56 protein-coding genes (2 of these 56 cut by a window edge) are annotated in these 57,671 nt (G+C 37.1%); 32 read left to right on the top strand and 24 right to left on the bottom strand.

The window, feature by feature from the left end; all coding sequences use genetic code 11:
* On the top strand, nt 1-240 hold the final stretch of the coding sequence (locus ACPDG9_RS00570) for an RtcB family protein (RefSeq protein WP_430525920.1). Its footprint begins 1,191 nt before the window's first position; 240 of the gene's 1,431 nt are visible here — the last part of the coding sequence; its start codon lies off the left edge, out of view; the stop codon is at nt 238-240.
* Between the two features lie 263 nt (nt 241-503).
* Here the strand turns inward: ACPDG9_RS00570 and ACPDG9_RS00565 are convergent, their stop codons facing one another.
* Both ACPDG9_RS00565 and ACPDG9_RS00560 read right to left on the bottom strand, forming a co-directional pair.
* Nucleotides 504-1,436 carry a M48 family metallopeptidase gene (locus ACPDG9_RS00565; protein ID WP_430525919.1) on the bottom strand — a complete coding sequence of 311 codons (933 nt, stop codon included), beginning with the start codon at nt 1,434-1,436 and terminating at the stop codon, nt 504-506.
* On the bottom strand, nt 1,436-1,996 hold the full coding sequence (locus tag ACPDG9_RS00560) for a LemA family protein (RefSeq protein ID WP_430525918.1): 561 nt from the start codon (nt 1,994-1,996) through the stop codon (nt 1,436-1,438). Before ACPDG9_RS00560 ends, ACPDG9_RS00565 begins: the two co-directional genes overlap by 1 nt.
* 120 nt (nt 1,997-2,116) lie before the next feature.
* On the opposite strand from ACPDG9_RS00560, the gene ACPDG9_RS00555 reads away from it, so the two are divergent.
* Nucleotides 2,117-2,281: a hypothetical protein gene (locus tag ACPDG9_RS00555; RefSeq protein WP_430525917.1), complete on the top strand. Its 165-nt coding sequence runs from the start codon at nt 2,117-2,119 to the stop codon at nt 2,279-2,281.
* Between the two features lie 80 nt (nt 2,282-2,361).
* Entirely contained in the window at nt 2,362-2,901 is a 540-nt protein-coding gene (locus ACPDG9_RS00550) for a hypothetical protein (protein ID WP_430525916.1), read from the top strand.
* Between the two features lie 101 nt (nt 2,902-3,002).
* Here the strand turns inward: ACPDG9_RS00550 and ACPDG9_RS00545 are convergent, their stop codons facing one another.
* The 4 genes from ACPDG9_RS00545 to ACPDG9_RS00530 form a co-directional block, all read right to left on the bottom strand.
* A complete protein-coding gene (locus ACPDG9_RS00545; RefSeq protein ID WP_430525915.1) occupies nt 3,003-4,373 on the bottom strand; it encodes a RagB/SusD family nutrient uptake outer membrane protein in 1,371 nt (456 codons plus the stop codon).
* Between the two features lie 11 nt (nt 4,374-4,384).
* A complete protein-coding gene (locus ACPDG9_RS00540) occupies nt 4,385-7,429 on the bottom strand; it encodes a SusC/RagA family TonB-linked outer membrane protein (RefSeq protein WP_430525914.1) in 3,045 nt (1,014 codons plus the stop codon).
* Nucleotides 7,430-7,526: 97 nt separating this feature from the next.
* Nucleotides 7,527-8,897, bottom strand: a complete 1,371-nt coding sequence (locus tag ACPDG9_RS00535) for a sensor histidine kinase (protein WP_430525913.1) — start codon at nt 8,895-8,897, stop codon at nt 7,527-7,529.
* Complete coding sequence (locus ACPDG9_RS00530; protein ID WP_430525912.1) at nt 8,897-9,571, bottom strand: response regulator transcription factor; 675 nt, start codon at nt 9,569-9,571, stop codon at nt 8,897-8,899. Before ACPDG9_RS00530 ends, ACPDG9_RS00535 begins: the two co-directional genes overlap by 1 nt.
* A gap of 154 nt (nt 9,572-9,725) precedes the next feature.
* On the opposite strand from ACPDG9_RS00530, the gene ACPDG9_RS00525 reads away from it, so the two are divergent.
* Entirely contained in the window at nt 9,726-10,115 is a 390-nt protein-coding gene (locus ACPDG9_RS00525; RefSeq protein WP_430525911.1) for a VOC family protein, read from the top strand.
* A gap of 102 nt (nt 10,116-10,217) precedes the next feature.
* Here ACPDG9_RS00525 and ACPDG9_RS00520 read toward each other — a convergent pair whose 3' ends face one another.
* The 4 genes from ACPDG9_RS00520 to ACPDG9_RS00505 all read right to left on the bottom strand — a co-directional run bounded on the left by ACPDG9_RS00520 (nt 10,218) and on the right by ACPDG9_RS00505 (nt 12,404).
* Nucleotides 10,218-10,376 (bottom strand): hypothetical protein, encoded by a 159-nt coding sequence (locus ACPDG9_RS00520; RefSeq protein ID WP_430525910.1) that lies wholly within the window; start codon nt 10,374-10,376, stop codon nt 10,218-10,220.
* Nucleotides 10,377-10,501: 125 nt separating this feature from the next.
* On the bottom strand, nt 10,502-11,026 hold the full coding sequence (locus tag ACPDG9_RS00515; protein WP_430525909.1) for a DUF4252 domain-containing protein: 525 nt from the start codon (nt 11,024-11,026) through the stop codon (nt 10,502-10,504).
* A gap of 6 nt (nt 11,027-11,032) precedes the next feature.
* Nucleotides 11,033-11,248, bottom strand: coding sequence for a hypothetical protein (locus ACPDG9_RS00510; protein WP_430525908.1), 216 nt, complete (start codon nt 11,246-11,248; stop codon nt 11,033-11,035).
* 124 nt (nt 11,249-11,372) lie between these two features.
* On the bottom strand, nt 11,373-12,404 hold the full coding sequence (locus tag ACPDG9_RS00505) for a YncE family protein (RefSeq protein ID WP_430525907.1): 1,032 nt from the start codon (nt 12,402-12,404) through the stop codon (nt 11,373-11,375).
* A 797-nt stretch (nt 12,405-13,201) separates the two neighbouring features.
* On the opposite strand from ACPDG9_RS00505, the gene ACPDG9_RS00500 reads away from it, so the two are divergent.
* The 8 genes from ACPDG9_RS00500 (at nt 13,202) to dnaB (ending at nt 22,306) form a co-directional block, all read left to right on the top strand.
* Complete coding sequence (locus ACPDG9_RS00500) at nt 13,202-13,972, top strand: lipopolysaccharide kinase InaA family protein (RefSeq protein WP_430525906.1); 771 nt, start codon at nt 13,202-13,204, stop codon at nt 13,970-13,972.
* Nucleotides 13,973-14,263: 291 nt separating this feature from the next.
* The gene (locus ACPDG9_RS00495) at nt 14,264-15,403 is read left to right on the top strand and encodes an ABC transporter substrate-binding protein (protein WP_430525905.1); all 1,140 of its coding nucleotides are present in this window, start codon (nt 14,264-14,266) and stop codon (nt 15,401-15,403) included.
* Nucleotides 15,404-16,417, top strand: a complete 1,014-nt coding sequence (locus tag ACPDG9_RS00490; protein ID WP_430525904.1) for a FecCD family ABC transporter permease — start codon at nt 15,404-15,406, stop codon at nt 16,415-16,417.
* A gap of 74 nt (nt 16,418-16,491) precedes the next feature.
* A complete protein-coding gene (gene tgt / locus ACPDG9_RS00485) occupies nt 16,492-17,622 on the top strand; it encodes a tRNA guanosine(34) transglycosylase Tgt (RefSeq protein ID WP_430525903.1) in 1,131 nt (376 codons plus the stop codon).
* A 37-nt stretch (nt 17,623-17,659) separates the two neighbouring features.
* Nucleotides 17,660-18,733: an LptF/LptG family permease gene (locus ACPDG9_RS00480; RefSeq protein WP_430525902.1), complete on the top strand. Its 1,074-nt coding sequence runs from the start codon at nt 17,660-17,662 to the stop codon at nt 18,731-18,733.
* On the top strand, nt 18,720-19,613 hold the full coding sequence (locus tag ACPDG9_RS00475; RefSeq protein ID WP_430525901.1) for a DMT family transporter: 894 nt from the start codon (nt 18,720-18,722) through the stop codon (nt 19,611-19,613). The genes ACPDG9_RS00480 and ACPDG9_RS00475 overlap by 14 nt, the downstream gene beginning before the upstream one ends.
* Before the next feature lie 63 nt (nt 19,614-19,676).
* Complete coding sequence (locus ACPDG9_RS00470) at nt 19,677-20,630, top strand: acetyl-CoA carboxylase carboxyltransferase subunit alpha (RefSeq protein WP_430525900.1); 954 nt, start codon at nt 19,677-19,679, stop codon at nt 20,628-20,630.
* A gap of 137 nt (nt 20,631-20,767) precedes the next feature.
* Nucleotides 20,768-22,306: a replicative DNA helicase gene (gene dnaB / locus ACPDG9_RS00465; RefSeq protein WP_430525899.1), complete on the top strand. Its 1,539-nt coding sequence runs from the start codon at nt 20,768-20,770 to the stop codon at nt 22,304-22,306.
* Nucleotides 22,307-22,431: 125 nt separating this feature from the next.
* On the opposite strand, the gene ACPDG9_RS00460 is transcribed toward dnaB, so the two are convergent.
* From ACPDG9_RS00460 to rsfS, 7 genes are all read right to left on the bottom strand, one after another.
* Entirely contained in the window at nt 22,432-23,190 is a 759-nt protein-coding gene (locus tag ACPDG9_RS00460) for a superoxide dismutase (protein ID WP_430525898.1), read from the bottom strand.
* Nucleotides 23,187-23,456 carry an acyl-CoA-binding protein gene (locus tag ACPDG9_RS00455; RefSeq protein WP_430525897.1) on the bottom strand — a complete coding sequence of 90 codons (270 nt, stop codon included), beginning with the start codon at nt 23,454-23,456 and terminating at the stop codon, nt 23,187-23,189. The genes ACPDG9_RS00460 and ACPDG9_RS00455 overlap by 4 nt, the downstream gene beginning before the upstream one ends.
* A gap of 2 nt (nt 23,457-23,458) precedes the next feature.
* Nucleotides 23,459-24,109 (bottom strand): phosphatidylserine decarboxylase family protein, encoded by a 651-nt coding sequence (locus ACPDG9_RS00450; protein WP_430525896.1) that lies wholly within the window; start codon nt 24,107-24,109, stop codon nt 23,459-23,461.
* Nucleotides 24,110-24,112: 3 nt separating this feature from the next.
* On the bottom strand, nt 24,113-24,901 hold the full coding sequence (locus tag ACPDG9_RS00445) for a phosphatidate cytidylyltransferase (protein WP_430525895.1): 789 nt from the start codon (nt 24,899-24,901) through the stop codon (nt 24,113-24,115).
* Between the two features lie 3 nt (nt 24,902-24,904).
* Nucleotides 24,905-25,477 carry an LUD domain-containing protein gene (locus ACPDG9_RS00440; RefSeq protein WP_430525894.1) on the bottom strand — a complete coding sequence of 191 codons (573 nt, stop codon included), beginning with the start codon at nt 25,475-25,477 and terminating at the stop codon, nt 24,905-24,907.
* Between the two features lie 144 nt (nt 25,478-25,621).
* Nucleotides 25,622-27,586 (bottom strand): ATP-dependent zinc metalloprotease FtsH, encoded by a 1,965-nt coding sequence (gene ftsH / locus ACPDG9_RS00435; RefSeq protein WP_430525893.1) that lies wholly within the window; start codon nt 27,584-27,586, stop codon nt 25,622-25,624.
* A 19-nt stretch (nt 27,587-27,605) separates the two neighbouring features.
* Nucleotides 27,606-27,977, bottom strand: a complete 372-nt coding sequence (gene rsfS, locus ACPDG9_RS00430; RefSeq protein WP_158961357.1) for a ribosome silencing factor — start codon at nt 27,975-27,977, stop codon at nt 27,606-27,608.
* A gap of 102 nt (nt 27,978-28,079) precedes the next feature.
* Between rsfS and ACPDG9_RS00425 the strand changes: the two genes are divergently transcribed.
* The gene (locus tag ACPDG9_RS00425; protein WP_430525892.1) at nt 28,080-28,811 is read left to right on the top strand and encodes a biotin--[acetyl-CoA-carboxylase] ligase; all 732 of its coding nucleotides are present in this window, start codon (nt 28,080-28,082) and stop codon (nt 28,809-28,811) included.
* A gap of 39 nt (nt 28,812-28,850) precedes the next feature.
* Here the strand turns inward: ACPDG9_RS00425 and msrB are convergent, their stop codons facing one another.
* Entirely contained in the window at nt 28,851-29,243 is a 393-nt protein-coding gene (msrB, locus tag ACPDG9_RS00420; protein WP_430525891.1) for a peptide-methionine (R)-S-oxide reductase MsrB, read from the bottom strand.
* A gap of 10 nt (nt 29,244-29,253) precedes the next feature.
* Complete coding sequence (locus ACPDG9_RS00415; RefSeq protein ID WP_430525890.1) at nt 29,254-30,132, bottom strand: alpha/beta hydrolase; 879 nt, start codon at nt 30,130-30,132, stop codon at nt 29,254-29,256.
* 160 nt (nt 30,133-30,292) lie between these two features.
* On the opposite strand from ACPDG9_RS00415, the gene ACPDG9_RS00410 reads away from it, so the two are divergent.
* From ACPDG9_RS00410 to ACPDG9_RS00380, 7 genes are all read left to right on the top strand, one after another.
* Nucleotides 30,293-31,105, top strand: coding sequence for a M48 family metalloprotease (locus tag ACPDG9_RS00410; protein WP_430525889.1), 813 nt, complete (start codon nt 30,293-30,295; stop codon nt 31,103-31,105).
* 70 nt (nt 31,106-31,175) lie between these two features.
* Nucleotides 31,176-32,477, top strand: a complete 1,302-nt coding sequence (locus ACPDG9_RS00405; protein WP_430525888.1) for an MFS transporter — start codon at nt 31,176-31,178, stop codon at nt 32,475-32,477.
* Nucleotides 32,478-32,570: 93 nt separating this feature from the next.
* Nucleotides 32,571-33,578, top strand: a complete 1,008-nt coding sequence (locus ACPDG9_RS00400; RefSeq protein WP_430525887.1) for a hypothetical protein — start codon at nt 32,571-32,573, stop codon at nt 33,576-33,578.
* A 189-nt stretch (nt 33,579-33,767) separates the two neighbouring features.
* On the top strand, nt 33,768-36,236 hold the full coding sequence (gene lon, locus ACPDG9_RS00395) for an endopeptidase La (protein WP_430525886.1): 2,469 nt from the start codon (nt 33,768-33,770) through the stop codon (nt 36,234-36,236).
* Nucleotides 36,237-36,593: 357 nt separating this feature from the next.
* On the top strand, nt 36,594-37,616 hold the full coding sequence (gene porQ, locus ACPDG9_RS00390) for a type IX secretion system protein PorQ (RefSeq protein ID WP_430525885.1): 1,023 nt from the start codon (nt 36,594-36,596) through the stop codon (nt 37,614-37,616).
* 17 nt (nt 37,617-37,633) lie between these two features.
* Nucleotides 37,634-38,317: a (d)CMP kinase gene (gene cmk, locus ACPDG9_RS00385; RefSeq protein WP_430525884.1), complete on the top strand. Its 684-nt coding sequence runs from the start codon at nt 37,634-37,636 to the stop codon at nt 38,315-38,317.
* A gap of 73 nt (nt 38,318-38,390) precedes the next feature.
* On the top strand, nt 38,391-39,725 hold the full coding sequence (locus ACPDG9_RS00380) for an MFS transporter (RefSeq protein WP_430525883.1): 1,335 nt from the start codon (nt 38,391-38,393) through the stop codon (nt 39,723-39,725).
* A gap of 85 nt (nt 39,726-39,810) precedes the next feature.
* Here ACPDG9_RS00380 and fumC read toward each other — a convergent pair whose 3' ends face one another.
* Nucleotides 39,811-41,202: a class II fumarate hydratase gene (gene fumC / locus ACPDG9_RS00375; RefSeq protein WP_430525882.1), complete on the bottom strand. Its 1,392-nt coding sequence runs from the start codon at nt 41,200-41,202 to the stop codon at nt 39,811-39,813.
* Nucleotides 41,203-41,348: 146 nt separating this feature from the next.
* On the opposite strand from fumC, the gene ACPDG9_RS00370 reads away from it, so the two are divergent.
* The 11 genes from ACPDG9_RS00370 (at nt 41,349) to ACPDG9_RS00320 (ending at nt 53,566) form a co-directional block, all read left to right on the top strand.
* Nucleotides 41,349-41,525, top strand: a complete 177-nt coding sequence (locus tag ACPDG9_RS00370; protein WP_182625717.1) for a hypothetical protein — start codon at nt 41,349-41,351, stop codon at nt 41,523-41,525.
* A gap of 610 nt (nt 41,526-42,135) precedes the next feature.
* Entirely contained in the window at nt 42,136-44,973 is a 2,838-nt protein-coding gene (locus tag ACPDG9_RS00365; RefSeq protein WP_430525998.1) for a TonB-dependent receptor, read from the top strand.
* A 69-nt stretch (nt 44,974-45,042) separates the two neighbouring features.
* Complete coding sequence (locus ACPDG9_RS00360; protein WP_430525881.1) at nt 45,043-46,041, top strand: metallophosphoesterase; 999 nt, start codon at nt 45,043-45,045, stop codon at nt 46,039-46,041.
* Nucleotides 46,041-47,108, top strand: coding sequence for a phytase (locus tag ACPDG9_RS00355; RefSeq protein WP_430525880.1), 1,068 nt, complete (start codon nt 46,041-46,043; stop codon nt 47,106-47,108). Before ACPDG9_RS00360 ends, ACPDG9_RS00355 begins: the two co-directional genes overlap by 1 nt.
* A 180-nt stretch (nt 47,109-47,288) precedes the next feature.
* A complete protein-coding gene (locus ACPDG9_RS00350) occupies nt 47,289-48,161 on the top strand; it encodes an SDR family oxidoreductase (protein ID WP_430525879.1) in 873 nt (290 codons plus the stop codon).
* A gap of 150 nt (nt 48,162-48,311) precedes the next feature.
* Complete coding sequence (locus ACPDG9_RS00345) at nt 48,312-49,076, top strand: ParA family protein (RefSeq protein ID WP_430525878.1); 765 nt, start codon at nt 48,312-48,314, stop codon at nt 49,074-49,076.
* Between the two features lie 23 nt (nt 49,077-49,099).
* Nucleotides 49,100-50,002, top strand: coding sequence for a ParB/RepB/Spo0J family partition protein (locus tag ACPDG9_RS00340; protein ID WP_430525877.1), 903 nt, complete (start codon nt 49,100-49,102; stop codon nt 50,000-50,002).
* A 23-nt stretch (nt 50,003-50,025) separates the two neighbouring features.
* On the top strand, nt 50,026-50,598 hold the full coding sequence (locus ACPDG9_RS00335; RefSeq protein WP_430525876.1) for a DUF5683 domain-containing protein: 573 nt from the start codon (nt 50,026-50,028) through the stop codon (nt 50,596-50,598).
* Between the two features lie 14 nt (nt 50,599-50,612).
* A complete protein-coding gene (gene dapB / locus ACPDG9_RS00330; RefSeq protein ID WP_430525875.1) occupies nt 50,613-51,320 on the top strand; it encodes a 4-hydroxy-tetrahydrodipicolinate reductase in 708 nt (235 codons plus the stop codon).
* A 30-nt stretch (nt 51,321-51,350) separates the two neighbouring features.
* Nucleotides 51,351-52,937 (top strand): signal peptidase I, encoded by a 1,587-nt coding sequence (gene lepB / locus ACPDG9_RS00325; RefSeq protein WP_430525874.1) that lies wholly within the window; start codon nt 51,351-51,353, stop codon nt 52,935-52,937.
* Nucleotides 52,938-52,939: 2 nt separating this feature from the next.
* On the top strand, nt 52,940-53,566 hold the full coding sequence (locus ACPDG9_RS00320) for a WbqC family protein (protein ID WP_430525873.1): 627 nt from the start codon (nt 52,940-52,942) through the stop codon (nt 53,564-53,566).
* An 88-nt stretch (nt 53,567-53,654) separates the two neighbouring features.
* Here ACPDG9_RS00320 and ACPDG9_RS00315 read toward each other — a convergent pair whose 3' ends face one another.
* The 4 genes from ACPDG9_RS00315 to ACPDG9_RS00300 form a co-directional block, all read right to left on the bottom strand.
* Entirely contained in the window at nt 53,655-54,743 is a 1,089-nt protein-coding gene (locus ACPDG9_RS00315; protein WP_430525872.1) for a peptidylprolyl isomerase, read from the bottom strand.
* Nucleotides 54,744-54,748: 5 nt separating this feature from the next.
* Nucleotides 54,749-55,300 carry a gliding motility-associated peptidyl-prolyl isomerase GldI gene (gldI, locus tag ACPDG9_RS00310; RefSeq protein WP_430525871.1) on the bottom strand — a complete coding sequence of 184 codons (552 nt, stop codon included), beginning with the start codon at nt 55,298-55,300 and terminating at the stop codon, nt 54,749-54,751.
* Entirely contained in the window at nt 55,293-56,315 is a 1,023-nt protein-coding gene (locus ACPDG9_RS00305) for a DHH family phosphoesterase (RefSeq protein WP_430525870.1), read from the bottom strand. The genes gldI and ACPDG9_RS00305 overlap by 8 nt, the downstream gene beginning before the upstream one ends.
* Before the next feature lie 78 nt (nt 56,316-56,393).
* Entirely contained in the window at nt 56,394-57,077 is a 684-nt protein-coding gene (locus tag ACPDG9_RS00300) for a Crp/Fnr family transcriptional regulator (protein ID WP_430525869.1), read from the bottom strand.
* A 128-nt stretch (nt 57,078-57,205) separates the two neighbouring features.
* Between ACPDG9_RS00300 and ACPDG9_RS00295 the strand changes: the two genes are divergently transcribed.
* On the top strand, nt 57,206-57,671 hold the beginning of the coding sequence (locus ACPDG9_RS00295; protein WP_430525868.1) for a heavy metal translocating P-type ATPase. It continues 1,916 nt past the right edge of the window; the window shows 466 of its 2,382 coding nt (coding positions 1-466); the start codon lies at nt 57,206-57,208; the stop codon falls past the right edge of the window.

Below are 57,671 nucleotides of genomic sequence, written 5' to 3'. Positions count from 1 at the left end.
CATGGTGCAGGAAGACAGATGAGTCGAACACAAGCCATCAAAACGCTAAAAGCAAGCGATATAAAGGCTGTTCTACAAGATCACGGTGTGGAACTCATCGGAGCAGGTAAAGATGAAGCACCGATGGCGTATAAAGATATTCACCAAGTGATGGCCGCACAAGGGGATTTAGTGGACGTGGTTGCCAAATTTATACCTAAAATTGTCCGTATGGCTGCTGATGGTAGTAGAGAGGATTGAGTTGGGGAACGGTTGACAGTTTACGGTTGACAGTTTGTAGGACACTGTTCACCATTATAGCAGTAATTCTTCTTTGTAATACGCGAAATATTCGCTTATTTAACAGCAATTCTTTGTTATTCAGTAAGATGCATAATAGTTGTTTTAGTAGTGATAAAGATAAAACAAAAAACACCTTCATCCCTTTTTATGGTTGAAGGTGTTTGTATGTTGTATTGATACGAGTTCATTTTAAAATTTAAATCGGATAAAAATGCGTTAGATTACATCTTTTCCAGAAAATCAATGCGTTTTTCGATTGGAGGATGGGTACTAAAAATAGAACTGATATCCCCCAAGAATCCCTTGCTTTTTGACTCATCGCTGTTGTCAATAAAGAGTTCTTTTACTTCGTTATTGGTCGTTTCTAATTTGGAGTTTCCACTGATTTTACGCAATGCACTAGCTAGAGCATGGGCATCTTTGGTCATGCTAACTGCACCCGCATCAGCCATATATTCTCGGCTTCTCGATAGGGCGAATTTAAAGACCATAGAGAAAAAATAGATCACTAGCGTGACTACCAAAATAAGGATAATGATAGCGCCTCCATTGCCTTTTCCTCCGCGTCTTCGTCCCAAACCATTGAATAATCCGCGCAATAATAAATTGAGAATAACACCCAAAATTCCTACAAATACGATAGTGACGATGAGTAATCGCACATCGTTGTTGCGAATGTGCATGAGTTCATGCGCAATAACCCCTTCCAATTCTTTATCGTCTAACTTCTCTATGATTCCCCGGGTTAAGGTAACTGAATGTGATTTCTGATTGATCCCCGAAGCAAAGGCATTTAAAGCCTCCGTTTCAATAATGAAAAGCTTAGGCATCGGCATCCCAACTGACATACACAAGTTCTCAGTTAGATTATACACCCGTATGTTGTCTTTTCGCTCTAGTGGTTTTGCATGTGTGGCTCGTTGAATCATTTGGTTGTGAAAAAAGTAAGAAATAACAAACCAAATCCCAACGACTGCAAAAACAATAGGAGTAACTTGTAAGATCGGATCATAAGCTGATGCCCAATTCCAACTTGATAAGTATCCGATAATAAAAATGATTCCCAATAAAATTAATAAAGGGAAAGAAAATAAAAGGAGAACCGATTTGGTGTTGTTTCTTCTAATTTGCGTATGTAAACCAACGTATGCCATTAAAACTTAATCTCAGGTGCAACATCAAGTTGAGTGCGCTGTTCAGCAGCTAGCTCAAAGAAAGGTTGTCTGCTCATGTTTTTCATCCCTGCAACAAGGTTTGAAGGAATCGATTCGATCGCAGTGTTTAATTCTTTTGTAGCTGAATTGAAGTAGCGACGTACAGCAGCTAATTTATTTTCAATATCTGAGACTTCGTTTTGCAATTGTAAGAAGTTCGTATTCGCTTTTAGATCAGGATAAGCTTCAACTGCAACACGCAATCCCGCTAAGGCGGAAGAAAGTTGTTGTTCAGCCTGAATTTTAGTATTGATATCTCCCGCTTGCATCGCAGCTGTACGGGCTTGCGTCAGTTTTTCTAAAGTTTTTGCTTCGTGTTCCATATATCCTTTTACAGAAGAAACCAGCTGAGGAATTAAATCATGACGTTGCTTGAGCTGTACATCAATGTCAGCAAATGCATTTTCTCTGTTGTTTTTTAATGCTACTAATCTATTGTTCGTAGCGATGTACCACAGAACAAGTAGAACAAGAATACCGATTCCAATAAAAATTGCCATAGTCTATAATTTTTTATCTAAGATAAGACTTTTAGATTTTTAGCGCTCTAAAAACACATGAGAAAGCGCATGAGCATACTTTTTATAGTATAGTGCTAGAGAAATAAATCAAAGAGTCCCATGCGTATAGGATCTACCAAACGAAGTGTTCTGTGGTATGAACTGTTGTTTGTAGCTTTGACTTTTATACAAGCAGCTATGGCAATGCGTATGCCATGTTTAATTAGAGTTGTTGGGGTATTCTTGCTAGATGTGGTTTATTTTTGTTTGGCAGTCGATGGATAACAAAAGAGAACCAATCAAAAGGACAACAACCTATTTAAATTTTCTAGTAGAAATATTACCTTTGTTTTAAACTGACTTACATGAAAAAACTATTGACACTCACAATTGTATGTTTGTTCACGCTAGCGTGTAAACAAAGTACACAACAAGACACCACAACAAAAGAAGGGACTACAATTGAACATTCCGCAAAAGCGTTTGAAAAAACAGAAACGCTAAAAAAAATTAGCAGTGAGTTGCTTGTTCCGATGGAAATTGTCGACCCTACTTCTACTGTAGTAACGACGAAATATGGATTGGAATTCGGTGGTAACTGCGATGCGTGTGATGTAGTCAATATCTTGATTGACGGAGAAATGATTACCGTAATGAATGCTTGTGACCTCAGTAGTCAGTTGTCTTATACAATCAAATCCGTGGAAGAAGACGGTGCGCAAATTAGTATTCACACGCAATCTCATACGTTTGTATTTGAACAAGTGGAAGACTATCCAGTTTACAGTTTAAAAGTAATCGGTGAGGAAATAGATGAATCGCTATTTAGAGAAGCTTCTTTTTATACCTTACGCAGCTTGTTGGAAACTTTTGAAGTACACGATTGTGGAGATTTTGAAGGATAGATTCTTTTTGTGAAATCGTGAGGTTTGCGCTTTGTGAGGTTGTGAAATTTTCTACAAAAAACAATTCTCACCAAGCATAAACCTCACAAACCTCATAAACCTCACAAATTCGGATTGCTCTGTATTTCTTTCAACGGAATTGGCAATTGATATAGCGGACTGTCAAACAGAAGTAATGAATGGTCCGAAGCAGTGGCTAAATCCTCCGAATTGCGTTCTAGTGTTCGACCCAAACGCTTTAAGTCGAAGTAACGATGTCCTTCAAAAGCCAATTCCTTAAAGCGCTCAATTAAAATTCGTTCTTCTTTGAGTAGGGTCGTGGTGACAATTCCTGTTCTCACTTCTTCTAATGCCTGAATATCTGCCAAAGCTTGCTCTTGTGCACCCAAATTGAAAAGAGCCTCTGCGCGAATAAGGTATAATTCTGCCGTTCGAAATACAGGTAAGTCACTAATTCTATTTTCATTGTACTCTCCGGAGTATTTGGCAATTTGATGGGGTTGTTCCGCTCCAAAAAACAGCATCGATCGAATATCGCTTCCCGTATAGGATTGAATTAATTTAGAAGAAGCATAAAATAAGCTTTTTCCCGTATTGAAGTTGTACCATAAAGTAGTTGGACGAAGATCATCACTGTTATTTCGAGCGAGTTTAAAGATAACTTCTGTTGCTTGGTTTTGTTGCCATAAAGCAGTGTATTGTTCTTTCGTTGCCAAAGGGAACTGATCAATTCCTTTACTTGCATAGTTAATTGCTCGGTTGTAATCTTTTTGATATAAAGCCACACGAGCAGCAAGTGCCTGTGTTGCAGCAAGTGAAAATCGCGTTGGAACATTCGTATCGGTCAATTGTTTTTCCGCTGCTTGGATATCGTCCCATAATACATGGTAGTAATTCTCTTTGAGGGTCTTTCCTGGTTTTTTGTACAAGTCTGTATCAACAACGTAAGGAACCGTTGATGCTTGTCCGGTTTTTGCATCAGAATCTCCAAAGATGCGGTGCAATTCGAAGTGGACCATAGCGCGTAAACCTTTTAATTCACCCTCTAAAGCAACCATCTTTTCCTTGTCAATCGCCGTTTCTTGAGGAACGCGATGTTGGTTCTCCAGTAAGTTATTGATTTTGTATATAGTGTGATAATAATCTTTCCACGCTTCGTGCAGCAATTCGTCATCTGAACTATAGATCCAGCGATTCAGCTGAACCGCATAACCGTTTACTCCTGTATTTTCGCTGCTCAACTGACAATCATCCGCCATAATGGAACCCAATAACGTGGAGTACTCCAAATGCAAATTGTTGTAAACGCCTATTACGCCAAGTTCAAAATAACGAACGGATTGGTACATTTGATCCGAATCGACATTTTCTTTGGGATCAATAGCAAGCAAATGGTCACAACTCGTCAAGCAAAATAAAGACAAGAGAAGCAGTGCAAACTTTTTTAGGGTATAGGTTGTTGTATGTATCATGTGTTGTGTTTTTAGAAAATTACTTTTACACCCGCTGTGATGGTGCGAGGTAGTGGATATTCGTATTGGTACCAGTTGTTGTCGTCTTCAGGATCTTGTCCTTTCCATTTGGTCCAAGTAATCAAATTTGACCCTTGCGCAAATACATTGACTTCTTTGACGAATTTACTGGCTCTCCTGAATTGAGTCATCTTATAGTTGATGGTTACATTTCTCAATTTTAAATAATCTGCCTTTTGCAATTCGCGATCTGTTAAGTATCTCGTATAACTTGGATGAGGATTACTACTTTCATCTCCGGGTTGTTGCCACATCTCGAGCATACTCGTTGATTGGTTGTAAATGCGGTAATTCGGATCTGCGGCAGTGCGATAAAATTCACCCGTATTGAGGCGATACATTCCTTTAATAAAAGAAAATAACGCACTTACTTCTAAGTTTTTGTAGCGAAAGTTTGTCGTGATTCCCCCTTTCCAAGAAGGATCAAAGCTACCTTTAACAAGTACGGCATCTTCTGGATCGTAAACATCAGTAATATGGCCTTCCTTATCAAAGTATTGTGGAGCTCCTGTTTGTGTATTTACACCCGCCCAACGTACCATATAAAAGTGTCCAAGCGATTTTCCTACTTGGTGAATGGAGTAATCTTCTGTTACTATTTCGTCTTCTTCTCCTAAACTCAGAATCTTGTTTTTGTTGAAAGCGAGATTTAATCCCATATTCCACGTAAAATCTCCCTGTCGAATCAGATCCCCTCCAATTCTAAATTCAATGCCTCGGTTGCGTATTTTACCCAAGTTAGAAGGCAGGGATTCAAAGCCAGACGTCATGGATAACGTGCGATCCAAGAAGAGATCACTCGTTATACGGTTGTAGAAATCAATTTCGGTAACGAGGCGATTTTGAAAAAATCCCATCTCAATTCCCACATCAAAGATGCGATTCATTTCCCAATTGTAATCGGCATTTCCTGGCGTGGTAGGTACTAATCCTGCTTGACCGTTATATGGACCAGGACCATACAAACGACGATAGCCGAAATCACTGGCAAATCCATTTGCATTGCCTGTTAATCCATAGCTTATACGCAATCTTGCAGTAGAGATAACCTCTACATCTTGTAGAAAGTCCTCGTATTTTGCATTCCAATTACCGCCAAGTGCATAGAAGTATTTGTATCGGTTGGCTGAAGGTACACGAGAAGATCCATCTCTTCTCAAACTACCCGTTAAGGTGTACTTATTTTCAAAAGAATAACGCAGTAAAGCTAGTTGAGAAAGCAATACATTTTCTGAAGCTCCTCCTTCGATTTTTGGGATAAAGTCATTTTCAGGTGAGCCTGGTGTAATACCGCCAGGTGTTTGATCCAAACCAGAAACCAATCCAAATCCTGTAAATCCATGATAATCCTGTTTGTATCGGTTGATTTCAACTAGTCCAATAGCCTCAAGTTCGTGTCGATCCCATTGAGTTCTGTAGTTAAACCCTACGTTACTCATGGTGCTGATCTTATTTTGATCTCCTTGGCTGTACATTCCTTTTCCTCCTTCTTCAACTAAGGATCCAAAGTAGGAATCGGGTTTAATACTATGGGTATTGGAATACTTGCTGTAATCTACCCCTAAGGTTGAGGTTAGTTTTAATTCATCCGTAATAGCATAGGAAAAATTGCTGGATAATACGCCTTTTAGACTTGTAGCTTTTCGGTTTACCTCTTGATACATGGCTAATGCATTTGTACCGAATCGATTCACCCCTGGTTGTAGTTTCCCTTGTTCATCATAAGGGTTTTCATAAGGCAAAGCAAAGTAAAGAGAAGCGACTGGGTTGGTTTCGCTGACGTCAAAATCCGATTCGGACTCTTTACTGTTGCTATGTGCCAAGTTAATGAAAAAATCAGCCTTAAAGCGTTTGCTTTGATGGTTAATAGTTGAATTAATCGTAAATCGTTCTAAACCTGAATTATATAATACCCCCTCTTGATTGGCATAAGTAAAAGAGGTGTAGTGTTGTGTTTTTTCGGAACCACTTGTTAGACTTAACGCATGGGACTGTAGCATTCCTTTGCGCAGTAATTTCTTGCGCCAATCGATATTTGTCTGTCTCAACTGTTCAAGTTGTTGAGCATCTCGAATATAATCTTCATCCGTTTTGGCTACTATACTGCCTTGAACTATTTTATAAGGGTTCTGCGCAGAATAAGCCCAACCTGGTAAATTAGGGTCTTGTAAGAGTTCCTCAAATTGCAAACGTTGATTGGTGTTCATCATATCCCATTTGCTGTTGTTCGCTTGAGCAAAACCCAATTGCGTTTGGTAGGCAACACGCAAAGGAGATTGAGGTATTCCTTTTTTGGTGGTTACAACAATAACCCCATTCGCTCCTCTTGACCCATATTGAGCGGTAGCAGCTGCATCTTTTAAAACGGTGATATCCTCAAAGTCTTCTGCAGGTAGAGCGGTAAATGTTTCGGGTGAAATGGGCATTCCATTTAAAATATACAAGGGGTTGGTGTTTTCATCCTGTAAAGATCCAATACCGCGAATCGTAACACGCCCCGGTGTTCCAGGTTGACCTGAGGGGGAGGCTACATACAAACCCGGTACTTGCCCTTGTAAGGCTTGATCCATCGAACTTACTTGTAATTGGTTTAATGCTTTAGCCTCAATTTTTCCAATAGCACCTGTGGTTCTTGATTTGGATTGTTTCGTGTAACCCGTGATTATAATCCCATCTAATACGTTCTCCTCGATGAGTAAGTCAATCGTATCGGGAATAGCATCGGCAGTAAAAGATAGTACTTGATCTTGATATCCCAAATACGATAACCGCAATTGGATGGTTTCTTCTTCTTGTTCAGTCGTCAAATCGAAAGAACCATCCTCTAAGGTAAAACTATATTCATTTTTGCTGATATTCTCTATCGTTACTCCGGGTAAGGGGAGTAAGGTTTCAGCATCTCTGACCAAAATGGGAGTTTTTTTATCATGAGCTTGGGCACTTATTAAAGCAAAATAGCATACTAAAGTAACCAAAAGTCTTTTCGTTTTGCGCATATCAGTTTGTATTTATTGAGGATACAAACCTAGTAGCAACAGATTAGAGGCGCTTTAAATTGAGATAAAGAAGGAATTAAAAAGAGATTAAAGAAAATTAATGTGTCTTTTTAAGGTGTTTGGGCAGGCGGATTGTTACCGTTGTTCCTTGTTGTAGAATCGAAGTTACGGTTAATGTACCTTGATGTAACTCTACAATTTTGTAGGCCAACGACAAACCTAATCCTGTACCTTTAATTCCCAATGCATTAGGCGATCGGAAGAAAGGGAGAAAAAGCTTGTCCAAATCTTCTTGCTGTATACCTATGCCTTGATCAGCAATAGCTATTATTATAGCAGAATTGTCTGTTGTTAAAGTGAGTTGAATCGGTGCGTGATTGGAAAATTTATGCGCGTTGAGAATGATGTTCGAAAGGGCTATTTCCATTAAATGTGAATTCCCAATAAAGTAGAGCGCATACAATTCTTCCTGTGTTTCTAAGGTTAGGTTGAGGTTTAAATCTTTTTGTTTCGCAAGTAAGTGATCAATAACAGTCCACCAAAAAGTTTCAAAAGACGTGTCAATCAACGAATAGCAAGCATTATTTAATTGAGATAAGGTGAGTAGGTTACTGATGATTCGATCAATGTGACTAGCATCTCTGACAATGCCCTCCAAGACTTCTTGATATTCAGCAGTAGAACGCGAACTGCGCAAAGTAATTTCTGCGTTCCCCATCATGGAAGCAATTGGCGTTTTTAATTCGTGTGATGCATGTGAAACAAAAGACTGTTGATTGTCAAAGGATAAATGAAGACGCAAAAATAACATATTAATTGTGTTGCTTAGTATTTTGATCTCATCATTTGACATATGTTCCACTGGAATCGGTTGGATCAGTGTTTCAACATCTTTGTCTTGGATGTGCTTGATCATGCTTTTGATTGGATTCAACAGCGAATTTGAAAAAATGCGAGAGAGAACAAAAGTAATAAGCAGCGCAATAAATAAACTAAAAAGCATGATGTTGCGCAATTGTTGTAAATCTTTTTCTCCATTTTCGTTGGTTGCTTTAGCTACGATGATGTAATCACCAGAATTGTCTTCGTAAAAAACACCAACGATATAGTCCCCATCTTGCTTAAATTGTACTTTTTTTTGAATATAGATTTGACTTAATAACTGTTTATCCCATTTTAATTCTCGTTCTGCTATATAAGTCGGCTCAAAAGAAGAGGTATAGATGCGTATTTGTTCTTTGGGAAGTGTTCTCGGAAATTTGCGGAGCACTTCTTCATATTCGGCTGGGGTGAAGTTGTCTTCCGCTAAGTAGTTATGACCAACCGTTATGGCGCGATCCTCCAATTGGCGAAAGAAATTCTTTTTCCATTGGGTTGCGACTACAAAGTAGATGGAGGTTAATACACTCAAAAGCAAAATGGCAAATAAGCCAATAAACTGTAGGGAAAGTCGGGTTCTTATTTTCATTACTCGTCTTTTAAGATATACCCCATGCCAATTACTGTTTGTATTAAAGGGGTTGTTTGATTTTTATTGATCTTTCTTCTCAAATAGTTAATGTAGACATCGATGAGGTTTGTCCCTCGATCAAAGTTGATCCCCCAAACTGCTTCTGCAATTTGAGCACGACTGAGTACGCGATTTTTATTGAGTAAAAAATATTCAAGCAAATGATATTCTTTTTGGGTGAGATTGATTTCTTCTGAATCGCGATAAACTTTCTTTTTGTAACAATTCATTACTAAATTATCTGCGGTGTATTCAAGGCTAGGTAAGGTCATTTTATTGCGACGCGTTAAGGCATTAATACGCAATAAAAGCTCTTCATAATGAAAAGGCTTGGTTAAATAATCATCTGCCCCCATATGAAAGCCTTTGATTTTATCGTGTAAGGTAGACAAGGCGGTGAGCATTAAAACAGGAATATCCGATTTGTACTTCTTAACCTCTTGACAAATATCAAAACCATTCATATTTGGAAGGATTACATCTAGTATGATGAGATCAAACTCTTGCTCCATGGCGAGTTTTAACCCCATAAAACCTTCATAAGCTAACGTTACATGATGTTGACTTTCTTCTAATCCTTTGCGAATAAAATTCGATACCGTCGTTTCATCTTCAACAAGTAAAATATTCATAAGCTAAATTTTTAAACAAAAATAAAACTTATAAGTACTTGAAAATTAACATTAAAGAAATTTAATGGTAGATTAGAAAACGATAAGAGTGATGAGAAAAGAAGATTGAGTATGTTTTTTTACTAAAATCAAATTGTATATTCGGACAAAAAATATGATTCGATATTCTTATACTATTTTGTATGTAAAACAGGTAGAAACTACCGTTGAATTTTACGAAAAGGCGTTTGGATTTGAACGCAAGTTCTGCACTCCAGAAGGCGATTATGCAGAGTTAATTTCTGGTGAAACAACGATCGCGTTTGCATCAGAAGCACTCGCTACATCCAATTTGTCAAAAGGTTTTATTTCAGCTAGCAAGGAGAGCGTTTTTGGTATAGAACTTGGCTTTGTTGTGGCAAACGTTGAAGAAGCTGTTGCTCAAGTAGTAGCAGTAGGAGGGGCGCTGTATGAAGAGAGTCAGGTGAAACCTTGGGGACAAACCGTTGCTTACGTCACCGATTACAACGGATTCTTGATCGAATTGTGCACAGCAATGGCGTAAAATTAGGGCATAAAATTTCATGCCCAATGTTGAGCAATTAGAAAAAAATGTGATGAATAACCATCACAATTTTTTTCTTGTAAATGCTATATCGTCTTGATCTTAGTCTAGTTTGTTTTCTTCATCATCATCTTCCTTTTTTGGGCTTCCTCCCATAAACATGAAGATTGCTACGACAAGTCCCACACATACTAACCCAAAGATAATGATCATAAATGTGCCATTAGCAAAATTGTACAGAGGTAAATTCATTAAGTTCATAATACGTGTTTATTTATGTTATTCTGTACTAATTTATGAAAAATAATATTAATATAGTCTGATAAATGTCAGTTGATTATTGTAAATAATAAAAAAAGCCCCTTTAAAAAAGGGGCTTTGATGTTTTATAGCTTGTCTAGGGTATTCCCTAAAGGAAGATTCATTTTTTTAGTTAGAGAGGAAAGCTCCTTTAAGCTGAAGTTTCCGGTGATGAGAACTAAAATAGTTTCTTTTGAAGAATCTACACTGTCATTAAGCATTACTAACTCAGAAATATTTTGATTTGTTCCTGTTTGGTCAATGTAAATGACAATTTTTGCGTCATTGTCTTTTTTGTTGATTAACTCTTTTAAGTTTTTTGTTTTGACGTAGTCTTGAACAGTTGCATTCATTTCGTTTTTTACTTCGGCTGTTTTTGAATTGAAAACGCGTAGACTATTCAATTTTTTGATGAGGTCAAAGTAAAGCTGTTCTTCGGTATTCGTCGCTTCGACTTTAACATTAGCCATCATTTCAAACATCTTTTTGTTTACAATAACATTATTGATGTTTTTGTTTTTTTCAAACTTCGAAAAAGTATCCTGACCCAAAGCTTGATTTGCTGAGCAAAGGGCAAAGCAAAAAAGTAAATATGGTATAATTCGTTTCATGCTATTTTAATTTGTCGTATCGCCCGTATTTAATGCTTTAGAAACCTCAGTTAATATAGATTTACACTCTTGGTAAGCTATTTCTGGATTTGTAAAAGTTCCCAGATTGGCTTCTGAGGTTGTACGTGTTGTCTTGATGTATTGCGTTTGTACAATCAACACAAGTAAACTAATGGCCAATATACCAACAATGAAGTAGGTGAATTTTTTTTTGTTCTTCATTATTCTTGCGAACTAAATTAATATCTAAAGTAAAAATAGGAAATATAATGGAACTATTGTCACTTTTTTAAAAGATAGTGTGAATAAGAGACAAATAAAAAAGAGTCCATTTGGACTCTTTTGTTTATTTTTTGAAGTTAGCGTAAAAATTATTTGTTAGAATTCCCGCTTTAAAGCTGTTTACTTTTTTTCCTTTTTGATAGACATCAACCGTACTTTCTTCATTCATGTCTCCTGCATCTCCAATGTAAATCGTAGCATTGATTACATTAAATCCGTAGAAAGAAGAAGCGTCATTGAACTTTTCTTCTGGGATGCTTACTACAGGGGTAACTTGTACATTAGTGTCACTTGTTCTCCAGTTATAGACGTGATTTGCACTAGTATAGTATAAGTCATTGTTGTCTAAACGAAGATTCTTCGCATTTGAATTTCTCGTTGAGAAGAATTCTGTTACTTTAGAATCCGTATGCGCATCTATTTTATAGAAATATGATTTGTCAGTTGTCGATGAAATCGCATAAACGAAATCGCCAAGAACCGCTATTCCCTTTAACTCACTTTCAATAGCTATTTTTTTAGTTACAACGAAATTGGAACTAAGAACTGCAATTTCACTTTTCGTTTCAGAAATATTTTTCTGAACATATAGTTTAGTATTCCAAGCGATGATTTGACCAACCGCCTCTCCCATGTCAACTTCTTGTATAAGCTTGTTGTTTGAATCATAGATCGAAATAGTATGGGTCTCTGCGTTTGTTACGTACATTAAATTATTTGCGAACGCGATATAAAGCGGTTGATTTAATCCTTCTTGGATTGATCCTTCGTGCTTAAATGTATAACGATCAAAAATCTCAATCGAATTTGAACCTTTCATCACAACATATGCTTTGTTGTCTTTAAATGCAATACTATGTGCTACATCTCCCAGTGTTTTTTCTGGTGTAATAGCAATATTTTCGTGGTATTTATCAAAAGCAAAACTCGCAAATCCTATGGAAGCATCATTCAATTGAAAACCTCCTTCATTTAATATAATCAAACCATTATCAAGATTTGGTGCTATTGGTTTTTCTACAAATGGGTCATCTGATGTACTACAAGATGTTGAAAGGATTGATAATGATAGTGCTAGAAATAAAAGTTTTTTCATATTTAGTTGCATAGTATTAGTATTACACGAAAGTGAAAGTTTAATAAAATGTTAATTTTTATCTTTCTCAAAATTAGTTTTTATTCTGAAATAAACAAGAACTAAACGATAAAAATTATATGAGATACAAGTAATTATCTTATAAGCATCTACTTATAACCTACTATACGCGTTCAAATACCTATAATGTTAGACGGTGTACTAGCGGAAACAGAGGCATATTACTTGGTTATTCCTTGTTTTTAAAACGAATAAAGGGAGGTTTTCGTATAGGGTGTCGGCGCTAATTAAGGAAGAAAAGAATCAAAAAAAGAGTTGTTTAACAAATATTAACAAAAGAGCTCTGTAATCCTTTAAGTACTCAAATAAAAATAAAATTGTTTGTTTTTTCTTTTTTAGTTCGGAATGTTTTGAACTAAAAAGGTATAAAATGAATAAAAAGAACTGTTTCAGTTTTAAAAAGACTTGGAAATACGCGAATTATATAGAAATTCGTAAAAATCAAATAAACGCGTATCAGACCCTATAGGTTGAGAAATTATTTTTGATTTAGTGTTAAATAACGTAAGTAGGTAGTTTTTAACTAAGATAAAGCTATGTTAGGGAACGTAATATGACTTTTACTCTTAATTTAATGAAGGTATTTAAAAGGTTGTTTTTGTGCTTTCTATATTTTTAATGTATTGTAATGTGTTGTAAGTGAGTGCTTTGTGTTTGTTTGGTGTCAAGGGGAGTTTCCTAAAAAGGCAGTAACTTGCAGGTTAACAAAAAGTATTTTATATGTGACTCAACTAAGGGTGAAAACACTAGTACATCCCTTATATCAAAACCAACAAGAAGAATTAACTAATTTAATTAAAAACTATGACGAATTAACTACCTATCTTTTTAAAGGAACTAGAAACTCAATCAAAATCGCCACCTTATCAACCGGACAACGAGTTGCTATTAAATCCTTTAAAATACCCAATGTTCTTAATCAATATGTGTACAAGTTTTTTAGAAAACCGAAAGGATTGAGGTCCTTTGAACACGCTGAAAAATTAAAGAAACTAGGAGTAGCTAATCCACAAGCTGTTGCGTACTTTGAGTATAGCACCCCCTCAAGAATTAGAAATACCTATTATATTTCTGAATTGGTGGAGGCTGAACTAACGTATCGCGACTTAATTACCCAAAAGGATTATCCCAATAGGGAGGTGATCCTGGAGGAATTTGTTCGATTTTCTTACGGTTTACATGAGAAAGGGATTAATTTTCTTGATCATTCGCCAGGGAATACATTGATTAAACACCAAAAAGACGGGACCTATGAATTTTATTTGGTCGATTTGAATCGAATGAAATTTAATCAAGAAATGTCATTTACGCATCGCATGAAAAACTTAGCGCATCTAACAACTAATATTCATGATATTGAAAAGATGGCTGAACACTATGCTCGATTAATTGGTAAAAACTCTAAAGAGGTTTTTATCCGTTTGTGGCTAGAGACTATTAAATTTCAATTTAGGTTTTACAAAAAGAAAGATTTAAAGTTTAAAATTAAACGATTTTATTTTAGTTAGGAATGAGGAGATTGGAGAGGTGTATGCACTGAATATAGCTCTCCAATTCTATATTTATTCTAGTGTTCGATAAATATATCTCACCTAGTTTATATTTTATTTTGGAGTTCGATGAATATATCTCACCTAGTTAATATTGGTTTTGGTGTTCGATGAATCTACGCTTCGCTACGATTTTCGCTTCGCTCCGATTTGCACTGCGTTGCGATTTTCGCTTCGTCTCTTCTTTCTTCCTTCTTCTCACCCAATAAAAGAAATAAGCTTATTTTTGCAAGGTAAAGACTTGAGTACATGAAAAAAATAGCTTTTTATCTTCTAGGATGCCTGGGCTTACTTTTGTTTAGTAGCTGTAAGGATAAAACAACAGCAGTAACAGAACAAGTGACACAACAATCGCTGATTACTTATGCAAAGGGGTTTACTCTTGTTGCCCAAGAAGACTTCTACGTTGTTCAAATTACGCAACCTTGGGTGGGGGCACAAGAACAGTTTACTTATGTATTAAGGAAAGCACAAGCACAAGTTCCGGATTCTTTGCTTGACTATACTCAAATTCCAATTCCAATTCAGACCATTGCTTGTACATCAACAACGCATATTCCCGCTTTAGAGGTGCTCGATGAAATTCCTTCTCTCCTTGGATTTGCAGGACTAGATTATGTCTCTACGACGTCTGCTCGCCATCGAATTGAGCAAGGATATGTACATGAGCTTGGTCAAAATGATGCTCTAAATGTAGAAACACTGATTGATGTACAACCGGATGTCTTAATGACGTTTGCAATGGACCATTCCAATAAAGCATTGCAAACAATCGAACAAGCTGGTATTCCCGTTTTATACAATGGAGATTGGACCGAACAGAATCCCCTGGGAAAGGCAGAGTGGATTAAGCTATTTGGCGTTTTATTTGCTAAAGAAAAAGAGGCAAATCGATTTTTTGATCAATTGGTTAAGGACTATACTTCGACTTTACAAGTCGTGGAAAAAGTGGTGAATCAACCTACTGTACTCAGTGGAGTGATGTATGGAGATGTATGGTATTTACCAGAGGGAAACAGTTGGGCGGGCATCTACTTTCAGGATGCACGAGCGAGTTACCTTTGGAAAGAAACGCAAGGGACTGGAAGTTTGTCTCTTTCTTTTGAACAAGTTTTGGAGCAAGCACAACAGGCTGAATACTGGATTAATCCAGGACATTATGAGTCTTTAGCCGATTTAGCTGCGGCCAATCCACATTACAAAGAGTTTGAAGCATTTAAAAATAAAAGAGTTTATTCGTTTGCGCCTACAAAAGGAGCCACAGGAGGCGCTCTTTTTTATGAACTCGGTGCACTGCGACCAGATCTAGTTTTGAAAGATTTAATTCACATACTACATCCAACGGTATTACCCACGTATCAACCGTATTTTTATCGACAATTGAAATAAATGAGGGCAACAAAACTAAATGGGCTGTTGGGTATTGTCCTACTTTTGGTCCTATTTGTAAGTAATATTTCTTGGGGAAGTGTGCATATTCCTTTTGTTTCAGTTTGGAATATTCTGACCGGACAAGAAGGAGAAAAATCTTCTTGGGAGTATATCATCTTGCACTATCGTTTGCCAAAAGCTATTACAGCTATACTGGTTGGTATTGCCCTGTCGGTCAGTGGCGCATTGATGCAAACGCTTTTTCGAAATCCCATGGCTGAATCTTATGTTTTAGGAATCAGTGCGGGAGCGGGACTAGGGGTTGCACTCGTTCTGTTGGGAGGTACCGCCGTTCCTGCGGTATTAACCTCTTATGTAACGTCAAATTACACCTTACTTCTAGTAGCTATACTCGGTAGTTTTATTCTGCTATTGCTTATTTTAGCAGTGTCTAATCGAGTTCGAAATTCTATTACCGTACTTTTGGTGGGGTTGATGTTTGGCAGCTTTGCCAATGCCATAATAGCGCTATTAACTTATTTTAGCCAAGTAGATCAACTGAAAAAATACGTAGTCTGGATGGCAGGTAGTTTGGGTAATCTCTCTCAGGAGATGCTCGTGCTTTTCGGACTGGTTGTGGGTATAGGTGTACTTATGGCTTTGCTATTGATTCGAAGACTAGATGCTTTGTTATTGGGCGATGCGTACGCCGCCTCGTTGGGGATAAACGTCAAACAAACCCGAAATTGGTTGATTATTACTGCAAGTTTATTAGCGGGTGGGGCAACAGCTTTTGTTGGACCTATTGCGTTTATAGGCTTAGCCGTTCCTCATATCACCCGAATGGTATGGAAAAAAAATACCCATCGAACCTTGCTTTTAGGTAGTATGTTTCTAGGGAGTATATTGATGCTGCTCTGTGATATGCTAACGCAAATTAGCAATAATACGGTATTGCCTATCAATGCAATTACAGCGTTATTCGGGGCACCAATCGTTGTGGTTCTTCTCTTTAAATACCGCATTTTGTAGAAAGTAGAAAAATAGATAAAAACTAGGGCGAATGACTACTTTTAAATTATCTTTGCAAGTTGTAAATAGATAATATGAAGTTCGAATTATTACATACTGATGTTCAGTCACGTGCACGTGCTGGAAAAATTACTACGGATCACGGTGTAATTGAAACACCTATCTTTATGCCTGTTGGAACAGTGGCAACAGTAAAAGGAGTACATCAAAGAGAATTGAAGGAAGAAATTAATCCCGATATTATTTTGGGTAATACCTATCACTTGTACTTACGTCCAAAAGTAGAAATTTTAAAACAAGCAGGTGGTTTGCATAAATTCATGAATTGGGACCGCAATATCTTAACGGATAGTGGGGGATTCCAAGTGTATTCTCTCTCTGCAAATAGAAAAATTAAGGAAGAAGGAGTAAAGTTTAAATCGCATATTGACGGTTCATACCACTTTTTCTCTCCTGAAAATGTAATGGAAATTCAACGCGCAATCGGGGCGGATATTATCATGGCTTTTGATGAGTGTACGCCTTATCCTTGTGATTATCGCTATGCAAAACGCTCCATGCACATGACGCACCGTTGGTTAGATCGTTGTGTGACACATTTTAATAAAACACCAGAACTATATGGGTATTCCCAAGCGCTATTTCCAATTGTGCAAGGAAGTACGTATAAAGACTTGCGTCAACAATCAGCAGAGTATATCGCAAATGTTGGAGCAGAAGGAAATGCTATTGGAGGTTTATCAGTTGGAGAGCCTGCAGAAGAAATGTATGCGATGACAGATGTGGTAACTTCTATTCTGCCTGTAGACAAACCTCGTTACTTAATGGGGGTAGGGACACCTATTAATATATTAGAAAATATAGCCCTTGGCGTGGATATGTTTGATTGTGTAATGCCAACGCGTAACGCAAGAAACGGGATGTTATTTACAGCCAATGGTATTATTAATATCAAAAATAAAAAATGGGAGGAAGATTTCTCTCCAATTGACGAAATGGGACATACATGGGTAGATACAGCATACTCAAAAGCCTATTTGCGACACTTATTTGCTGCTAATGAATCACTAGGTAAGCAAATTGCTTCTATTCATAACTTAGGTTTCTATATGTGGTTGGTGCGAGAAGCTCGTCAACAGATCCTAGCAGGAACATTCACTACCTGGAAAAATAAAATGGTAAAGCAGTTAGGTGTAAGATTGTAAAAAGAAACGAAGGTCAAATAGCAAAAGTAGTTTACAGATGAAAATTATAGATTGGTATATTTTAAAGCGATATTTAGCCACTTTTTTTGTGATGCTCTTGTTGTTTGTACCTATTGGTATTGTTATTGACGTCTCGGAAAAAATAAATAAAATCCTAGAAAATAAAGTTCCTGTACAGGCAACAGTGATGTACTACTTGGATTTTACGGTCTATTTTGCCAATATGTTATTTCCTATATTTCTGTTTATCTCCATCATTTGGTTTACCTCCAAATTGGCAAATAACACAGAAATCGTTGCAATTTTGAGCTCGGGTATTTCTTTTACTCGATTTTTACGCCCTTACTTAATAGGAGCAACGATGATTTCCTTATTAGCCCTTGCCATGTCGATGTATATCGTACCTAGAGCTAGTGCTGGTTATAATGATTTTCGATACAAGTATCTCAAAAGAGATGAGGTTCGGGAAAGTCAAAATGTATTCAAACAAATTAATGCCAATGAGTTTATTTTCGTTAGTAATTTTAACTACGGAAATAATACAGGATATAATTTTACGCTAGAAGAATTTGATGGGAATACCCTAGTTTCAAAGATTGAGGCAAAGCGCATCGAATGGAATGCGGAAACAAAATTGTACACTTTGTACGATTATTTCAAACGATCAGTTGGCGAAGGGGGAGATAAGCTAGAATTTGCAGATGCAAAGGAGTTGCAATTGGAATTTGATATCGATGATCTAAGTCCCGTTGTCTATGCCGCAGAGACCATGACACTGGGGCAGCTGAAGCGTTTTATTGAAAAAGAACGCATGCGTGGTTCATCCAATATCAATGTCCATTTGGTCGTGTTGTACAAAAAATACAGCGTGCCTGTATCTGCTTTTATTTTGACCATTATCGCCGTATCTGTATCTTCAATGAAGCGAAGAGGAGGAATGGGAATTAACTTAGCTATTGGTATTGCCTTGGCCTTTATCTATGTTTTCTTTGACAAAATATTTAGTGTGTTAGCGGAAGCTTCGAGTATGTCGCCTTTGGTGGCTGTATGGATTCCCAATGTTACATTTTCAATTTTAGCTATATTTTTATTACGAAATGCTCGCAGATAACGTTAAGAGTCATTTGCTGTTACACCTCATTGTTTTTGTATGGGGATTTACAGCTATTTTAGGTAATCTAATTACCTTAGAAGCGTTGCCCTTGGTTTGGTATCGCATTGTGATAGCCGTGATTACTTTACTTATTCTATTTGCCTTTAAACGACAAACACTGAAAGAAAGCAAAGGGAATATGATAAAGTTTTTAGCTGCAGGTGTGGTTATTGCACTGCATTGGCTAACTTTTTTCTGGGCGATTAAAATATCGAATGTGTCTGTTACGCTGGCTTGTCTGTCGACGGGTGCATTTTTTACTTCTATTTTGGAACCTATTTTCTATAGAAGAAAAGTCATTGCTTATGAAGTTCTTTTCGGGTTTATGGTGGTATGTGCACTAGCGCTTATTTTTAGTGTGAGCATGGAATATATTCAAGGAATTATCTTAGCTTTAATCTCAGCGTGTTTATCCGCTATGTTTTCGATTATTAACGGCAAATTTGCTAAGCAAGCATCGGCCTCTATTATTACCTTTTATGAAATGGTTGGGGGTGTGTTGATCTTGTCTTTATACTTGTTGTTTAGTGGTGGATTTACAGCTGAATTTTTTACCGTAACAACTTCAGATTGGCTGTGGTTGTTAGTTTTAGGTACTTTTTGCACCGCTTTTGCTTTTATCGGTTCAGTCTACGTAATGAAATATATTACTCCGTTTACTGTAATGCTTACTGTTAATCTTGAGCCTGTTTACGGAATCTTGTTGGCAATCCTTATTTTTAAAGACAGTGAAAAAATGAGCACCGAATTTTACATCGGAGCGCTATTAATATTGAGTACAGTAGTACTAAATGCTATTGTTAAAAACAGGAAAAAGATAAAAGTTAGCGAAATATAGAGGTCTATATAGAGGAAAATTTTATCTTTGTGATTAGTAATTGAAACTAAAAATTATTCATAAATGGAATATTTAGATTTTGAGCTTCCTATTAAAGAACTTGAGGAGCAGTTAAAAAAATGTACGTTAATCGGGGAGGAATCTGATGTAGATGTATCGACAACTTGCTCACAGATCGAGAAAAAATTAGAAGAGACAAAGAAAGACATATATAAAAATTTGAGTCCTTGGCAACGTGTACAATTGTCGCGCCACCCAAATAGACCTTATACTGTTGATTATATTAAAGCACTTTGCGGAGATACGTTTTTAGAACTATTTGGAGATAGAAATGTAAAAGACGATAAAGCGATGATCGGTGGTTTAGGTAAAATCGGAGATCAAAGTTTTATGTTTGTGGGTCAACAAAAGGGATTCAATACAAAGACAAGACAGTATAGAAACTTCGGAATGGCTAATCCAGAGGGATATAGAAAAGCTTTGCGTTTAATGCAAATGGCAGAGAAATTTAATATTCCAATCGTAACTTTAATCGATACGCCAGGTGCTTATCCGGGACTAGAAGCTGAAGAAAGAGGTCAAGGGGAAGCAATTGCTCGTAATATCTATGAAATGTTCCGAATTAAAGTGCCAATCATCTGTATTATTATTGGTGAAGGTGCCTCAGGCGGTGCATTGGGTATTGGTGTAGGTGACCGTGTAACAATGTTGGAAAATACGTGGTATTCGGTAATTTCACCTGAATCGTGTTCTTCTATTTTATGGAGAAGTTGGGAGTACAAAGAACAAGCAGCTGAAGCTTTGAAATTGACTTCGTACGATATGAAAAAGAATAAATTAGTTGACGATATTATTGCTGAACCATTAGGAGGAGCGCATTCGGATCGAGAGGCTACTTTCGAATCAGTGCGTAATTATATCGTAAAAACACACAAAGAATTAGCTAAAACACCAGTAGATAAATTACTAGACCAACGCATGGAAAAGTACTTCGAAATGGGGGAATACAAAAGTTAAATAGAAAAATTTACAATAAAAAAATCCGAGCATCGCTCGGATTTTTTGTGCTTTATTATTCCGCTAATCACATTTAAAAAGGTTATTTTTATTAAATGTAAAGGAGATACAAGTAAAAAAAGAGTTATTTTCGCACTATGGAAAAAGCAAAAGATATACGTACCTATTCCAGTTCTTTTACTAAAGATGTTATTGCTTTAGAAAAAGGAAAGTTACCACCTCAAGTTACTGATTTTGAGGAGGCGGTTTTAGGTGCAATGATGATTGATAAGAAGGGGATCGATGAAGTAATTGACATTCTTCAACCAGATGCCTTTTACAAAGAAGGACACAAGTATATTTTTGAGGCAATCGATCAATTATTCGTGGGAAATCAACCCATCGATTTGCTGACGGTTTCAGCTCAGCTTCGCAAAAATGCCAAATTGGATGCGGCAGGTGGGGATGCTTATTTGGTTAGCTTGACGCAAAAGATCAGTTCTTCTGCTCATATTGAATTTCACTCTCGTGTGATTCTTCAGAAATTTATTCAACGCAGTCTGATTCGTATTTCGAATGAAATTATTGAAGATGCTTATGATGAAACGACGGATGTATTTGATTTATTGGATAAAGCCGAAGCTAAACTGTATGAGGTTACACAAGGAAATATTAAGAAAAGTTCTGAAACAGCACAAAGCTTAGTAGCTCAAGCGAAAAAGCGAATTGAAGAAATCAGTACGAAAGAAGGATTGAGTGGACTGCCAACTGGTTTTCACAAGTTAGATGAATTAACCTCCGGATGGCAACCCAGTGACTTAATCATTATTGCAGCACGTCCCGGAATGGGAAAAACGGCTTTTGTATTGTCAATGGCGCGTAATATCTCTATTGAGGCTGGGGCAGGAGTAGCTTTCTTCTCTCTAGAGATGTCATCGGTTCAGTTGATCACGCGTTTGATCTCTTCTGAAACAGGTTTGTCCTCGGAGAAACTTCGTACAGGTAAATTAGAAAAACACGAATGGGAACAATTGAACGTTAAGGTAAAAGATTTGGAACGAGCTCCTTTGTTTATCGATGATACACCTTCTCTTTCTATTTTTGATTTACGTGCAAAAGCAAGGCGTTTGGCCTCTCAATATGGTATTAAACTGATTGTTATTGACTATTTACAGCTGATGACAGCTGGTGGAAGTCAGAAAGGTGGCGGAAACCGTGAGCAAGAAATTTCAACCATTTCTCGAAACTTGAAAGCCTTAGCTAAAGAGTTAGATATTCCTGTAATTGCCTTATCTCAGTTATCACGTGCAGTGGAAACTCGTGGGACTTCAAAGCGTCCTTTATTATCGGATTTAAGGGAGTCTGGAGCTATTGAGCAAGATGCGGATATCGTATCGTTTATCTATCGACCAGAGTACTATAAAATTGAAGAATGGGATGATGAGTTCCGTTCACCTACCGCTGGACAAGCTGAATTTATCGTTGCAAAACACAGAAACGGGGGGTTGGATAATATCCGCCTGAAATTCTTAGGAATGTACGGTAAGTTTGATAACCTAGATGAAGACGCAAGATTAGAAGGTTTCCCAGGAGGTGATGGAGTTTATTCCTCAGCAATTAATGAAGGAGGAGCCAATATGACGCAACACTTGCCTCCCGCAAGAGATGTGTTTAATGACGATGATGTACCTTTTTAGTTGACGCTTTACAGTTTTTAGATTTGCTAAATAACAAATAATAAACAAACAACGAACACAACGAACAGTAAACAATAAAAAAGGCGAAAGATAACTCTTTCGTCTTTTTTATTGTTTACTCATCACTACTCGCTCAATCTTCGATTGGCAAATTCCCAATTTAAATGAGGTAGAAGTGCCTTAATGTATTTTTCTTTATCGTTTTTATAGGAAGCTAAATAAGTGTGTTCCCATAAATCAATAACTAATAGGGGTTTACCCATTCGCAATGTAATTGGGTTTGTATTGTTTTCTGTGGTTAGTAAAGTGAGGTTATTGCGGTGATCCGCAAGAAGCCACAACCAACCCGAACCTTCAAATTCAACACCTATTCTTGTAATTTCAGCTTTTAAATTATTGTAAGAACCAAAACTAGAAGTAATCATGGCCGACAAGGTTGTGTTTGGACTTGTTGTCGTTGTTTTACTTATGGATTGCCAAAAGAAATTATGGTTGTAATAAGCACTTGCTAGATGGTTTATTTCTACTTGTGTAGACGTTACTTTGCTTAAGATACCCACAAGGCTATCAGTTACAAAAGGAGTGTTGTGAATAGCTGTATTTAAGCGATTCGCATAGTTTAAATGTATTTCTCCATAGTGCAACGCTAAATCTTCAGGTGTAAACAAATCACTTAGCTCTTCATATTGAAAGGCAAGCGGATTCATGTCAAAAGGACCTTGTTTGGTTTTAACCTTTTCTTGACCTAAGACTGATTTTTTTTCAACAATAAACGTTTCCCTTTTGGGAATTTCGACTTCAATGAGGTCATTTTTTTTGCCACAAGATGCCGCTAATAACACCAGGAAGTAAAAAGCTAGGTTTAACGACTTGATTTTTTTCATTTTTTGGTCAAAATTGTTTGGGCAATTCTAATATATTCTGCTTTAGCTTCTTCAGTGGATAAGTGACTAACTTGTGTCCATGCGTTGAACTTAAAGGCCTTTTTCAAATCGTGAGACATATGTTCAAAGTCTTGGTGACTTAAACCATTAGTCGCTTGTTTGTAATAGGCGTAAATCCGCAGCATAACATCGGGAGCTAAATTTCTAGCTTCTTTTGAAATTCGCTCATAAGCTTCTAAGAAGTCTCTATCTAGTTGCTCGTTCATTCCTATTTTTTTGCAATTACCGTTTTGTTACCGATCGCTTTTTGGTTGAGTACTACATCTACTTTTGTTCCAATAGGTAAATATAGATCTACTCTAGATCCGAATTTAATAAATCCAGCATCTGTTCCCTGAATGGCTTGCATACCAGGTTGTGCGTAGTTAACAATTCGTTTCGCCAATGCACCAGCAATTTGACGGTACATCACCTCTCCATAAACAGGGTTGTCAATAACTACGGTTGTTCTTTCGTTTTCCTCACTTGCTTTTGGATGCCAAGCTACTAAGTATTTTCCTGCGTGGTATTTGCTGTATTTAATTAACCCGCTTAATCCATAACGCGTAACGTGTACGTTGATGGGCGACATAAAAATAGAAACCATTAAACGGTTATCTTTAAAGTACTCAGGCTCATAAACTTCTTCTATCACAACAACTTTTCCATCCACAGGTGCTACAATTACTTGGTCATTGGGTGTAATTGATCTGTTTGGATTTCTAAAGAATTGCAATACTAAGATTAGCAGTGCTAGAATAATAGATGACAAAGTCATTCTTAACCAATCAATCGTTATAAAATAATCAAAAACTACAATAATGATTACAGCGACTACTAACGAGAAAAAAATAATTTTAGTTCCTTCTTTATGAAACATGACTTATAAAATTTGAAAAATTATATATAAAAAGGGTGAGATAAACAAGATACTGTCTAAACGATCTAGTATACCTCCGTGGCCAGGCATGATAGCACCACTATCTTTTACACCTGCTTCTCTTTTGAAATGGGATTCAACCAAGTCGCCTAGCGTTCCAAATAGTCCTACAAAAATAGCACTTGCAATCCAAATATACACATTTAATGAGGTAAAAAACTGATTTAATACGAGTGAAGCAATAATTGCGAAGACAATCCCGCCTAGTAAACCCTCAATAGTTTTCTTGGGTGATATACGCTCAAACAACTTGTGTTTACCGAATTTTTTACCAACGATATAAGCAAATGTATCATTGGTCCATACTAAAATAAGGATACCAATAACGATTTGAGGTTGATAACCTTCTGCGGTATAAGGAAGGTGTAAAAAGGCTAAGAATGTTCCAATGATGTATCCTAAGAAAAGAACAATCTTGATTGGAAGACTGCGGTTAGGTTTTCTTGTGGTAAATAGTTCAGCTGTAATCGCTAGGAGTATTAAAAAAGTAACAATGACTAAGGCGTTAATAGGTAAAGCTACCACCGATTGAAATAGGGCTAATACGGCTAATAAGCTAACCCCTACACAAAAGTACTTGGATAGTTGTAGTAAGCGTGCGAATTCATAAGCTGCTACAACCATAAAAAAACTAAAAAGTATTTTGAAGGTTAGCGCATCGTATAAAGTTGCACTTAGTAGGAGAACAATATACACAATTCCAGATATTGCTCTTTTAACGGTTTCAGACATAATTTAGAGATCTTCTAATAAAAGTAAATATAAGTTTTTAGGAGATCTGCCATAACTTAAGAAATCTTGATTGGCAGACGGTTTAAAACAATTAATGGCCGTAATATTAGTGGGCAAAGAACTGCTGTACTTTCTTTTTATCTCGCGTAAACCATCACTCTTTGTTCGAGTAATTTGACTGGTTGCGGCGATAATAATTATGTTGTCTGGGATTTCGTGCGGTTTGTAATCTCTCAGTTGCTTTTCGCAAAATAAAATTGCTCCGTCATCTGCAATTAGACTTTCACAGGAGGAAACAAAAAAAAGCGGTTGCTTTGAGTTGATATATTTAATATTATTATCCCTTAAAAGTGAATGAAATTGATTTTCATGTGTTAGGGCTTCTTTTTCAAACCAATCATTTTCCACTAATACATTGACAAAGGTTTCGTGTAATTCTGTTTGTGTATCACAATACAAGAACTTACCACCGTTATTCTTAAAATTAACAGTGAATAAGTCATCAACAGGCATAACAGTCTCTGGAAGATATTGGCTTTTTTGATCACCGTTTTCTTCATTGTTTTGTTTTGACATAAATCCGCTAATTAACTTCTTTAGAAAGCTCATAGGTTAAGTGTCGAAATAGATGGTTTGTATTATCTTCAAAGATAAAAAAAATCTTAACTTAAAAGAGTCTTTAAGTTAAGATTTTTATATGGTTTGTCATATTATGCTTACCTAAGCAATTGTTTCTTCGCTATTCGATTGAGGTTGAATTGTGTTTTCTACTGTTTCAACTGGATCGAAAGGTCTTTTGCCAAAGATATTTTCTAAATCTTGTTGGAAAATAACCTCTTTTTCACAAAGTAAATCGGCTAATTGAATTAATTTATCCTTGTGTTCCGTTAAAATGGTTTGAGCACGCTCGTATTGGCCTTCAATCAATTTTGAGATTTCTTCGTCAATTACTTTAGCAGTATCTTCTGAATAAGGTTTGCTAAAGTTGTATTCGTTTTGACCTGATGAATCGTAATACGTAATATTTCCAAGTCTATCGTTTAATCCATAAACGGTAACCATAGCTCTAGCTTGTTTAGCTACTTTTTCAAGATCGCTTAAGGCGCCAGTAGAAATTTTGTCAAAGACAATTTTTTCAGCTGCACGACCTCCCATAGTAGCACACATTTCATCTAGCATTTGTTCTGTGCGGACAATTTGTCTTTCTGCGGGTAAATACCATGCAGCTCCTAGGCTTTGTCCACGCGGTACAATAGTCACTTTTACTAGTGGTGCTGCGTGTTCACACATCCAACTTACCGTAGCATGACCTGCTTCGTGTATAGCAATCGCATATTTCTCTTCTGGTGTAATGATTTTGTTTTTCTTTTCTAATCCACCAATAATACGGTCTACAGCATCCAAGAAGTCTTGCATATCTACTTCTTTCTTGTCTTTACGAGCCGCGGTTAAAGCCGCTTCGTTACAAACATTAGCAATATCAGCACCAGAGAATCCAGGTGTTTGTTTCGCTAAAAAGTCGATATCTAAGTTGTCTACTCTTTTAATATTGCGCAAGTGAACGTTGAAAATAGCTTCTCTTTCTTTAACATCTGGAAGATCAACGTAAATCTGTCTGTCAAAACGACCCGCACGTAAAAGTGCTTTATCTAAGATTTCAGCGCGGTTAGTTGCGGCCAATACAATTACGTTTGTATGTGAGCCGAAACCGTCCATTTCTGTCAGCAATTGGTTTAGCGTATTTTCTCTTTCGTCATTTGAACCAGAGAAATTGCTTTTTCCACGTGCTCTACCTACAGCGTCAATCTCGTCAATAAAGATAATAGCTGGTGATTTTTCTTTCGCTTGTTTGAATAGATCGCGTACACGTGATGCACCAACTCCAACAAACATTTCTACGAAATCAGAACCAGATAACGAGAAGAAAGGTACTTTTGCCTCACCAGCAACTGCTTTAGCTAATAGTGTTTTACCTGTTCCTGGAGGTCCTACCAAAAGAGCTCCTTTTGGAATTTTTCCACCAATTGAGGTGTATTTTTCTGGGTTCTTTAAGAACTCTACAATTTCTACAATTTCTTCTTTTGCTCCCTCTAGTCCTGCAACATCACTAAAAGTAACTTTAATGTCGTTCTTTTCGTCAAAGAGTTTTGCTTTCGACTTTCCAATAGAGAAAATCTGTCCGCCGCCACCAGCGCCGCCGCCGCCAGTCATTCTTTTCATCATGAATAGCCAAAAACCAATGATAATGATGATAGGCAAGAAGCTTATGAAGTAATCACCCCAATTGCTTTCAGCTTCTGATTTGTATTCGACTAGTTTGCCCTCACCAGCAGCCTCATCCAATTTCTTTTGGAAAATTTCTGAGTTGCCAATTTCTGTTACAAACTGAGGGCCTGTATTCTCTTTACCTAAGATTGATTTTCTTTGTAATTCTTCAAAGTCTTTGCTCTGCAAAGCGTCTTTGGTCAAATATATTTTAGCAACAGAACGATTGAATTCTACCTTTTCAACTTTCCCCTCTTTAAGGTAATCGAAGAATTTAGACAAACTCAGTTGTTTGGAATCTCCAACACCGCTTCCGTTTGATAAAAAGTTTATAACCAATACAATAACCACAATACTCGCGTACAATATCCACGGACTAAATTTGGGTTTGTTTTGGTTTGGTTTTATGTTTCCCGCCATGAAGAATAAATTTTAAGGTTTAATATTGGCTGTTGATATTTGTAATCTTTGCGTCTCCCCACAAGCTCTCTAGGTTGTAAAATTCACGAATCGATTTTTGGAATACGTGTACCACAACATTAACGTAGTCCATTAAAATCCATTCCGCATTTATTTCCCCTTCAACATGCCAAGGTTTGTCGTGTAATTCTTTTGATACAATTTTTTGAACTGAACCCGCGATCGCATTGACCTGCGTATTCGAATTTCCATCACATATAATGAAGTAATCACAAGGTGTGTTATCTATTTCTCTTAAATCTAAAATTGTTGTGTTTTCCCCTTTTACAGCTTCAATTCCTTTGATAATATTAGCAATCAATTCGTCGTTGTTGATAGTTTTGTTTGTCATTTATTGATTTTATCTAAATTTCTTCAAGTTAACAAAAATATGTTTCCTAATTTTGGGTTCAAATATAGTGAATCGCTTCTGATTAGACTACAATAATTTTATATGAATATTATCAAACTCGATGCCACGGCGTCTACAAACACCTATTTAAGGGAGATGTTAACAACTTGTGATTTAGAAAATTTCACCGTTGTTGTGGCGGAAAATCAATTTGCAGGTAAGGGACAACGCGGCTCTAGTTGGATGTCTGAAGCGGGTAGTAACCTGACGTTTAGTGTGTTGTTGAAAAATAAACCTACGTCGATTCAACGTGTTTTTGACTTAAATGTTATGGTTGCCTTGGCCGTTGTTCGCACCTTAAAAAAAATGTATGACCTGCCATTTTTTATCAAATGGCCAAATGACATTTTGTCTTGTACGAAGAAAATCTGTGGCATACTCATTGAGAATATTATCAAACACAAGGGGGAAGTATTCTCAATTGTGGGAATTGGGATCAACGTTAATCAAAAGAACTTTACCGCTATGAGCAAAGCAAGCTCACTCTCGGTCCTGCTTGCAAGACAGCTGAATAAAGAAGAACTCTTTCACGCGTTGTTGCAGGAGTTAGCTTTGGGATATCAGCAGTTGAGTGAGGAAAATAGTGTACCTATGTGGCAAGCGTATAAAACTCATCTATATCGAAAAGACAGAGTGTCTGCTTTTGAATTACCTCAAGGTGATCGCTTTAATGGAATAATAAGAGATGTAACGTCTTATGGGAAGTTAGTGATTGAGATGGAGGACACTACGAAAAGAGAATTTGATTTGAAAGAAGTAAAACTCTTGTATTAGTTCAAACAAGAAAATCCTTAGCTAGAACTAATACGTTGCCTACTTTTGATGCTTGATCGAAATTGAGTTTATGCAATAACGATGTCCTGTCGTTTCTTGTGGTCCATCAGGAAATACATGACCTAAATGGCCTTGACAATTGGAACAAACGACTTCCACACGAACCATTCCATGTGATAAATCTTTAATATAAGTTACACTTCCTTCTATGGCTTGGTCAAATGAAGGCCATCCACAATGTGAGTTGAACTTGGTGCTGGAGTCGAACAAAACTTGACTACAGCCTGAGCAAGCGTACTGTCCTTCTTCATAAAAGTCATTGTATTCTCCTGTAAAAGGTCGTTCTGTCCCTTTTTCTCTCAATACATAAAATTGTGCTGGTGTTAGTATTTCCTGCCATTCTTGCTCTGTTGTGTGTTTGTCTTTTTTCATGTTGTTGTACTTAGTTGTTTTCTTGTGTAAAGTCGCGAATGCGTTCGATTACCTTTTTGTCTCCTAATATCTTGCGGTGACCTAAACCTGTCGTTACCATCAACTGACTTGTCGGTGCGTGCTTTTTAATCTGATACGCCGCTTTAATGGGTACATCAATATCATCCTCATCATGCACGATTAACAAGGGAATGGTTAAGTGCTCTGCAGCCTTATGTACGCAGTAACTATCCATTGTGCGGTTGAATTGTTTTTCAAAACGCACTTTGATTATCTGTGCAATTGCAGGTTTGAGTTGAATTTGTTTCACAAAGTCTTCAATGACGTCTTGTACAACGTCTCCACTGCCAATGATAATTGCTTTCTTTGCCTGTAAACCATCGCGTAAAGCATTGATGGTTGTCATGCCTCCCAACGAGTGCCCAACCACAAGGTCAAAAGGACCAAATTGTTTTTCTATTTCAAAAGCAGAGGCGATAAATTCAGTCAAATTGGTTTTGGTTTTCGGTGAAAAACCATGACCAGGAGCGTCAAAACTCACAATGTCATAACCTTGTCTGATCAATATATGAGCAATAGTGACAAGCTGAGTGCCTCTGCCATTCCAACCGTGAATGAGCAACGCTTTTTTTGTTGCTTTTTTGTTGATTCCATATTCGTATACAACAATGTCTTTTTTGATGGTATTGACGTATAACTTCGTTCGTTTGCTTTTGGATAGCATTTCTTTTTCTCTTTTAGGCGTTTTGAATTTAATCGGTGTTATAAAGAGATTCTGTGCGAATTTTGCAGCGAGTGAAAGGGAGAAAAATTGTAAAAACTTCCCTGTCCAAATGATCGATTTAGGTACTTCTAGTGAGTGTTTTACCTTTTTTGTATTGTCTTGCATTATTTACCAACATTTCAAACAAAAGTACAAAATATATTGGGAGACTTTTTGAAGGATGCTTTTTTGTTTTTTTATGATGGGATCTAAATAGATAAAAACAAAAAGTCGATTTCATTTGTTAAACATAACAGAATAGTTTTAATTTTGATAAAAAAAAGGAATGAGAAAACTAGCTTTAACTTTAGGGGTTCTTCTATTGCTAAGTGGTTGTAAGACCAATCCGTTTAGTGGGAAGAGTACAATGGCATTTGTATCGGATGCTTCTTTATTTCCATCGTCTTTCCAGCAGTATGGAGCGTTCTTAAAAGAAAATAAAGTCGTTAAAGGAACGAAAGATGCAAAGCGAATTGAAGATATTGGAAACAAGATCCGCATAGCTGCCGAGAAGTGGTTGACGGCAAATGGTTATCCAAAGTACTTGGACGACTATCGTTGGGAGTATAATTTAGTCGATGACAAAGAGGTAAATGCCTGGTGTATGCCAGGGGGAAAGATTGTATTCTTTACTGGTATTTTACCAATTTGTCAAACGGATGCTGGAATTGCAACGGTTATGGGACATGAAGTTTCACATGCTTTGGCCAATCACGGTCAGCAGCGTATGAGTGCGGCAATGTTACAGCAGGCAGCAGCAGTTGGACTAGATGCAGCGACAGCAAATAGCAAAGGATCAACGAAGGAAGCCCTGGCTATGGCTTTTGGATTGGGAAGTCAATATGGAGTGATGTTGCCGTTTAGCCGTAGTAACGAAAGTGAAGCAGATAAAATCGGTTTAACTTTGATGGCTATTGCTGGGTATAATCCGGATGAAGCGGTAAACTTTTGGAGCCGAATGGCTGCAAATAGCGGCGATGGAGGAGGAGGAGCATCTTTTTTAAGTACGCACCCTTCCAATCAACAACGCATTGAAGATTTAAAGAAATTAATTCCTGCTGCCAAGGCAGAAGCTGCTAAATTTGGCGTGAACTTTTAAAATATACAGAAAAAAGCTACCCATAGAGGTAGCTTTTTTTTACTTTAGTAGCCCATTTAGAACCTGTAGAATGAAAAATTTTGAAAAGGGGAATGCCAAACTTTTAAATGCTTGGGCATTTTACGATTGGGCGAATTCAGTTTATCCGCTAGTGATATCATCTTCTATTTTCCCACTTTACTATGGAATGTTATTCAGAGCCAAAAAAATAGATCAGTATACTTTCTTCGGTGTTTCTATGAATAGCGAAAGTATTATTAGCTATATCACCGCTTTGGGGTTTTTAATCATTGCTTTTATTTCTCCACTATTATCGGGAATCGCAGATTATTTGGGTACTAAAAAGTTCTTCATGAAGCTCTTTTGTGGTATTGGCTCAGTTTCTTGTATGTTGTTGTATTTTTTTAGCCTAGACTATTTTGGATTGAGCTTGTTTATTTATATGATGGGATTAATTGGTTTTTGGGGAAGTTTAGTCTTCTATAATTCCTATTTACCTGACATTGCCTATGAAGAGCAACAAGATCGCATCAGCGCTAAAGGATACGCCTTGGGGTACGTGGGAAGTGTGGTCTTGTTAATTCTCAACTTAGCGTTGGTCATGAACGCCGAAAAATTAGGTTTTGACAACGGACAACAAGCTATGCGAATGTCTTTCATTTTAGTAGGAGTTTGGTGGATTGCGTTCAGCCAAATCACCTTTCGAAGATTACCTGATTTTAAAAATGACAAGAAACTGTCTAAGGGAATCGTATTTAAAGGATTTACAGAATTAAAGAAAGTCATGGTGCTCTTACAAGAACAACGCATACTAAAACGCTATTTAGTTGCGTTCTTTGTCTATAGCATGGCTGTGCAAACCGTGATGATTATTGCTGCTTTCTTTGGTGAAAAGGAAATTGCCTGGCAAGATGAACGACAGCGAAGCATGGGGCTTATCGTCAGTATTATGCTGATTCAACTCATTGCTATTGTCGGTGCATTTGCAACCTCTAGTTTGTCTAAGCGCATTGGTAACATTTATACACTTTGTGTTTTGAATGTTTTGTGGGTCTTTATTTGTATCTATGCGTATACCATTATTTCTCCAAATGAGTTTTACGTTGCGGCAGCTTTTGTTGGATTAGTGATGGGAGGAATTCAGTCCCTTTCTCGTTCTACGTACGCGAAGTTGTTGCCTGAAACTACAGATACCACTTCCTTTTTTAGTTTTTACGATGTAACAGAAAAAATAGGTATTGTCGTAGGAATGTCTATCTATGGACTAATTAGTGACTTAACAGGTAAAATGCAGAATGCGATTTTATTTCTTATTCTCTTTTTTATCGTTGGTTTTTTCTTATTATTGCGTGTAAACGAGAAGAAGAAATAAAATAGAGTATTTTTTGTTAAATATTTTTTGTTAAAAAAGTTTTAAAATCTATTAAAATATATATATTTGAATTTGTAATTAGAATATGAAATTATGAAGAGAATTTATTCGATATTGATGGGTATAAGCATCTTGACTGTTGGAGGTGGATTAGTGGCATCTTGTAGTAGTTCCGATAATAGTGACTTTTCAAGTGATCCAAATTATAAGGGACCAACATTTGTTTCTCTTACTTTGCCTGATACAACACGTATTGAAAAAGAAAATTTCATTGCCAAACTAGACGTCAATGGTGAATTTACTTTATTGTTGGATTGGATAGATGAGGGGAATGAAAAGTTTGAATTCAAAGTGTTGCGATTCCAAGAAGGTAATTTTCCAACGAATCTAAATCCGATGACTTATCTATTGAAAACAGGAGAAGGTTCTTATGATGCATTTAGTTCTTTGGATATGTTGGATCCAAAGAAAAACAATGGAATGATTAAAATTACAAAGATTGATAAAGAAGCAATGCTCGTAAGTGGTTCGTACAATAGTTTGGTAAATCCTTATCCTACAAATACAGCTTTATTGAGATCTTTTAATATATCAGGTGAATTCAAGAATATCCCATACAAAAGAGTAGGAGTACAAAGCGAATTCGGATTTGTATACGCTACGTTAGACAATAGAGAAATGAAAGACCTTTTGGTGGTGTCAAATCCACAAGGTGATATTCAAAATGGAAAAGTTGTGCTTAAAGCAGAAAGTTCATCTTTGCGCAAGAGAATTATTGAAATTAGCTTTCCAAAAGAAGCAGTTGTAGGCGCTTACGGTTACGATGATGTAGACGTAGTGTATACTTCAGAAAATGGAGTGAAGTACTACGCTGATGCAGAGGCTAAAGATTTAGGCGGAAGCTCATTTAAAATTGAAACTATCGAATCAAGTGGAATACAGGAAAGAACAATTTTTACAGGTAAGTTTTTGTTTAAATTAAAATCGAAAGATGGAAATGTTATTACGTTAGAATTTGGTGATTTTAGTGCAAACCTAAGGATGAAAGAATCGATAGTAACACCTGGTCCTGGAGATGGTAATGGTCCTATTGAATTATAATAGTGGACGACATAAAAAAACTGACATAAGACCTTGCTTTATGCAAGGTTTTTTTATGGCATAAAGATTGAACTACTACAGTAGTATGAAACTAGTTTGTAGCTATTTTTGTTGATTATTAATGACTTAGGGTTTTTGATGATGATTTTAGAATGAAGGCTACTGACAAAATGACGTGATATTTATAATATGGCAAACCAAAAAATAATAACATTAGATAATTTGATGCTTGATGATTTCTTAGATGGAGATTCTGAATTCATTCCTTTGTTAAGTCAAGAGGATGAAGAAGAAATGAACAATGAAGAGCTTCCTGTAGAATTGCCCATCTTGCCTTTACGCAATATGGTGCTATTTCCAGGTGTGGTTATTCCAATAACCGCAGGAAGAGATAAATCCATTAAGTTAATTGAAGCAGCAAATAAGAAAGGCAAAAGCATTGGAGTTGTAGCACAGATCAATGAAGATACAGAGGATCCTGGTATGAATGATATTCACCACCACGGAACAGTCGCGCGTATTATCAAAGTTCTCAAGTTGCCTGATGGTAATATAACGGTAATTTTACAAGGTAAAAAGCGATTTGAAATTGTGGAGATGATTGCTGAAAAACCGTATTTAACAGCTACTGTAAAAGAATGTGAGGAAATACGTCCAGAAGCGGATGATCCTGAGTTTTTAGCTGTTGTAGATTCAATCAAAGAACTCGCGGTTGAAATTATTAAAGAAAATCCCAATATTCCTACAGAAGCTTCTTTTGCAGTAAAGAATATTGAAAGTAATTCTTTCTTAATTAACTTTGTTTCATCTAATCTCAATCTAACGGTAGAAGATAAACAAAAACTGTTGCACATCAATAATCTAAACGAACGCGCGTATGAAACGTTGCGTCTAATGAATGTTGAATTGCAAAAATTACAACTGAAAAATACAATTCAGTCCAAAGTGCGTATTGATCTCGATCAGCAACAAAAAGAGTACTTCCTTCACCAGCAAATGAAAACGATTCAAGAAGAATTGGGTGGTTTTTCAAATGAGGAGGAATTCGAAGACATGCGCAAAAAAGCCAAAGATAAAAAGTGGAGCAAAGAGGTTCGAGAGCGTTTCGACAAAGAATTGATGAAATGGCAACGCATGAATCCCCAAGTAGCTGAGTTTGGTATTCAACGCAATTACCTTGAACTTTTGCTTGAGTTACCTTGGCAAAAATATTCAGAGGATAAGTTTGACCTCAAAAGATCTCAAAAGATATTAGACAAAGATCACTACGGGATCGAAGACGTGAAGAAAAGAGTATTAGAGCATATGGCTGTATTGAAACTGCGCAATGACTTGAAAGCTCCTATTTTGTGTTTATATGGACCTCCAGGGGTGGGTAAAACATCTATCGGAAAGTCTATTGCTAAAGCATTAGGGCGTGAATATATCCGAATTTCTTTGGGTGGCTTACGCGATGAAGCAGAAATCAGAGGACACAGAAAAACGTATATCGGTGCGATGCCAGGGCGTATCATTCAAAGTTTGAAAAAAGCTGGAACATCAAACCCTGTTTTTTTATTAGATGAAATTGATAAATTATCGGTTAGTAATACGGGAGACCCATCTTCTGCTTTGCTAGAGGTATTAGATCCCGAACAAAACAGCGATTTTTATGACAACTTCCTTGAAATGGGATATGATTTGTCTAAAGTAATGTTTATCGCTACTTCAAATAGTTTGTCAACCATTCAGCCTGCGTTGAGAGACCGTATGGAAATCATTGAAATGACGGGCTATACTATTGAAGAAAAAGTAGAAATCGGTAGGCAACACTTGTTGCCCAAACAAGTAGAAGAACACGGACTTACTGCTAAGGATTTAGTGATCGGTAAAAAACAAATGGAGTTTATCGTAACGCATTACACACGTGAGTCTGGGGTACGTGGATTAAATAAACAGCTAGCTCATGTAGCTAGAGGTATTGCTAAAAAGATTGTTTTAGAAGAAGAGTTTAATCCTAAAGTGACAGAAGAAGATATTCGAAAAATATTAGGTACTCCTCGATTTGAGGCTGATAAATACGAAAATAACGACGTTGCAGGTGTGGTTACAGGTTTAGCTTGGACTAGCGTTGGTGGAGATATCTTATATATTGAATCTATTATTTCGAAAGGGAAAGGAGGTTTGAGTATTACAGGTAATTTAGGTACTGTGATGAAAGAATCAGCAACAATCGCTTTGGAATACATCAAAGCACATGCTGATGAATGGGGAATCGCCGCAGATGTATTTGAACATTATAAAATCCATATTCACGTTCCTGAAGGAGCTACGCCAAAAGATGGACCAAGTGCAGGTATTACCATGCTAACATCTATGGTTTCTTCATTTACTCAGCGAAAAGTGAAGAAAAATTTAGCAATGACCGGAGAGATTACCCTAAGAGGAAAAGTATTACCTGTTGGTGGAATTAAAGAAAAAATCTTGGCGGCAAAACGAGCTAATATCAAAGAAATTATCTTGTGTAAAGAGAATAGAAAGGATATTGAAGAAATTAAAGACGACTATGTAAAAGGCTTGAGCTTTCATTATGTTGATCGTATGGATGAAGTTTTGAAAATAGCCCTTTTAGACGAAAAAGTAAAAAAAGCAAAACAGTTTAGGGTAGAGAAAGCGTAACTTTACACTAGGTGTATAAACAAAATAAAAGAGGGTGTCCCAAAAGGTCACCCTTTGTTATTTGCTCTTTGTGAAGTTGTCCATGCTCTACAAAGAGCAAATAGAATCGTAGATTCATCGAATACGAAAATAAAATATTAACCTAATGAGCTAAATATTAACCAAGGAGATAAACTTCACGATGAGCAAACCTCACAAAACACAAACCTCACAAAACACAAACCTCACAAAGCACAAACCTCACAAAGCACAAACCTCACAAAGCACAAACCTCACAAAGCACAAACCTCACGCTGAACAAACTTTTACAATTGTTTTTGAAAATGTAATATATTAGCGACGTAATACAAACGTCTCATGAGGAATTCAATATCGTGGATAGGCTTGACCGTGATCTGCTTGCTATCGTTTAAATCCTATAGCCAAGTAGGGGCTGATTATACCTATCAGTTTTTGAATTTGCCTTCATCACCTGTTCAGGCGGCTTTAGGCGGGAAAAATTTCACTTCTTCCACTAATGTAAGTCAAGCATTTTGGAATCCTGCTTTGATTAATGAAGGCATGAACAACCAACTCGAGGCGAGTTTTAGTCGGGTGTATGGCGCTGCCAATTATGGTTCTTTGGGCTATTCCAAGACTTTTCGATCCAAACACAACCTCTTTGTAGGAGTCAATTATCTCAACTATGGCGATATGGAAGGATATGACGAATTTGGTAGCTATACAGGTAGTTTTCAAGGGAATGAAGTAGCTCTGACGATGGGATCTTCCTATCAAATAGAGCAGTCAGATTGGTATGTTGGAGCAAATGTAAAATTCGTTTTTTCGGCTTTAGAGTCGTATCAATCGATTGGTGCTGCGATAGACCTAGGTGTGCGCTATAGAGACGAAATCGGACAATGGGATTTTGCCTTCACTGCCCGTAATCTGGGAGCTCAGCTAAAGACCTATGCAGATTATCGAGAAAAATTACCATTAGATGTTGCAATTTCTGTTTCGAAAGAATTAGAAAACGTACCTTTGCGTTGGCACATTACAATAGATAATTTACAACAATGGGATTTGTCCTTTTCAAACCCCAATAGGGGAACTACGTCTATAGACGAAGAATTCAAAGAAGAAAAGGTCCGTTTTTTTAATAATGCCCTTAGGCATTTCATTGTTGGAGTAGAACTTTTTCCCAGAAAGAAGTTCCAAGTCCGTTTGGGCTATAACTTCAGAAAGGGGGAAGAATTGCGAATCGTCGACAATAGGCATTTCGCTGGAATCTCTGCGGGCGTTGGTTTACAACTCAAACGCTTTAAATTCAACTATTCTTATGCACGCCAAACCACAGCAGCAAACACAAGTATGTTTGGTGTTTGTTTTGATATGAATTAATTGTAAATTTTTCAAATTTGAAAAAGATAACTATAGCAATTGACGGTTTTTCTTCTACAGGAAAAAGTACGTTAGCAAAAGCATTGGCCAAGTCATTGGGGTATATCTATATTGACACGGGTGCAATGTATCGTGCAGTGACGCTTTTTGCCATGCGCAAAGGACTGATCTCAACCAAAAGTTTTGATCAAGCTCGATTAGTGGAGCTGTTAGATACTTTTGATGTTCACTTTGAATACAATGTATCCAAAGGGTATGCCGATATTTATTTAAATAATGAAAATGTAGAAGAACTCATCCGTACACTTGAGGTGTCGCAATTTGTAAGTCAAATCGCTGCTGTATCGGAAGTGAGAAGAAAATTAGTTGAACAACAACAAAACCTGGGTAAAGCTAAAGGTGTTGTGATGGATGGTAGGGATATCGGAACAGTTGTTTTCCCTGATGCAGAGCTGAAAATATTTATGACTGCTTCACCAGAAATTCGCGCAGAAAGACGCTTTAAAGAACTAAAAGAAAAGAATGACCAGGTCGAATACGAAGAAGTTTTCCGCAATGTAGTGGAAAGAGATCAAATCGACACTGCCAGAGAAGATTCTCCTCTAGTAAAAGCAACAGATGCTATTGAAATTGATAATTCAGATTTATCGAGAGAAGAGCAATTTGATTTAATCCTCCAATTAGTAAAAGAAAGAATTTAAAAACGATGGACGGAAATAATCAAGAAGGAAATCCCAATGCTGTTTATTTCCATACACTATACACCATAGAATTATGAATGTGAAATTAAAACTTACGTTTATGAACTTCCTCGAATTTGCTGTTTGGGGAGCTTATTTAACGTCAATGGGAAACTATTTAGGATCTATAGGATTAGGACCTAAAATTGGTTCGTTTTATGCTATGCAGGGAATTGTGTCTATCTTCATGCCTGCAATCATGGGAATCGTAGCAGATCGCTGGATTCCTGTACAACGTTTATTGGGAATTAACCACTTGTTAGCCGCTCTTTTTATGTTTGCTACAGGATATTATGGTTATGTATCGGGAGAACATGTAGATTTTACTACCATTTTTACCCTGTACACCATTAGTGTAGCTTTCTTTATGCCAACGATCGCCCTTTCCAATTCTACAGCGTACACGGTGTTAAAACAAAATCAATTGGATGTAATTAAAGCTTTTCCACCCATTCGAACATTTGGAACCATTGGTTTTATCATCGCCATGTTGTTTGTAAACTTCTTTGGATATACGGAAGGAGTTCTTGGTTTTAACTTTAGTAGTAGTCCTAGCTTTATTAGTTTCCAACAAGATTATCACCAGTTTTATGTATCTGGATTTTTAGGGGTAATTCTGTTTTTATACAGCTTTGCTTTGCCGAATTGTCCAGTGAATAAAACAAGTGAAAAACGCAGTTTAGCAGATGCCTTTGGCTTAAAAGCCTTTGCTTTGTTCAAGCAAAAGAAAATGGCGATTTTCTTTATTTTCTCTATGCTATTAGGGGTATCACTGCAAATCACCAATGGATATGCTAATCCTTTCATAACTACGTTTAAACAAATTCCTGAATATGCAAGTACTTGGGGAGCAAGTAATGCCAATGCCTTAATCTCGCTTTCTCAAATTTCAGAGACCCTGTGTATTTTATTGATTCCGTTCTTCTTGAAGCGCTTTGGAATTAAAGTGGTTATGTTGATGTCGATGATTGCATGGGTATTGCGCTTTGGCTTATTCGGATTAGGAGACCCAGGAAATGGAGTTTGGATGTTTATCTTATCGATGATCGTATACGGTATCGCTTTTGACTTCTTCAATGTATCGGGGTCTTTATATGTAGATAATGAAACGAGTGAAGATATTCGCTCTTCTGCTCAAGGGGTATTCATGATGATGACCAATGGGTTTGGTGCAACCATCGGGATGTTCTTGGCTCAAGCTGTGGTGAATCACTACGTATACAGCCAAGAAGATTTAATACTTCAAGTAGAAGGATGGCGACATTCATGGATAATCTTCGCCTTGTTCTCTTTAGTGGTAACGATTTTATTTGCGATTGTCTTTAAATACAAGCACAAACCGGAAGATGTAGAACACCTTTCGCATTAATAAAAAAAAGCAGTAGAAAGAAATCTACTGCTTTTTTCGTTTTTAATTAAAATAGTTTCTATAACGGTTAACAGTTAACCGTAAACTAATTCCCGATCATTTTCTTTGGATCTACCCAAAGATCAAAATCTTCTGGCGTTACATAGCCCAGACGAACAGCCTCTTCTTTTAAGGTTGTGCCATTGGCATGAGCCGTTTGTGCAATTTCAGCAGCTTTGTAATAACCAATTTTAGTATTGAGCGCCGTTACGAGCATTAAGGAGTTATCAACGAGTTCTTGAATGCGTTTGTGGTTAGGTTCAATACCTTGTGCACAATGTTCATCAAAAGACACACAAGCATCTCCAATTAATTTAGCGGATTGAATAAAGTTAGCTGCCATCACAGGTTTGAATACATTCAATTCATATTGCCCTTGCGTACCACTAAAGGAAATAGTTACATCGTTCCCCAATACTTGAGCAGCCACCATCGTTAAAGCCTCACATTGGGTTGGATTTACCTTACCAGGCATAATAGAAGATCCTGGTTCATTGGCAGGGATAATAATCTCACCAATTCCAGAACGAGGACCAGAAGCCAACATGCGGATGTCATTGGCAATTTTGTATAAGGAAACTGCTAATTGCTTTAAGGCACCATGCGTTTCTACAATGGCATCGTGAGCCGCTAGTGCTTCAAATTTATTTGGAGCCGTTACAAAAGGCAATTTGGTAAAATCTGCGATGTGTTTGGCAACCACCACATCGTAATTTACCGGTGTGTTTAATCCCGTGCCTACTGCTGTTCCACCTAAGGCTAATTCCGCTAAGTGTGGCAACGTATTTTGGAGCGCTTTTAAGCCGTGTTCTAACTGAGCAACATAACCGGAGATTTCTTGCCCTAACGTTAGAGGCGTCGCATCCATTAAGTGGGTACGTCCAATTTTTACCACGTCTTTGTATTCCTTCGCTTTTATAGCTAACGTGTTTTTTAATTGCGTCACCCCAGGAATTGTCGATTCGATCACTGCTTTGTAAGCCGCAATATGCATAGCCGTAGGGTAGGTGTCATTGGAAGATTGAGATTTGTTTACATCGTCATTGGCTTTCAATACAGCTTCTCCCTCGCCAATGCCAAAACCAGCCAATACTTGTGCGCGATTAGCAATCACCTCATTGATATTCATATTGGATTGCGTACCTGAACCCGTTTGCCAAATTACCAAAGGAAATTGATCATCCAGTTTTCCTGCAATAATCTCCTCGCATACTTGTGCAATCGCATCTCGTTTCTCTTGGCTCAATACTTTTAAATCAAAATTGGCATAAGCAGCTGCTTTTTTCAAATAGGCAAAAGCCTCAATAATCTCATGCGGCATTGAGGCTTCAGGGCCAATCTTAAAGTTATTTCTCGAACGTTCCGTTTGTGCGCCCCAATACTTGTCTTTGGGTACTTGAACTTCCCCAAGGGTGTCTTTCTCTATTCTATAGTCCATGATGTGATTTGTATTTAAAATTACCTTAAAGATACTGAATTATTTAGTTTGATTCTAAAGAAGGGGTAAAATAAAATAGGAGGTATTGTCATATCGAGAAAAGGATGTATATTTGGGACGTATACAAAAAAAAAATCCGGAATAAAATGTTTGAATTTCAACAGTATTTAGGTTTCATCGTAGCCATGACCGTTATTACAATGGCATTTTGGCTTTTAATATTCTTGATTGGTTTCGCTTGCTACTGGGCAACTGGAGGTACAATTGAGTTCTTAAAAGAGAAGAAAGCTAAAAAACAACAGTTAGAAGAAAGTCAAATGTAGAATTTGATTTTACGAGATAAAAGAGGTTATGTGATGCATAGCCTCTTTTTTGTTTATAAGTATCGGTGAGGTGTTTGAATAGGTCAAAATAAAAGTGATCATCTTTTAGATGAGACGATGAGATGTTAGGCGTTTGAATAGCTTAAAACAAAGAGGGCTGTTTTTAATCGATTTTCCTACTCAAAAAGCAACATTCAACTAATTGCTTCAAAACAAGAAGTGATCCTAGATAGCCCTTCCTTAATATGAGTCAAATATACCTTCATGGACTCATTATGGACTCATCTTAAACAAATTATGTCTCGTCCTACTGTAACTGTACAACCATACGTGCTAATTCTATTCTTTATTGTAGCGCTTTTCAAAAAATAGCGCAAACTTATACTAAGTATTACTATCCTTTAGTAAGTTAAGGATTAAAAACGGTCAGCAGTATTTAGGGGTGTTCAGCAGACAACGAACAACCCACAACGAACAACTAACATTCCCTTAAAAAGACAACCTATTCTTTAACACAATAAACAAAACCGAAACGCAATCATAACAATATAGAAACACTCTTTCGTAGGGGTAAGGGTAAGTTTGCCTAAAACAATTCAATGTTATTATGATGAAAGTAAAATACTTATTTTTATTTTTTACCCTTTGTTTGGCATGGACCTTACAGGCGCAAAATGCAGAGAAAAAACACGGTATTGTATCTGGGCGTGTAATTGATGCAACAGATAAAAGCTCACTACCAGGAGCGGCTGTGTTACTAAATAATGGAAAACAATATACCATTAGTGATACCAATGGTTACTTTGAATTTTTAAACATACCAGGGGGAGATTATACCTTATCTGTTAGTTATATGGGATACGCTCCCATCGAACAGACTGTAGCGGTAACAGCTGGACAAAATACCGTAGTTAACCTAAGTTTGACTACCGATATTCAAACGTTGGAGGGAATTGTCATTATTGGCGATCGCTTAAAAGGACAAGCAAAAGCGTTGAATCAGCAGAAGAACAACGCCAATGTAACCAATGTCATTTCCGCAGATCAAGTAGGGCGTTTTCCCGACTCGAATATTGGAGATGCACTAAAACGCGTACCGGGAATTACTATGCAAAACGACCAAGGTGAAGCACGTAATATCGTAATAAGAGGATTGGCATCTAGCTTAAACTCAGTGACGTTAAATGGAGACCGAATTCCTTCAGCTGAAGGAGATAACCGCAATGTGCAGATGGATTTAATTCCATCGGATATGATTTCTTCTATTGAAGTAAATAAAACCTTAACCCCAGATATGGATGCCGATGCTATTGGAGGATCAGTTGATTTAATTACACGTGCATCGCCCTATGGAGAGCGTATCTCTGCAACAGTAGCTGGAGGATATAACCCGATTCGAGAAAAGGGAAATTACATTGGAAGTTTCGTTTACGGCAATCGCTTTCTTGATTCAAAATTCGGAATGATTTTAAGTGGGTCCTATAACAACAATAACTTTGGATCTGATAACGTAGAAGCTGTTTGGGATCAAGACGAACACAACAACGTTTACATCAGTGAGTACGATATTAGAAAATACGATGTACAACGTGTACGTCGTAGTTTCTCGGGAGCTTTTGACTACAAAATTAACGAAAACCATACGATTTATGCCAGTGCGATCTACAACTGGAGAGACGATAGAGAAAATCGATACCGTGTGCGTTATAGAGGAATTACACCTGAGTACAATACAGAAAACAACATCATAGGGTATAAAGGTGATATTCGAAGAGAGACAAAAGGCGGAATCGACAATAGTCGCAATAAAAACACCCGTTTGGAAGATCAACGCGTACAAAATTACGCCTTAAGTGGTACGCATTTATGGTCGAGTAATTTAGATATGGATTGGTCTGTGAATTACGCTCGTGCATCAGAGGACAGACCTGGTGAGCGTTATTTAGATTTTCAGAATAAAAAAGTAGCGATGGTAGAGGATTTATCGGATGGCAATTTCCCTTTACTCACTGCTGCAAAGGATACACCTGAAAATTTTAGCTTTAGAAAATTAACGGAAAATCACAATTTCACGAAAGACAGTGAGTTTGGAGCTAAATTAAACTTCCGAATTCCATTTTCTGTAATTGAGGATCAAAAAGGGCGTTTGCGCTTTGGTGGACGCTTGCGTTTAAAAGACAAAAAACGCGATAATATGTTCTATGAATATACGCCAATCGCACCGAATGCAATTGGAGGATTAGCTGAAGTACCACACCATTTTTATGAAGGAACAAATTTTCAAGCAGGAAGTAGATATGTACCTGGATATTTTGCTTCTAATCAGTATTTAGGAGGATTGGATGTAAACAACGCTAGCTTATTTGAAAAAGAAGCTAAACCAGAAGAGTATTTAGCACTAAACTACAAGGCGAAAGAAAAAATATACGCGGGCTACATTCGTTGGGACCAAGATTTTAACGAGAATGTATCGATGATTGTAGGGGCACGTGTGGAGCACACCAGTATTGATTATACTGGAAATCACATTGTAGACGAAAGTGATTTAGTGGGAGAAGTAAACAACACCAACAGCTATACCAATGTAATGCCTAGCTTGACGTTTAAATATCAAACGGATAGTGATTGGATTTATAGAGCAGCTTTTACTACTGCCTTAGCCAGACCTGATTACTACGCTTTAGCCCCTTATATTAGTGTAGTGTCTCAAGACAATGCAATTGCAGCAGGTAATCCTGATTTGAAAGCAACGTATGCTTATAACTTTGACTTAATGGCAGAAAAATACTTCCAGTCTGTGGGGATGTTTTCTGCGGGTGTGTTTTACAAAAACTTAAATGACTTTATCTATACGTATCATTCGGGATCTTTTACTCAAGATCATTTTAATGCGGCTTTTCCAGATCAAGTAAACCCAATCAAGGCAGGTGAGAACTGGAAATTTACTCAACAACGCAATGGAGATCAAGTGAATTTATTCGGTGTTGAGGTTGCTTTTCAACGACAATTAGATTTTATTCCAGGTAAGTTTTTCAAAGGGTTGGGAATCTATGTAAACTATACCTACACACATTCAGAAGCGAAGGGAATTACCAATGCAGATGGAGAACTGAGAAAAAATATGGAATTACCTGGATCAGCTCCTCATATGTTTAATGGGTCACTTTCATGGGAAAATGAGCGCTTCTCTGCACGTGTTTCCTTGAATTACGCTTCGGATTATTTGGATGCATTAGGTGGAAATAGCTTTGAAGATAGCTACTATGACAAACAATTGTTTGTAGATGCCAATGCGTCATATAAAATCACCTCGTATTTACGTGTATTCGCCGAAGCCAATAACTTGACTAATCAACCGTTGAGATACTATCAAGGCGTAAGTAATCGCGTGATGCAAATGGAATACTACCAACCTAAGTTTACCTTAGGCGTTAAATTTGATTTATAATACTAATGATACACTATAAAAAATACAGCGAATAGTTTTATTGGCTGTATTTTTTGTCATAAACAACAGATGAAAAAAATACTATATAGCTTGTTATTACTAAGTTTTACAGGAGTAGTACAAGCGCAAACACCGTTTGAATACGAGAAAAGTACGGGGTATACAGGACAAAATATACCAAGTTTAAATCAGCAAGAAGACAGTTTTAGTTTCTTGGTTTTGGGTGATTTTGGACGTGTGGGAGACTACTATCAAAAAGACGTTGCTCGAGAACTAGGGAACGCCATGGTGGTGCTTGACGGAGAATTTGTCGTTTCGGTAGGAGATAATTTCTACCCCAATGGCGTTGCAAGTACCCAAGATTATCATTGGATTTCTTCTTTTGAACAAGTGTACACCAATCCTGCACTCTATGCAGATTGGTATGTAGCCTTAGGGAATCACGATTATTTAGGAAATGTACAAGCGCAAGTAGATTATACACAAGTGAGTAGACGTTGGAATATGCCTGATCGCTATTACAGTAAAACGTTTACCTTAGAGAATGGAAAAAAAATGCTGTTGGTGGTCATGGATACGAATCCATTTATTGACAAGTACCACGAGAGTTCCAAATATGGAGATTTGAAGGAACAAGACACCGCAAAGCAAATGCAATGGCTTGAAGAAACGCTCAGTCAAGCAGCAGAGGATGTGCAATGGAAAATTGTCGTTGGGCATCATCCTATGTATAGCGGAGGTAAGCGAAAAACAAATAAGGATACACAAGGGTTTGAACAGCAATTTGCCGATTTCTTTGATCGTCATCGCGTAGATGCTTATATCTGTGGACATGAGCACGATTTACAAATTATTAAGCCCAAGCATCGTTATACAACACAGTTCTTGTCAGGAGCAGCGAGTGAAGTGCGCCCTTCTGGAACGATGGAACACACCCTTTTTGCAGCTGCAGAACCAGGGTTTATGACGTTTACAATCACAGAGGACGTGCTAAAAGTTCAAGTAGTAAAAGCAAATAAAGAAAGCGCAGAAGTAATCTATACCCATACCATTCAAAAGGAAAAATAATGAAAGAGAGATTCCTATATATCTTACTGATTTTAGCTGTGCTAACCAGCTGTAAAGATAAATTAGCTCCAGTATCCCCTGATGCTATTCAGCCTGTGGTTGTAACAGAACAAGTGGTTTTTGATACCGATGATCCTGCCATTTGGATCAATAAAGATGATCAAACCAAAAGCTTGGTTATTGGAACAGATAAAGAAAATGGAGGAGGATTGTATGCTTATGATTTACAAGGGAAAATTGTTCGTCAATTTGTCGATCTGGCACGTCCAAATAACGTGGATATTGCGTATGATTTTCCTTATGGTGAAGAGCTCGTAGACGTAGCGGTTGTAACCGAACGCAACGCCAATGCAATTCGCATTTTTAAGCTACCTGAATTAGTGCCTATTGATGGAGGTGGACTGAAGGTATTTGAAGGAGAAACACAAGAAGAGTATAATGAACCGATGGGAATCGCCTTATATGAAAAAGAAGAGGAAGATACTAAGATTTTCTACGCAATTGTAGGGCGTAAAAACGGACCTACGCAGGATTATTTGTGGCAATATACCTATCAAACTCAAACGGATGGAAAGGTAGCGCTACAGTTGGTCCGCAAGTTCGGAGCGTATAGTGGAAAGAAAGAAATTGAAGCCATTGTCGTAGATCAAGGATTGGGCTATGTGTATTATTCCGATGAAGGAGCAGGAGTACGCAAGTATTATGCAGATCCAGTAAAGGGAAATCAAGAACTTGCCTTTTTTGCACAAACAGATGCCAAACGCGATCACGAAGGGCTAGCGATTTACAAAAAGGATGCAACAACAGGATATGTGGTAGTGTCCAACCAACAAGATAATTCCATTTTGATTTACCCAAGAGAAGGAGAAGCAAATAATCCGCATGAACATCAATTACTTACGACGATTCCTGTGTCGGCTATTGAATGCGATGGATTGGAAATTACATCCCGTAATCTTGATCCGAGGTTTCCACAGGGTATGTTGGTGATGATGAGTAACGGCAAAGTATTTCATTATTACGATTGGATGATGATTCAAGAAAAAATTGATCAAGCGAAGAAATAAAGATTGTACCATAAAAAAGACATCCCGAGAGATGTCTTTTTTTATGGGAGATGGTGAAGGATGAGAATTTCTCACCCTCTTACCACCTCACCCTCTTAAAAATAAAGTTTTTAAACCGAGAGAAAAGAAAATCAACTTCCTTTTTTGTATCTTTAAGGATTATCAAAAAGAAAAATCACCATGAGTTATACCGAAAAAATGTTGCCGTCAACGGCATTAAAAGATAAAGTAGTTATCGTTACGGGTGGAGGAAGTGGCTTGGGGCGTTCCATGTCTGCCTACTTCATGGAAATTGGAGCTAAGGTCGTTATCACTTCTCGCGATCTAGATAAGCTACAACAAACGGCAAAAGAACTAGAAGAACAAACAGGTGGGGAGTGCTTTCCTGTAAGTTGTGATGTGAGACATTACGAGCAAGTGGAACAGCTGTTGCAAGCTGTATTGGATAAATGGGGAAAAGTAGATGTCTTGCTCAACAATGCAGCGGGTAATTTTATTTCACCGACGGAGCGTTTATCGTCTAATGCCTTTGATACCATTGTAGATATTGTTTTAAAAGGAACGAAAAACTGTACGTTAGTTTTGGGAAAACACTGGATAGAACAAAAACAACGCAATACGGTTGTGTTGAATATTACAACAACTTACGCTTGGACAGGTTCGGCTTATGTTGTTCCTTCCGCTGTTGCTAAAGCGGGGGTGTTAGCCATGACGCGAAGTTTGGCAGTCGAATGGGCGAAGTATGGCATGCGCTTTAACGCAATTGCCCCTGGGCCTTTCCCTACAAAAGGAGCGTGGGATCGCTTGCTCCCGGGTGATTTAAAAGAAAAATTTGACCTAACCAAGAAGATTCCGTTGCGCAGAGTCGGTGAGCATCAGGAGTTAGCCAATTTAGCTGCCTACTTGATTTCCGATTTTTCGAGCTATATCAATGGTGAAGTTATCACCATAGATGGAGGTGAATGGCTACAAGGGGCAGGAGAATTTAATATGTTAGATCAAGTTCCCGAAGCGATGTGGGATATGTTAGAAGCCAATATTCGCAAGAAATAAGACAAGATTAGTAAAGGGTATTCTTTTGTATAATAAGAGATTACCCTTTTTTTAAGGAAAAGTTATCGATTGAGAATGTTAATAAAATAGATTTTATATACAGATAAATAATTGTATTTTTACCACTCAAAAACTATTTGATATAAAAAAATGGGGAAAATTATAGCTGTTGCCAATCAGAAGGGTGGAGTAGGTAAAACGACCACTTCTGTGAATTTAGCTGCTTCATTAGGAGCGCTAGAAAAAAAGGTGTTGTTAATCGATGCCGACCCGCAAGCTAATGCTACTTCAGGTTTAGGTGTGGATGTTGAAGCTGTTGAAATTGGTACATATGAAGTACTAGAGCACAGTTGTACTCCTGCCGATGCTGTTGTATCTTGTACAGCCCCCAATGTATATTTGATTCCTGCGCATATCGACCTTGTTGCAATTGAAATTGAATTGGTCGATAAGAAAAATAGAGAATACATGCTGAAAGAAGCGTTGCAATCTATTAAAAATCAGTATGATTATATCATCATTGATTGCGCTCCTTCTTTGGGATTACTAACTTTAAATGCCCTAACGGCTGCAGATTCTGTCATCATCCCGATTCAATGTGAATACTTCGCTTTGGAAGGATTAGGAAAACTGTTGAACACGATTAAGAGTGTACAGCGCATTCACAATCCAAAATTGGATATTGAAGGATTGTTACTAACGATGTACGATTCGCGTTTACGCCTGTCTAACCAAGTGGTGGAAGAGGTACAAAAACACTTTAATGACATGGTTTTTGACACCATTATTCAGCGCAATGTGAAATTGAGTGAAGCACCTAGTTTTGGTGAAAGTATCATAAATTACGATGCAACGAGTAAAGGTGCTACAAATTATATTAATTTAGCGGAGGAAATAGTAAAAAAGAATCACTAAAAATAGGAGAGGAAAGATAAACTATGGCAAAAGCAATAAAAAAACAAGCTTTAGGAAGAGGATTGTCGGCGTTGTTAAAGGATCCAGAGAACGATATTAAATCGATTGACGATACCAATGCAGACAAAGTTGTGGGGAATATCATTGAATTGGATTTAGAAGCAATTGAAATAAATCCTTTTCAGCCTCGTACAAATTTTAATGAAGAATCTTTACAAGAACTAGCGAGTAGTATTCGTGAACTTGGCGTGATTCAACCGATTACCGTTCGTAAGATTGACTTTAATAAGTATCAGTTAATTTCGGGGGAAAGAAGGTTAAGAGCTTCTAAAATTGCTGGTTTATCGACGATTCCTGCTTATATTCGCATCGCAAACGACAATGATTCGCTTGTTATGGCATTGGTGGAGAACATTCAACGTCACGATTTAGACCCGATCGAAATTGCAATGTCCTATCAGCGTTTGATGGAGGAAATTAGTTTAACCCAAGAGCAAGTCAGTGATCGCGTAGGTAAAAAACGATCTACGATTGCAAATTATCTGCGACTGTTGAGGTTAGATCCTATCATTCAAACGGGAATTCGAGATGGCTTCATCACAATGGGGCATGGAAGAGCTATTATCACGATTGACGATTTAGACGTACAAACGGATATATACCATAAAATCATTGTCGAAAACTTATCAGTTCGCGAAACGGAAACGCTAGTAAAGAACTATCAAGAAGGAGATAAAAAAGAGGTGCCTACCAAAGCTCAGCCAAAGGCTCAACCTGCTGTTCCAGAAACATACAGACAATCATTTGGCAAGTTTTTTGGTGCTAAGGTTGATATTAAAGCAAACCACAACGGAAAAGGAAAAATTACAATTCCCTTTTACTCAGAAGAAGATTTAGAGCGTATTATCAAACTTTTAGACAAATAGTGAGAAGTAAATTATTATTGATAATGATTTTCAGTGTGCTTTTTCAAGTAGCTAGTTTTGCACAAGAAGAAGAAATACTAGAGAAAGAAAGTAAAAACGAAAAACGAAAAAAAGAGGTGGCATACAAACCTCTTGATCCTGTAGCACCCTCTCGTGCCGCATTCTATACTTCAATTGTACCCGGATTAGGACAGATTTACAACAAAAAATATTGGAAAGTTCCTTTGGTTTATGCCGGAATAGGAATTCCTGTATACTTTTGGGCAGATAATCAACGCAATTACGATCGCTATCGCAATGAGTATAAGAATCGATTACAGGGCAAAATAGATCAAACAGATCCAACGCTTGCGGGATTAGACGAACAACGTTTGTTAGATGGACAAAATTTCTACCGAAAAAATAGAGATTTATCGGTTGTAATCGCTGTTGGATTTTATGTGTTGAGTATAGTAGATGCCAATGTGGATGCGCATTTAATGCAATTCAATGTCAATGAAAACTTAACTATTCAACCCGTTATTGAGTTTGATCAAAAAAACTTGATACAACAGCAACAGGTTCAATATGCGATTAACGTACAATATCGCTTTTAAATCACACAAAACTTATGAATATTGCATTGCTAGGTTATGGCAAAATGGGTCAAATCATTGAGCGTATAGCCATTGAAAGAGGACATACAGTAGTCTATACCAAACAGAGAAATCAAGAAAGAGGAAATTTAGCAACTGCTGACGTGGCCATTGACTTTAGTGTGCCTTCGGTAGCTGTAGAAAATATAAAACTAGCATTAAGTGCTGGCGTAGCTGTCGTAAGTGGTACAACGGGATGGTTGAATCAATATGAAGAAGTAGTTGCCTTCTGCAAGGAAAAAGAACAGGCTTTTTTGTATGGTTCAAATTTTAGCTTAGGTGTAAATATCTTCTTTGAATTGAACGATTATCTCGCCAAATTGATGCGTAATTTGGAACAATATACCGTTGGGATGCAAGAAGTGCATCACACAGAAAAATTAGATGCTCCAAGTGGAACGGCTATTACACTAGCCGAGGGAATTATTGCGAACTCTGCATATACTGGTTGGACCTTAGATGCTCTACCAACAGCGGAACAAATTCATATCGATGCCGTACGAGAAGATAAAGTACCTGGTACACATACGGTGAGATACGACTCCTCAATTGATCAAATTGAGATTAAACACACAGCACATAGTCGAGAGGGATTTGCCTTTGGAGCGGTTATTGCAGCTGAATGGATAAAAGATAAAAAAGGTATTTTCTCAATGAAAGATGTGCTTAATATGAAAAATTAAGTAAATTGGGGTTCTAAAAAATAAAGAAGTATGACACTAACACAATGGTTTATTTTTTTCTTACTGATTCAAATAGTTCACTTTATAGGAACGTGGAAACTATATGTGAAAGCAGGTAGAAAAGCTTGGGAAGCTGCGGTTCCTGTATATAATGGAGTAGTATTGATGAAGATTATCAATCGCCCTTGGTGGTGGGTAATTCTCTTGTTTATTCCAATTGTGAACCTTATTATGTTTCCTGTAGTTTGGGTGGAAATATTGAGAAGTTTTGGAAAAAAATCAACAGTAGATACTATTTTAGGTGTAGTTACGCTAGGACTGTATGTTGCTTATGTAAATTATACCGGAAATGTACATTATCGCGAAAATAGATCCCTTAAACCGGAAACGGAATCGGGAGAATTTGTTAGTTCTATTCTATTTGCAGTTGTTGTAGCGACAGTCATTCACACGTATGCAATTCAACCCTATACAATTCCAACCTCTTCTTTAGAAAAAACACTATTAGTTGGTGATTTTTTGTTTGTGAGCAAATTCCACTATGGAGCGAGAACACCTATGACAACGGTGGCTCTTCCAATGGTACACGATACTATTCCTTTTACATCGAGTAAATCCTATTTGACTAAACCACATTTACCCTATTTTAGATTACCTGGCTTCCAAAAAGTACAACACAACGATATTGTGGTGTTCAATTGGCCCGTTGATACAATCTATAAGTTTAATGATCCGGTAAGACGGCCAGGTGTGATCAAACCGATCGACAAAAAGACCAATTACGTCAAACGCGCAGTAGGTCTACCAGGTGAGAACTTAACGGTAAAAGACGGTGTAGTTTTTATTAATGATAAAGAATTACAACTCAACGATAGAGCCAAAGTTCAGTACAGCTATTTGGTTGAAACGGATGGAACCTTGGATTTGAGAAAAATCATCAACGATCGAAAAATTACTGATTTTGTGACCTATCTTGATCGTCCACATTATGGGATTTATTTTCGATCATTAACGAATGAGGATGTTGAATATTTAAAGACGTTTAGTGGAGTAAAAGGAATCCATAAAAGTCCGGGAGCGGAACAGCTTCTTGGGATGAAAACACCAAGTGGTTATATTTTTCCACACAATCAGCCCACTTGGACAGAATCGAACTTAGGTCCTATTCATATTCCTGCAAAAGGAGAAACAATCACGTTGACGGAAGATAATCTACCCATGTATAAACGCGCTATACGTGTATATGAAGGGAATGACCTAGATGTAAAAGACGGACAGATCTACATCAATGGACAAGCGACCAACCAATATACCTTCAAACAAAACTATTACTTCATGATGGGAGATAACCGCGATAATTCGGAAGATAGTAGAATGTGGGGATTTGTTCCAGAAGATCACATTGTTGGAAAGCCTGTATTTGTTTGGATGAGTTTGGATCAAGCTATTCCTTGGTCTAAAGCTTTGGATAAAATCCGTTGGGATCGCATGTTTATTACTGTTAATGGAAATGGAGAACAAGTGTCTTATTTCCCTTATTTCGCAGTGATCTTAGTCGGTTGGGGTAGTTATAGTTTATACAAGAGAAGAAGAGATAAAAAGAATTCTAAGTTTTAGTAATGACCAATACAATTTTACTACATCCGACTTATTTTCCTTCTATAAGTCACTATGTAGCGATGGCGCAAGCAGAGGAGATTGTTTTTGAAGTAGAGGATAATTTTCAAAAACAAACCAATAGAAATAGAATGTATATTCACAGTGCCAATGGCATTCAGCTGTTGAATATTCCCATCAAACACAGCAAAGAAGGTTGCCATCAGAAGTTTAAAGATGTTGAAATTGAATATGCTTTTGGATGGCAGAAACAGCATTTTAAAAGCTTAGAAGCGGCTTATCGAACTTCTCCTTATTTTGAGTATTTTGAAGACGATATCCGCCCCGTTTTTGAGAAGCACCACAAGTATATGTTAGACTTGAATTTAGAAATTCACGAAATCATAACGGAGTGTTTAGGTGTAACGTGGAAAGGCAGTCAAACAGAGGAGTACCTCAAAGAAGTTCCTGAAGGAATAGTGGACCTTAGATCCCTAGCTAATGGGAAAAAAGACGAAAATCAATTTGAAACTTATGTTCAAGTGTTCGACGATAAGAATGGATTTTTAAACAACCTCAGTATTGTAGACTTGTTATTTAATGAAGGACGAAATGCTGTGAACTATTTGAAAAATCAACAAATAAAATAAAAAAACACCCTTTTAGGGTGTTTTTTTATGGGTATAGCCCTTTATGAAAAAGCTAATAAAATCCCCTTAGATCTAAGGGGATTTTATATTATTCTCTTGTTGATTTCTCGTATAATCTTAGTTCGAAAACTAGATCTGTATTTGGAGGAATAGGACCAGCGCCGCGTTCTCCATAAGCTAAATGAGCAGGAATAAAGATTACAGCAGTATCTCCGAAGTTCATTTGTTCAATTCCTTCTATAAATCCTGGAATTAATCCTGTTTTAGCACCAAATTTGAACGGAATCGGGCTGTAGCCTTTCATGTCAGCTCTGCGTTGATCAAAAGCATCAAAAGACTTTAAAATTGATTCAATACTCGAATCAAACAACATTCCATTTTCAAAGAATCCCGCGTAGTCAACATATACTTCTTGGCTGATTACTGGTTTTTTTCCTTGTCCTTGTTCTGTGATTACATAGGCTAATCCCGAATCTAATACTTTCGCTTTGCTTTTTAAATCTGTGAATTTAGTCGCATAAGATTCTTGAATTTTATTCATGTTCTCTTCTTTCTCTTTTTTAGCTTTTGCAGCTTCTTCAAAATACGTTTTGAATACTTTTACAGCATCAAATTTCTTCGCATTTTTCCCTTGGCGAATGATTTTTACACTCTCGATCACATCGTCTTTTTGAATGCTATTTACCACATCCATGCCCTTTATTGTATAACCAAAAACGGAGTGTCTATTATCTAAGAAAGGAGTGGGTTTATGGGTGATGAAGAACTGACTTCCGTTAGTGAATGGTCCGCCATTTGCCATAGATAATGTTCCTGGCTTGTCATGCGTTAATTCTGGAGAGAACTCGTCTTGAAAAACATAACCAGGTCCACCAGCACCAGTACCTGTTGGATCGCCCGCTTGAACAACGAAATCCTTCTCTACGCGGTGAAATTTAATTCCATCGTAGTATTGTTTTCCTTTGTATTGCTCATCGACAAAAGGGTTTTTTCCCTCTGCTAAACTCACGAAGTTCGCCACGGTTATTGGCGCTTTTTCATAAGCTAATTCAACGATAATATTGCCTTTGTTTGTTTTAATGTCTGCATACAATCCATCAGGTAAATCTGACTTCTGTGTAGTACAAGCTGACACCAAAGCGACTAAACTTAAAATTAAACTCGTCATTTTTTTCATTTTTATTAATTAGATTTTATGATTGATTCCAAAGAAACGATGAATACTAAAGGTTGGTTTTTAGCAATTGATTTTTGATCTCCCAAATAGCTATAAGCCAAACTCGAAGGTGTTAAAACTTTGATTCGCTCGTTGGTTTTTAAGATTTTTATACTGTTTCTCAATACCGGTAGAATGTCTTCTTCGTCTACTTTGTATGTAAGAGAACCAATTGCTTTTTGATCGTAAATAATGCTGTCATTTACAGCCTGTATCTCGTAAGTGTAACGAACCAAATCGCCTTTTTGAGGGCGGATTGAATCTTTAACTTGACGCTCTAAATAGGTGAACCAAAAACCAGTATTTGAATGAATGTAATCGCGATCTACTTCCTTCTCCATGTATTTTTTGAAAATATCTTCTTCACTTTCTCTCAATTCAACATTGCGATCAATAGAAAGTCTAGTTTCTATTGATTTTGACTGAGAAATAGGTTTTCGAGCCTCTTCTTTTTGTTGACAACTAGCCAACACAAGGACAAGTGAAAACAAAGCAAGAGTTAAACGTGGATTAAACATAGAAATCGTGTTTGTGATTGTTTACTATTTCGGTATAACGCATAATGGTATCTTCGAGGGATAGCGTCGATTTTCCTCCTGCAGCGTTAATATGCCCACCGCCTTCGAAATAAGTACGAGCCAATAGGTTGACATCGAGATTACCTGACGAACGGAAAGATATTTTAATGATACCTTCTTCTTGACGTTCAATGAAAAAGGCTGTTAAATCAATGCCTACAATCGATAAACCATAATTTACGAGCCCTTCTGTATCTCCTTTTTGGTGTTTGAATTCCTGTAAGTCCTGTTCACTTAAAAACAAATAAGACGATTGCGTTTCGGGAATTAAATGTAAATTTTGCAAAGCTCTTCCCATAAGTTGTAGGCGATTAAATGAACTATTGTCAAATAAAGCGTGGTGGATCGAAGGGTTGTCGATACCTTTATCGATTAAGGCAGCAACAACTTGATGTGTTTTAGCTGTTGTTTTTGGAAATCTAAAAGAACCTGAATCTGTGACAATTCCCGTGTAAATGCAAGTCGCAGCTTCTTGATTAACTAGATGCGTTAAATCCATTTGTTCTAACAAGGTGTACAAGAGTTCACAAGTAGAACCAAAGGCAGTATCAGAAAAAGTTAGTTTAGCGTAATCACCAGGCATTTGATGATGGTCAATCATAACAAAATCGTTAGGTAGCGTTGCTAAGAAATCGCCCATTTCATCTCCAGTACGCGATAGAATATTAAAATCTAACGTAAAAATACAGTCGCTGTTTTTTAAGATATGTTGCCCTGCAGTTTTATTATAATCGTAAATTTTAATAGCAGAAGTTCCAGGCATCCAAGCCAGGAAGTTTGGGTATTCGTTGGGTGAGATAATTTCAACTTTGTGGCCTAGTTGTTTTAAGACGTGAAATAATCCAAGACAAGAACCAATAGCATCACCATCAGGATTGCGATGAGGGATGATAGAAAAGCTCTTTGCTGGTAAACTAATTAGTTGTTTTAAGGTATCTATTGTTGTCTGCTTCATAATGCGAAAATAAGTTATTTTGCATCATTTGCATAAAAATATAACGGATTTTAATTAAATTAAAACAACAGTTTACATTTATTCAGCCAATGCGCGAAGTTCGCGCTTGTCTACTAGAATAATGTCTTTGCCTTTGAGTTGGATAATGCCCTCTTTTTTCATTTCAGAAAGTAGACGAATGCAACTTTCAGTAGCTGTACCAACCATATTAGCTAGGTCTTCTCGCGATAATTTAATGTTTAATGCTTGCGTATCAGTAGCAGACCCTCCAAGTTCTTCCAACTTGAGCAAGACAATAGCTAATCGTTCTTTTACCGTTTTATGGGTTTGATTGGCTAGATCTTGATCGGCATCTTTTAAGTGCGTACAAATATCGCGTGTGATGAGTAAAGAAAACTTATTGTTGTCTGTGAAGTAATCGAGCATTTCTTTTTTGGGAATGAAACACACTTGCATATCTTCTAAGGCAGTTGCCGAAAGGTTGGACGTTTCTTCGTTAATAATAGAACGTTGCCCCAGCAAATCGCCTCGTTTTGCCAATTTGACAATAGAGTCTTTTCCGTTTGAGTTTAGTTTAGTCAATTTGCAAAAACCTTCCTTGATGCAATAAACACCATTTAAACTCTCTCCTTCTGAAAATATATTTTCTCCTTTTCGAATGATAAAGTGGGTTTTTGTTTCTGAAATAGCTAGTAACTCCTCTCTAGTTAAAGCTTTTAAAGAACTAAATTCTCTAATCATACATTGCTCACATCTTCCCATACCTGAATATACTATATTTAATGCAAATGGTGAAATACCTCGACAAAGATAGTGCTATTTACTGATAAATGTCATAAATTTTAGGAGAATTAACTAAGACCTTTGTACAAGGTAAATGAGCAAATTTTATGGATAAGAAAGCGTGTTTTCATTGTGGTAACAGTGTTACTGCATTTAATCGTATAGACTACGATGAAAAAATGTTTTGTTGTAACGGTTGTAAAACTGTCTACGAAATTTTCAATGAAAACGATTTGACCTGTTACTATGATCTTGAAGCTACACCAGGTGCTACACCTGAAGATATTCAAGGCAAATACGATTTTTTGACCAATTCGGATATCGTAGAGAAATTGTTGGAATTTAACGAGGGAACTACGGCTATAGTTTCGTTGTATATTCCGCATATTCACTGTAGTTCTTGTATTTGGATCTTGGAAAACCTCCACAAACTAAACACGGGTGTTTATCGTGTATTAGTCAATTTTCCGGAAAAAAAGGCAACAATTACCTTTAATAAGGAGAAGATTAATTTAAAGGAAATTGTCCTTTTGTTGTGTCGTATTGGGTATGAACCTTACATCAGCTTAAAGA

Source organism: Myroides sp. C6-3, assembly GCF_050522425.1.
GTDB lineage: Bacteria > Bacteroidota > Bacteroidia > Flavobacteriales > Flavobacteriaceae > Flavobacterium.
This window is presented reverse-complemented; position numbering and strand designations above follow the sequence as displayed.

What these genes read in the sequence shown, in the direction of transcription:
- gldI (WP_430525871.1), bottom strand. Translation starts at nt 55,300, where the DNA reads ATGTTTAATCCACGTTTAACTCTTGCTTTGTTTTCACTTGTCCTTGTG.
- ACPDG9_RS00540 (WP_430525914.1), bottom strand. Translation starts at nt 7,429, where the DNA reads ATGCGCAAAACGAAAAGACTTTTGGTTACTTTAGTATGCTATTTTGCT.
- ACPDG9_RS00525 (WP_430525911.1), top strand. Translation starts at nt 9,726, where the DNA reads ATGATTCGATATTCTTATACTATTTTGTATGTAAAACAGGTAGAAACT.
- ACPDG9_RS00405 (WP_430525888.1), top strand. Translation starts at nt 31,176, where the DNA reads ATGAAAAATTTTGAAAAGGGGAATGCCAAACTTTTAAATGCTTGGGCA.
- tgt (WP_430525903.1), top strand. Translation starts at nt 16,492, where the DNA reads ATGAAGTTCGAATTATTACATACTGATGTTCAGTCACGTGCACGTGCT.
- ACPDG9_RS00505 (WP_430525907.1), bottom strand. Translation starts at nt 12,404, where the DNA reads ATGAAAAAACTTTTATTTCTAGCACTATCATTATCAATCCTTTCAACA.
- porQ (WP_430525885.1), top strand. Translation starts at nt 36,594, where the DNA reads ATGAGGAATTCAATATCGTGGATAGGCTTGACCGTGATCTGCTTGCTA.
- rsfS (WP_158961357.1), bottom strand. Translation starts at nt 27,977, where the DNA reads ATGACAAACAAAACTATCAACAACGACGAATTGATTGCTAATATTATC.
- ACPDG9_RS00460 (WP_430525898.1), bottom strand. Translation starts at nt 23,190, where the DNA reads ATGAAAAAAATCAAGTCGTTAAACCTAGCTTTTTACTTCCTGGTGTTA.
- ACPDG9_RS00300 (WP_430525869.1), bottom strand. Translation starts at nt 57,077, where the DNA reads ATGGGAAGATGTGAGCAATGTATGATTAGAGAATTTAGTTCTTTAAAA.
- ACPDG9_RS00440 (WP_430525894.1), bottom strand. Translation starts at nt 25,477, where the DNA reads ATGTCAAAACAAAACAATGAAGAAAACGGTGATCAAAAAAGCCAATAT.
- ACPDG9_RS00455 (WP_430525897.1), bottom strand. Translation starts at nt 23,456, where the DNA reads ATGAACGAGCAACTAGATAGAGACTTCTTAGAAGCTTATGAGCGAATT.
- ACPDG9_RS00425 (WP_430525892.1), top strand. Translation starts at nt 28,080, where the DNA reads ATGAATATTATCAAACTCGATGCCACGGCGTCTACAAACACCTATTTA.
- fumC (WP_430525882.1), bottom strand. Translation starts at nt 41,202, where the DNA reads ATGGACTATAGAATAGAGAAAGACACCCTTGGGGAAGTTCAAGTACCC.
- ACPDG9_RS00350 (WP_430525879.1), top strand. Translation starts at nt 47,289, where the DNA reads ATGAGTTATACCGAAAAAATGTTGCCGTCAACGGCATTAAAAGATAAA.
- ACPDG9_RS00415 (WP_430525890.1), bottom strand. Translation starts at nt 30,132, where the DNA reads ATGCAAGACAATACAAAAAAGGTAAAACACTCACTAGAAGTACCTAAA.
- ftsH (WP_430525893.1), bottom strand. Translation starts at nt 27,586, where the DNA reads ATGGCGGGAAACATAAAACCAAACCAAAACAAACCCAAATTTAGTCCG.
- ACPDG9_RS00335 (WP_430525876.1), top strand. Translation starts at nt 50,026, where the DNA reads ATGATTTTCAGTGTGCTTTTTCAAGTAGCTAGTTTTGCACAAGAAGAA.
- ACPDG9_RS00565 (WP_430525919.1), bottom strand. Translation starts at nt 1,436, where the DNA reads ATGGCATACGTTGGTTTACATACGCAAATTAGAAGAAACAACACCAAA.
- ACPDG9_RS00515 (WP_430525909.1), bottom strand. Translation starts at nt 11,026, where the DNA reads ATGAAACGAATTATACCATATTTACTTTTTTGCTTTGCCCTTTGCTCA.
- dapB (WP_430525875.1), top strand. Translation starts at nt 50,613, where the DNA reads ATGAATATTGCATTGCTAGGTTATGGCAAAATGGGTCAAATCATTGAG.
- ACPDG9_RS00560 (WP_430525918.1), bottom strand. Translation starts at nt 1,996, where the DNA reads ATGGCAATTTTTATTGGAATCGGTATTCTTGTTCTACTTGTTCTGTGG.
- ACPDG9_RS00340 (WP_430525877.1), top strand. Translation starts at nt 49,100, where the DNA reads ATGGCAAAAGCAATAAAAAAACAAGCTTTAGGAAGAGGATTGTCGGCG.
- ACPDG9_RS00305 (WP_430525870.1), bottom strand. Translation starts at nt 56,315, where the DNA reads ATGAAGCAGACAACAATAGATACCTTAAAACAACTAATTAGTTTACCA.
- ACPDG9_RS00400 (WP_430525887.1), top strand. Translation starts at nt 32,571, where the DNA reads ATGAAGAGAATTTATTCGATATTGATGGGTATAAGCATCTTGACTGTT.
- ACPDG9_RS00410 (WP_430525889.1), top strand. Translation starts at nt 30,293, where the DNA reads ATGAGAAAACTAGCTTTAACTTTAGGGGTTCTTCTATTGCTAAGTGGT.
- ACPDG9_RS00545 (WP_430525915.1), bottom strand. Translation starts at nt 4,373, where the DNA reads ATGATACATACAACAACCTATACCCTAAAAAAGTTTGCACTGCTTCTC.
- ACPDG9_RS00535 (WP_430525913.1), bottom strand. Translation starts at nt 8,897, where the DNA reads ATGAAAATAAGAACCCGACTTTCCCTACAGTTTATTGGCTTATTTGCC.
- ACPDG9_RS00360 (WP_430525881.1), top strand. Translation starts at nt 45,043, where the DNA reads ATGAAAAAAATACTATATAGCTTGTTATTACTAAGTTTTACAGGAGTA.
- ACPDG9_RS00490 (WP_430525904.1), top strand. Translation starts at nt 15,404, where the DNA reads ATGAGGGCAACAAAACTAAATGGGCTGTTGGGTATTGTCCTACTTTTG.
- ACPDG9_RS00320 (WP_430525873.1), top strand. Translation starts at nt 52,940, where the DNA reads ATGACCAATACAATTTTACTACATCCGACTTATTTTCCTTCTATAAGT.
- dnaB (WP_430525899.1), top strand. Translation starts at nt 20,768, where the DNA reads ATGGAAAAAGCAAAAGATATACGTACCTATTCCAGTTCTTTTACTAAA.
- ACPDG9_RS00470 (WP_430525900.1), top strand. Translation starts at nt 19,677, where the DNA reads ATGGAATATTTAGATTTTGAGCTTCCTATTAAAGAACTTGAGGAGCAG.
- ACPDG9_RS00520 (WP_430525910.1), bottom strand. Translation starts at nt 10,376, where the DNA reads ATGAACTTAATGAATTTACCTCTGTACAATTTTGCTAATGGCACATTT.
- ACPDG9_RS00480 (WP_430525902.1), top strand. Translation starts at nt 17,660, where the DNA reads ATGAAAATTATAGATTGGTATATTTTAAAGCGATATTTAGCCACTTTT.
- ACPDG9_RS00365 (WP_430525998.1), top strand. Translation starts at nt 42,136, where the DNA reads ATGAAAGTAAAATACTTATTTTTATTTTTTACCCTTTGTTTGGCATGG.
- ACPDG9_RS00530 (WP_430525912.1), bottom strand. Translation starts at nt 9,571, where the DNA reads ATGAATATTTTACTTGTTGAAGATGAAACGACGGTATCGAATTTTATT.
- ACPDG9_RS00555 (WP_430525917.1), top strand. Translation starts at nt 2,117, where the DNA reads ATGCGTATAGGATCTACCAAACGAAGTGTTCTGTGGTATGAACTGTTG.
- ACPDG9_RS00495 (WP_430525905.1), top strand. Translation starts at nt 14,264, where the DNA reads ATGAAAAAAATAGCTTTTTATCTTCTAGGATGCCTGGGCTTACTTTTG.
- ACPDG9_RS00355 (WP_430525880.1), top strand. Translation starts at nt 46,041, where the DNA reads ATGAAAGAGAGATTCCTATATATCTTACTGATTTTAGCTGTGCTAACC.
- ACPDG9_RS00315 (WP_430525872.1), bottom strand. Translation starts at nt 54,743, where the DNA reads ATGAAAAAAATGACGAGTTTAATTTTAAGTTTAGTCGCTTTGGTGTCA.
- ACPDG9_RS00370 (WP_182625717.1), top strand. Translation starts at nt 41,349, where the DNA reads ATGTTTGAATTTCAACAGTATTTAGGTTTCATCGTAGCCATGACCGTT.
- ACPDG9_RS00345 (WP_430525878.1), top strand. Translation starts at nt 48,312, where the DNA reads ATGGGGAAAATTATAGCTGTTGCCAATCAGAAGGGTGGAGTAGGTAAA.
- ACPDG9_RS00510 (WP_430525908.1), bottom strand. Translation starts at nt 11,248, where the DNA reads ATGAAGAACAAAAAAAAATTCACCTACTTCATTGTTGGTATATTGGCC.
- ACPDG9_RS00380 (WP_430525883.1), top strand. Translation starts at nt 38,391, where the DNA reads ATGAATGTGAAATTAAAACTTACGTTTATGAACTTCCTCGAATTTGCT.
- ACPDG9_RS00550 (WP_430525916.1), top strand. Translation starts at nt 2,362, where the DNA reads ATGAAAAAACTATTGACACTCACAATTGTATGTTTGTTCACGCTAGCG.
- lon (WP_430525886.1), top strand. Translation starts at nt 33,768, where the DNA reads ATGGCAAACCAAAAAATAATAACATTAGATAATTTGATGCTTGATGAT.
- ACPDG9_RS00450 (WP_430525896.1), bottom strand. Translation starts at nt 24,109, where the DNA reads ATGTTTCATAAAGAAGGAACTAAAATTATTTTTTTCTCGTTAGTAGTC.
- lepB (WP_430525874.1), top strand. Translation starts at nt 51,351, where the DNA reads ATGACACTAACACAATGGTTTATTTTTTTCTTACTGATTCAAATAGTT.
- ACPDG9_RS00445 (WP_430525895.1), bottom strand. Translation starts at nt 24,901, where the DNA reads ATGTCTGAAACCGTTAAAAGAGCAATATCTGGAATTGTGTATATTGTT.
- ACPDG9_RS00475 (WP_430525901.1), top strand. Translation starts at nt 18,720, where the DNA reads ATGCTCGCAGATAACGTTAAGAGTCATTTGCTGTTACACCTCATTGTT.
- msrB (WP_430525891.1), bottom strand. Translation starts at nt 29,243, where the DNA reads ATGAAAAAAGACAAACACACAACAGAGCAAGAATGGCAGGAAATACTA.